The sequence below is a fragment of the Halomonas sp. SpR1 genome, from assembly GCF_031010175.1.
GTDB lineage: Bacteria > Pseudomonadota > Gammaproteobacteria > Pseudomonadales > Halomonadaceae > Vreelandella.
The window spans coordinates 1-57,671 of sequence record NZ_JAUAMB010000014.1 but is presented as its reverse complement, the minus strand read 5'-3'; the positions used below and the strand labels follow the sequence as shown (position 1 = coordinate 57,671).

Genomic DNA, 57,671 nt, shown 5'->3' with positions numbered 1-57,671 from the left:
ACTTTCTAGGTTACTAAACAATGCGTAAATTTTTCGGCACTGACGGTGTGCGCGGTCGCGTGGGGGAGTTTCCCATGACCCCTGATTTTGCAATGAAGCTGGGGTGGGCCGCTGGCCAGGTATTGGGCGCTGAAGGTGTTAAGGAAGTGTTAATTGGTAAGGATACCCGTGCCAGTGGGTATATGTTGGAATCCGCGTTAGAGGCGGGCTTCTCCGCAGCGGGTGTTAATGTTGCCCTGGTGGGTCCATTGCCGACCCCTGGTGTTGCCTATTTAACTTCAACTTTCCGGGCGGATGCGGGCGTGGTGATCAGCGCGTCCCATAACCCGTTTTATGATAATGGTATTAAGATTTTTGGGCAGGGTGGCCAGAAACTTAGCGATGCCCAGGAGCAGGAAATTGAGCGTTGGTTGCAGGTCGCTATTGACGGCGGCATGACCTGCGTTAGCTCCGAGAAACTCGGTAAAGCGCGTCGTATTGATGATGCCGCTGGTCGTTACACGGAATATTGCAAGGCTAACTTGCCGGGGCACATGAGTTTGAATGGCCTGAAAATTGTTGTGGATAGTGCCAATGGGGCGGGCTATCGAGTGGGCCCTGCTGTTTTTCGTGAGTTAGGCGCCGAGTTAATTAGTATTCACGATACGCCCAACGGCCTCAATATCAACGAATACTGTGGCGCCACGGCTATGCAGAGCCTGTGCGATGCGGTGCTGGCCCATCAGGCGGATATGGGGATAGCCTTGGATGGTGATGCTGACCGCCTGATGATGGTGGATCATACCGGTACTGTGGTAGATGGCGATGAGCTTTTATATTTGCTAGCGAAAGACGCTAAGCTTGCGGGATATACTGGCGGTGTAGTGGGCACCCAGATGAGTAACTTGGGGCTTGAGCAGGCGCTAAATGGCTTGGATATTCCTTTTAAACGCGCCAAAGTGGGCGACCGCTATGTGCTAGAGCAGTTAAACGCCACAGGCTGGCGATTGGGTGGGGAGGGCTCTGGCCACTTGTTAAGCCTGGATCATGCCTCCACCGGTGATGCTATCATCGCTTCTCTGCGTGTGCTTACCAGCTTGTTAGCGCAAAAGGCAACGCTGTTTGACGCTAAGCAGGGCATGCATAAACTGCCGCAAACATTAATTAATGTGCGTTATACCGCTAAAGCCGGGCATGATCCTCTTGATAACCCAGCGGTGCGGCAAGCCGTTATGCAAGTAGAGCAGAAGCTTGGCCAAACGGGCCGCGTGCTGCTACGTAAATCCGGCACGGAACCCTTGATTCGCGTGATGGTCGAGGCTGTGGATGCTGGTCAGGCGCAAAGCAGTGCCCAGCAAATCGCTGATGCTTTTTCTTAGGCGAACACGGCCGGTTCTCCTGTTATACGAGGTAATGACTTTTGACATCATCTTCAACGCTTAGCTTGCCCTCTGAGCATAAGACAGAGAAATATTTGTCAGATATCGCGGCCATCGAGCAAAGCCCTTGGTTTGATGCTGACTGGTATATGATGCAATACCCCGATGTAACTGTTTCCGGCATGAAGCCTGCTGAACACTATTTATTGTTAGGAGAGGCTTGGGGGCGCTGGGCTGGCCCACGTTTTGATTCGAAATATTATCTTGAGCGATATCAAGATGTAGCTAAGGCAAGTGCTAGTCCATTACTGCATTTTATCCGTAATGGCGAAAAAGAGGGGCGTTGGCCTATACAGCTGTGTGCTCAGCAGTATGAAGAGTTGCTTTGGCAGCAAACGGCCATTGAATCGCAGTTGGCCAGCTTAAGAGAATTACTTAACCACCAAGACCCCTGGGAGGCAAGCTATTCAGCATGGGCATTGGGCCGATGGTATGCCTGGAAAGGAGAGTGGCAGGCGTGTGCCAAAGTACTGGCATGCCGTCATACGTTAAGCGACGCAAAGCCGACTACCCCTACACCCAGGCTACTTGAGGTAGAGGCCTTAACTAAAAGTGGGCAGCTTGTAGCTGCTTGGCAGTGTATCCAACAGCTTGAAGCTTTGTTTCCAGACTATGCTGATACGCCCTTGGCAAAAGCCAACTTATTGGCGGCGCAGGCAGCCAATTTCGCAGCTATTTCAACGCAGGGTGAGCCTTCGCCTTATGGCCAAGCTGACGCGTTGACAGATCAGTTTCGTTTACAGCAAATCAACACGCTATTTCAAAGCGCTAACCTGTGCCCAGTCGCCCTTAAAGATCCCAGTCAGCCGCTTACATTGGATAACCTGACGGTGAAAAAGGGGGGAGTTGCGCCTTTGTCTGCTACGGCGCTGGCTGGCCTGGTCAGTGTAATTGTGCCTGTATTTAATGCTGAAGCACATTTGGCAACGGCGCTGCGAAGCTTAGCGGAGCAGTCCTATAGCAACATAGAAGTTATTGTTGTGGATGATGCGTCTACCGATAGCTCCTTAGCGGTGGCCCAGGCGTTTAGTCAGCAGGATTCTCGTTTTAAGGTGATTTCGCAAACAACTAATCAGGGCGCATACGCGGCGCGTAACCGGGGGCTGGAGGCGTCTAAAGGGGCGTTCATCACCGTTCACGACAGCGATGATTGGTCGCATCCTCAAAAGCTGGAAAGACAGGTGAATGGCTTAGTAGGTCAATCGAAGTTAATGGCATGCCGCAGCCACTGGGTGAGATGTAATGATCGCCTCTATTTTGGACATTGGCGGTTAGAAGACACGGGGGGCTGGATTTACCCCAATACATCGTCTTTGATGTTCCGACGCAGTGTCGTTGACTCAATAGGGTATTGGGATCGAGTGCGAGTGAATGGTGATACGGAGTACCTTTCCCGCATACGACAGGTATTTGGTGCGCCTTCTGTAGGAAGTGTAATGGAAAGAGTGCCTTTGTCTTTGGGGCGAAGTGTACTTGATTCTTTAAGCCAAGCTGGCGCTACCCATCTTATTACTCAGTTTAACGGCGTCCGGCAAGACTATATGCAAGCGGCATTGGCTTGGCATGCCCAAGCAAAGAATGCTAGCGACTTATACTTGCCTGCGTGCCCGTCGTCGCGCCCATTTGTGTCACCAGCTGCCAACCTTCCCGGTTGAGCTGGTATCCTATTGCCAATTTATTAAGTGTTAGGAATTCATTGTGAGCCAGCAACAGCATCCGGTAGCACCAAACGCCTCAAAAGACCTGGGTATCAAGCCTTCTATTAATACGCTGGCCCAGGGGTCAATGTTTTGGCAGCCTGATTACCGTGAGGCGTCCCCCTGGTTGGAGCACCTGCCATTTCTTTTTTGGCTGGTAGAGGCTCTGCGCCCACAGCAGGCGGTCGGTCTGGGGGTCGATAGCGTAGCGCACTTTGCGGTTTGCCAGGCAGCTTCACGGCTACGTTTGGGTACCCGTTGCTTTATGGTGGGTGGGCATGAAGCTGCAGAAGGCAAGCAAGATGCCGAGGCTATTCGGGCCTATGCTGCTGATCAATTCGCCACCATTAGCCAGTGGTTAGAGGCGACGCCGACCCGGGCAATCGACCAGTTCAATGATGGCTCAGTTGACCTGTTACTGTTGCATGTAGAAGCCGATGACAACAACGTCGACTATCTGCTGGATCGCTGGTTATCCAAGCTTTCGTCCCAGGGCGTCGTGGTGGTGCCGGGGGTTTCTCGCCGTGAGCCTGGCTGCCTTGTATTCCGCGCTTTTGAAACTCTAAAAGGTCGCTACCCGCACTTTGTGTTCCATCATGCTGGTGGACTGGGGATTATTGCGGTAGGCAATGAATTGCCCGCGCTGGTTAACAACCTGCTAGGTGCATTGGAGTCGTCGGCCTCTACTCAGGTGGTGCAGGATGTTTTCGCTCGCTTGGGACGCAGCTGCCAAGACAAACTTACTGCGCGCCACCAACAGCAGTTAGCGCACACATTAGAAGCCCGTGTTAGCGAGCAATCGGGCAAGCTGATTGAAGCAGAGCAGCAGTTAAATCAGCAGGCTGAGCAATTGCAGCAGGTGAGCGAAGAGCGCGAAAAGCTGAAGGCGCGCCTTGAGCAGCAGGAATCGCGGTTTGCCCAGGAGCGTGGCCGTTTGGCCGAGCGGGTGAGTTCCCTTGAAGAGTTTAATGACGAGCTGAAAAAAGAGCTGATGCGTCAGCGTGAGCAAAGTGATAGACAGGCGGCTGAGGCACGTGAGCAAACCGAGCGCTATGCTGCTGAATCACGTGAGTATGCTCAGGCGTTGAAAACCAGCGAACAGTCACTTCACCAAGCTCAGCATGAAGTGGATGAACATAAGCGTACGCTGGAAACGCGCTTTAGCGAATTGGCAAAACTTACCAGCCTGCTTGAAGCCAACGAGAAGAGCTTGCGAAGCGCCCATGAAGAGAACGCTGGGTTAACTAACAAGCTGCAAAAAACCGAGTCGTCGCTTCAGGCGCGCTTTAATGAACTGGGCCAGTTAACCCGCAAGCTTCAGGAGGCGGAGCAGCGTATTGGCGAAGTTGAAAAGAGCCGTTCAGATGTTGAGCAACAGCTGGCACAACAAAAGAAAGAGCAAACCACGCTTTCTGCTCAATTAAAAGCGGCCATTGAGCGCGAAAAAGAAGCGCTAAGCGCCGTGGATGAACGTTTTCGTGAGCTTGCCGTGCTTACCGAACTGCTAGAGAAAAATGAAGCGCAGCGCGACCAGCTTGAGCGTGAGCTTGGCGATGCCGAAGCGGTTAAGCAAAAGCTGGAGAGTGAGCTTAGTGATGTCAAAGCAGCCAAGCAGAAACTTGAGGCGGAGGTCAAATCCAGCCTTGATACGCAAGCACAGCAACGCCGTGAAATCGAACGACAGACCCATGAGCTAGCCCATCTGGTTGAACAGCTTGAAGCACTGCGGGGAAGCCCGAATACGGCTTCTCCAGCGGCTGAAGGCGTTAGCGTCACTAAAGCGCCCCCGCTTACCAAGCGTGCCATTAAGCGTCAGTCTGCTTTGATTGAGGCGAGCCAATGGTTCGATGCGAAATGGTACTTAGCTCAATACCCCGATATAGCGGCAGACGCCAGAATGTCTGCCAATCCTGCCCGCCACTATTTGCTAATGGGCGGCTTTGAAGGGCGCAACCCAGGCCCAGGGTTTGATTCAGCGTACTATTTGGCTAACAATCCGGATGTGGTGGAAAGTGGTATCAATCCGCTGGTTCATTACCTGAAGTTCGGCGAAAAAGAACAACGCAGCGTGAAGGGGTAATAATGAGTAATGCTAAACGCACGCTGCTGTTAGATTCGGGCTTGTTCGATGAGGCGTGGTACTTGAAGCGCTACCCTGATACGCAGCATAGCCATCTTTCTCCATTGGAGCACTTTTTAAGCTATGGCTGGGCGCTTGGACGCTGTCCAGGGCCAAGCTTTGACCCTGTGTTTTATTGCCAACGTTACCCTGATATTGCAGAGGGTAAGATTGATCCCTTAAACCATTTCATAACGCACGGTCGTGCAGAAGGGCGCCTGGGCAAGCCCAGCGTTGCTTCTGCAGCGAGCAAGAGTGAAAGCTCAACAGCGTCACCTCAGTCTAGTAGCGCTCCCACCTTGAATGCTGTGAACGAAACTGCACGGACTACCGGATCGCTACCAGCAGATGATACGGCACTGCTAACACAAAGTAGTTTGTTTGATGCAGGATGGTACCGCTCTGAGTATCAGGATGTGGCGAGTAAAGGGGTTGACCCGGTTAGCCACTATTTGCGGCATGGCGCAAAAGAGCTCCGCGAGCCAGGCCCTGAGTTTGATACGGCATTTTATCTTTCCCGCTACCCTGAGGTTCGCCAGTCTGGCGCTAACCCCTTGGTGCACTATCTGCGGGAGGGGCAGGCAAAAGGGTATTTGCCTCGCCCAGTGCTGGATCAGCCAATGTGGTGGGAAGGCGTTGTGGGTCATGCATCGTTAAAGGTGTCGTCACAGACGCTTGCGCGATTGAAGGCCAATACTCAGGTGCCCGCGATTATCATCCCAGTGTATAACGCTGTGGAGGAAGTGGCGGACTGCTTGGCAGCACTGAAACAAAATACTCAGCAGCCGTGCCGTGTCATTATCATTAATGATGCCAGCCCGGATCCTGCGGTGGCTGAGCTGCTTGCTCAATATGCCTCCCAGTGGCCTTTCGAGTGTTACCACAACCCAGAGAATCTAGGCTTTACGCGCACGGTGAACCGAGGGCTGGCGCTGGCAGGATGTTCTGATGTCGTATTCCTTAATTCAGACACCCGCGTTACCCCTGGGTGGTTGCGGCGCTTACGTTTAACAGCGTATAGCGATGAAAAAATTGGCACCGTTACGCCGTATTCTAACAATGCTGGGGCTTTCTCTGCGCCTGTGGCGGGTACTAATGACCTGCCGGAACACCTTTCATTGGATTCGTGGGCACGGGCGATTGCCCAGGGAAGTGCGCACTTACACCCTGAAGTACCTACGGGCAATGGGTTTTGTCTCTATATTCGTCGTGATTGTTTAGATGCGGTAGGCCTGTTAGATGCTGAGGCTTTTCCACGTGGCTACGGCGAGGAAAATGACTTTTGTATGCGGGCTGGTAAACAGGGCTGGCGCCACCTCATTGATGACGCGACCTATATTTACCATGTTCGTTCGGCAAGCTTTGGCGACTCCAAGAAAGCTTTAATGGAAGCGGGACGAAAAGTTATTGACACCCGTTACCCTGACTATGCATCGCTGGTTAAAACGCATTTTTCCGCTTCCTCTTTGCAGCAGTCGCGTGCCCAGGTAAAAGCCATCGAGCAGGCGGCTACAGAAGAGGGGGTGAAGCCCAGAGCGTTGTACGTATTGAGCACGCGTACAGGCGGTACGCCTCAAACAAATCAGGATTTGATGGGGGCGGTTGAACAAGACCTCGAATGTTTTGTGCTGCGCTGCAATACACGGGTGATGTCTTTATTACACTTTGCCCAAGGGGTTTATCGGGAAGTTGAGCGCTATGAGCTAAGCCAACCCATTGAGGCTCTCCCTCACCGTAGTGAGGAGTATGACCGAGTCATTGCGGGCTGGTTGGTAAGCTATGCGTTTGAAGTCGTTCACGTTAGGCATATTGCGTGGCATAGCTTAGGCCTGTTAGAGGTCGTCAATGCGTTAAGCATTCCCTTGGTGTTCTCCTTTCATGACTTTTACACCCTGTGCCCAAGCGTAAAACTGTTGGACGAGCACCAGCAGTTTTGCGCGGGGAAGTGTACGGCTTCATTGGGGGAGTGCCAGCACGAGCTGTGGCCTAAAGATAGTTTTCTTTCTCTTAAGCATACCGCTATCAAAGCGTGGCAGCGGGAGTTCCAGCAAACGCTTGCTCAATGTGATGCCTTTGTGACGACAACCAGCAGTGCACGCGGTTACTTACAGCAGCGTTATGGGATGTTGAAAGGCGCGAACTTCCCCGTGATTCCCCACGGACGTGATTTTTTATCGATGGCCAATGTGGCAACTGTGCCACAACCCAATGAGCCACTGCGTATCGTTTTTCCGGGTAATATTTCCTGGGCGAAAGGAGGCGACATTATTGTGAAACTGGCCGCTCTCGCTTCGCCTGAAGAGCTGGAAATTCATGTGCTCGGCAAGGTGGCCAGTAGTCTTCCGTTACCCGCTAATGTGGTGCAGCACGGCAGCTACTTGCGGGATGAGTTTGCTGAGCGTTTGGCGGCTATTAAACCCCATGTTGGCGGGGTGCTTTCCATTTGGCCTGAAACCTTCTGCCATACGTTGACTGAGCTTTGGGCTTCTGGCTTGCCTGTGATTGGTTTTGACATAGGTGCCGTGGGTGATCGAATCAGATCGACACAAGCAGGTTGGTTAAGCGAAAACTTTACTGCGCAGGGAGTATTGGATCAGGTAAAACTTGCGCGCGACCCTGAGCAGTGGCGTTCTGCTCATCGTCATGTAAATGAGTGGCAAACCAGCGCGGGGCAGGTTTATGGCTGCGAGCAGATGGGGGCGGCTTATCTTGCTCTGTATAACGATTTGTGGCGGCGCCGTTTTGGCGCTGAAGACCAAGCGAAGCAATTTTCTAATACTATGAGAACTTTAGTACCTACTGTGCCTGTCTAAGTGTGCGTGCTTTTGAGCTTTTTTCCTTATGTAGAGCATTAACATGATCGACAGTCAGAATGCTAAACGCTTTACGGGACAGTTATTCCGTCAGTTTAAAAACGTTGTAAATGGCAAGGAGCATAGAACGGCACAGTTCTCGGGCCTTCGCTGGCATCTCGACTTTCCTGATGCTCAGCGCTCGCCATGGTTACTACCAGGTGGTTGGGTGGTGCAGGGTTGGGTGGTGCTGCCTGAAGCGTTAGCCAAATGGGTAGGCAAGGCCGACATTATTGCCCGATGGAGCAAGGCCTTTGAGCTTTGCCACCCTCTGACGGTGCGTCGCCCTGATGTTATAGAAGCGCTTTTTGGCACTGCTGATGAGTCACACCCTCAAGTGCAGTGCGGCTTTCGTTTCACGGTTCCCCACCGCTTGGAGCAGTTCTCTCTGCTGCTTCGCTTGGGTAATGAGCAGGTTCCTCTTACCCAGGTAGAGATACCTTCCGTTGAGCATTTGGACGAAACCGCCCCGCCCACTATTAAAGTGCTTGAGGGCAAGCAAGGCTGGTTGTTCTTGGATAATGATACCAACGGGAGTGTTGATCAGTACCGGGGGCGGCTTCGTTTAACGGAAGCGGGGGGAGAGCAGTGGCAGCAGTACTTACAAGGTTTCGAGCAGCTAGCGGAAAGTGTCGAGGCTACTCATGCGATGTTGGTGGCACCGTCTAAAGAGAGTGTCATGGGGGCTAGCTATCACCCTTTTGCTGAGGGGTGTAGTGGGCCTATACAGCAGCTAACGGCATTGCCGGAAGCACGGAATATTGTTTACCCCCAGGCGCTTTTGGCCCAGTTGGGTGATGAGGCCTTTATTCGCACTGATAGCCACTGGTCTCATAGAGGTGCAATGGTGGCTTCAAAAGCACTGGCAACGGCGTTGGGCTTTGATTCCCAAGCGGTTAATGCTCTTTTTGCCGAAGATGAGTACCAGCAACGTAAAATTGCCGGCGACCTGGGTAATAAGTTTTCCCCGCAGCGCCATTGCAACGTAGACGTGCTGAGCTCTTTTAGCTATGTGACGTGTCGCTATTATGATAATGGCTTACCCAACTTCGGACGCTTGCTGGTATTAGTTAACGACCAAGCACTGATGCCCGGGGTGTGTTTACTTTTTGGTTCGTCCTCCAGTTATTCGATGTTTAACTACTTATGCCGTCTGTTTCAACAAGTGGTATTTGTGCACAGTGCTGGAAGCCTTGACCCGGCGGTGGTGAAAGCCGTCAGTCCAGCATATTTGGTGGTGCAAACCAATGCACGCTTTATGGTACAGGTACCTGGGGTGAACCAGTCACTGTTGGAACTAATACATGAAAAACGCGCCCGGCTATCTGAAGAGGAGTGGGCCTCAGTCGCCAAGCGACAACTCATCGTCGCCCAAGATGATGTACTGATGAGTAAACTTAATTTAACACCCTGGCTAGTCTAGCAGGGTTTTATAGCAGGCTGGTGTGACGCAGCCTAAGGGCTGGTAACATGCTCGCTCCATATCCGCCGGATAAGACGCTTTTGAATGAATGCTAACCACACGTCACGAGTTAAGCCTTGGTATCCTCACCACCGCAGCCCTCAGCAGTATGTTCCTTTACAGCAATTAAAAGCGGCATCACGCCCTGGTGAATGGCAATCCCTGGGTGCGGAGCCGCTTTTTGCGTTAAAGGGGCAGTTACCGTTGCCCGGCTGGAACATGGTTGAAATTGCCTGCGAGCGGGATGTGACGAGTGTGCTGTCCAGCCTCACGTTTGAGTCTTCGCGGCGCTCGTTAACGGTAGAGCTTCCCCTGCGTGTAGGTAAGATCACAAAGCGGCTTGTATACGTGCCATGGGGTGTGAAACGCGTGACGTTTGCGCCCATGAATGCAACCGGCACATTTTCTTTGGAGCATTTTCGCTTCGTATGGCTAACGCCCATGTTTGCCTATAACCGTTTGCTGCAGCGGTTATCAAATATGCATGAACACTATCGTGATCTGTCTTTGAAAGAAATTGAGCTTAGTTTGAAGCAGCAGGCGCGTAAGCAAAGCCGCAAATGGCAAACCATTGCTCTGGAAGATTACGAAAGTACCTTCATTAGTTTTTCCACTCGTCGTCACTACCAACAGTGGGTTCGTCAGGTTGAGCGTAGGCGGGCACCCAGCGATCATGAGGTGGCCATGCGCCACCATGTGCACTCATTTGATTGCAGTATTCTGTTGGTGTGCCCTATTGGCGAGCCGACGCCGGGGGCGCTGCAGGCTTTAAAAAATAGTTTAAAAAGTAGCTTGGCGAGTGTCGCTGAGCAGTCTTTGTCGCCGCGTCAGGCTGTACTTTTATTGTCATCACCGGCATTTCAGAGCTGGCAGGCATGGTTAGCCGAGTGGCAGCGTGAGATGCCCGTTCTGCGCGTCGTAGAAAGCCACGCTACTAGTGTGGCGGCCCTGCGAGTAGAGGCCCTTTCCTATTGTGAGCACTCCTGGATATGGTTTTTACGCCCTGGCGATCGTTTAGCGGCGAATGCGCTGTTCCATATGGCCAGTATTGCCGCTGATAATCCTCAGGCGCAGATACTGGTAGCCGATGAGGATAGCCTTGACGAAGAGGGGATCAGACACTCTCCTCAGTTTAAGCCTGAGTGGAATGTTGATTTACTGCTTTCGATGCCGTACATGGGCCGAGCCGTGTGTTACCAGCACAGCTTTATTCCGCGCCTTTCGGCTGATATGTGCGGTGACAATGCCAATAATCCGGATTGGCTTGATTACGTACAAATCTTGGATGTGACACGCCGCGAGGATTTTTCTCCGCAATCGCTTGCCCACGTGCCCCACATCGCCTACCACGGTGTTCCTGCGTCTACGATAACGCCTTCCAGCTATGTAGAAGCTGTAGCCCAGCACTTAGGGGCCTGCGGCCAACTTGCAGAGGTAACACCAGGGTTATTGCCTGGCACCCAGCGCATTCATTGGCCGATGCCTTCGCCAGAGCCCTTGGTGAGCTTGCTGGTGCCTACCCGCGATGGTGTCGATATTTTGCGCCCTTGCGTCGATGCTATTTTGGATCGTACTGACTATACCCACTTCGAACTGCTTATTCTGGATAACCAAAGCAGCTGCAAAGAGACCTTGGCGTATTTGGACGAAGTGGCGGGCCGTGATTCCCGAGTAAAAGTTCTCTCCTGGAATGCTCCCTTCAATTACTCATCCATCAATAATTATGGTGCCGACCATGCTCAGGGAAGTGTGATTGGTTTGATCAATAATGATGTAGAGCCAATTGATGGGCAGTGGTTAACGGAGATGGTTGAGCAAGTTTCACGTCCTGATATTGGCTGTGTGGGTGCTAAACTCTATTACCCCAATGACACCATTCAGCACGGTGGCGTCATTTTAGGGCTGGGCGGCTTAGCGGGGCATGCCCATCGCTTTTTTCAGCGTAACGAAGATGGCTATATGGGGCGCTTGAAAGTGGCTCAGAACCTTTCTGCCGTGACGGCAGCGTGCTTACTTCTGCGTAAAGAGGTTTTCGATGCCGTGAATGGCTTGAACGAGGAAGACCTGGCTGTCGCTTATAACGATGTGGATTTATGCATCAAGGTTCGTGAGGCGGGGTACCGTAACTTGTGGACTCCTTTTGCTGAGCTTTACCATCATGAATCCATTTCTCGCGGTGCCGATGACACCCCTGAAAAGCGTGCGCGTTGGCTAAGCGAATACGCCTATATGCGCAAAACCTGGGGCGAATTGCTAGACAGTGATCCAGCCTACAACCCTAATCTGACCTTGGTTCATGAGGACTTTTCGTTGAGATAAATGCTTGAATATCTAGATAAAAACTGAAAGCGCCCAGCCGTGTTGCTAGTCAGATACCTTGCTGCACCAATCAATAATGCTCACTGGATATTCAAGTAACACGTTTATGTTGAAAGTAATAAAAAAACCGACCGTATCAGGTTTTATAGATAGAGTGAGTGAAGACACGATTAGTGGTTGGAGTTTAGCGCCATACGTGACTGTTATGGTGAATGGCAGAACACGATGTCGCTTGTCTTGTAATCGCAGGCGCGAGGATGTGAAAAAGGCGGGGCTTTCCTTGAGCGGCAATGTGGGGTTTCATGGATCGTTGGCGCTGAATCATGGAGATGTTGTCCGGGTAACAACCCCGAAGGGAGTGCCCTTACGGCATAGCCCTTGGCTCTATAAGCATCCAAAGCAGAGCGATTGGTTACCTATTACTATTACCCATCAGCACGCGGAGTATAAAGCAGTGGCTGCGCTACCTGATCAACTGGTGGTAGATAGATTTAAACCCCTGTTTGGGCAGTCTGCAGAACGCCGAATGGCTGGCGCGGTGCTTAACGTGGCTAACCAAGCGCCTGTTATGGCACGTTTTGATGTGGAGCCTAAGGCTCATGCAAACGTGAAGCAGCTTTATGACAACGTGATAATGCCTAATCGTATAGCAGCACCGCCCTTACTGGCAGCGTTCCCTCAAGATAAGTACATGCTACAGATGTTTGCGTTTCAGCCAGGCATCACTTTGGAAGACGTGGGTAATGGGTGGGAGGCCTGGGTGCCTCTGGTAATGGCGCAGCTGCTTGCACTTCAACAAGCTGGCGTAGCTGGGCGTAGCGCGTTAAAACGCCGTACTAGCCGCTTTAAGAGCTTATTGCATAGGTTGCTTCCATCAGTATTCGCTCAGGCCTTGAGGGAAGGTGGCAGCAAGCTTGAATTGATGTTTCTTGGTTTTTTGATGCGGGTCACTGCACGCTTGCCCCGTGTCTTGTCCCATGGTGACCTTCATCGGAATAACGTAATCATTGATACTCAGCAGCATCAGGTCGCACTTATTGACTGGGATCGATGGGGGTATTTGCCGTTAGGGTTCGACGCGGCGCTTTTGTTGCGAGGGCTGCCCTGGGCTGCCGTAGAAAACCTGGTTGATAAAAGAGTGGATCAGCAACTCGGCGCTTTGGTGTTTACCTATCTGTTTCAGTGCCTGGACGTTGCTAACTTTATGCGTACCCAAGAGGCTGCACGGCTGCGGGCACGTATTTACACGTTATATAAACAGTTCAAACTATACCCTGGTACAGGCAAATAACCCTGTCACTGCGTGCAGCGGTGCCGGGGAAGGTGGTGTGCCACGGGGCGTCGTTCCGACGCCATCCGCGGGTGCCTCGAAACGCTCGCTGAACTCGCGTTCTCGTTACCACGCGCTACGGGTGCAATTACTCGATTCCAGTGAAGTGATTATGTGCCACGGCCATGCGCATAACGTGCACATGCCCTTGGAATCCACCCCTTTATGTGCGTGCGAGATTTAGTAGCGCGTGGTAAGCGAAGCGCACCCGCGAAGCGGTGCCGGGTCGGTAGGCGGTGCCACGGTACAGCACGTAGCGGTGTTGATATAGTTTTTGAAGCAAGGAGAAAAATTATCTTAATCAAGGATGTACCGTGAGTAGTCACACCGCCTGGGTTGTTTTAAGCGATGGGGCTCGGCCGACCGAGGATATCTATTTCTTGGCCTCTGCTGCCCCAGGTCTGCGCCGCCGGGGCGTGGCGGTCGAACGTTTCGCCGTTTCTCGATCTTTCGGAGCCAGCTGGTTACATGGCCGTTCTCTTCTGCGTCGCTACGCGGGGGCTAATTTGCTGCTTTGCCGCTCGCTACCGTTAGGCTGGCTGCGCTGGCTAGAACGCCACCGTAATGCCTTTGGCTATATTACTTATTTGATCGATGATGATATTTTTGCGGCGTCCAATGACCCAACCTTACCTGCCGCCTACCGTAAACGAATGGGGAAGATTGCTAAACTCCAGCCGCGTTTGGTGTCGCTGGTTGACGAAGTGGTGGCTTCTAGCGCGCAATTGGCGCGCTGCTTTTTTAGCGAGCATGCTAATGTACAAGTACTTACCCCGCCTCTCATTGCTCCTCTGCCTTCACTGCAGCATTTTACTCTGCCGCCATCTGCCAGCGCTCACTGGAAAATCGGTTTTTATGGCACCCGAGCGCATTTAGCAGATCTCATGCATATTGCCCCGGCCATACAAAAAATGCAGTCTCAGCGTGTGGATACCCAGGTCGAAGTTATGTTGGGTTCGCACACTCCGGAAAGCTTAATCACACTGCCACGCTTAAACGCGCCTTGCCCTTTACCGTGGGAGGCGTTTAAGGTTTATCAACGTGAGCACCACTGCCATATAGGCTTAGCCCCTTTGTTAGATACCCCGTTCAATCATGGCAAGTCGTTTATCAAGTTTTTTGATATTACCGCCATGGGCGGGGTGGGAATATACTCAAATCGCTACCCGTATACTGAAATTGTGCGCCATGGAGAGAACGGTTTGCTCGTCAATGATGCGCCCGTTGAATGGCGAAGTGCGTTAGAGCACTTATTGGAAAATCCCAAAGCGGCTGCCAATATGGCTCAGCAAGCTGCGGTTGATGCAAAGCATCTGGGTAATATAGAAGCCGCTGTGCAGTTCTGGCTGAAACGTAGTGAAGCTGTGCCGCAATAATATGTACAGGGAGAGGAAAACATGGAATCTACTGTTAAGGCTTTTTACGAACAGCGGCCCAGCGCCAGCGTCGTTGGCGAGCGTGTGACGTTTGGCACCTCGGGTCATCGTGGTCGTTCTATAGAGCGCACGTTTAACGCCGCGCATATTTATGCGATTACCCAGGCGGTGGTCGATTACCGGCGTGAGGCGGGCTATCAGGGGCCGCTATTTCTAGGTTTCGATACCCACGCGCTTTCCCGCCCTGCCTGGGAGTGCGCGTTACAGGTGTTGGCCGCCAACAAGGTGCCAGTATTTGTAGAGAAAGCGCACGGCTACACTGCAACGCCGCTGATTAGCCAAGCGATTCTGCATCACAATCATGCCCAGGATCTGGCGATGCTCGATGTGGCACTTGCAGATGGTTTGATCATCACGCCTTCGCACAACCCGCCAGAAGATGGTGGCATCAAGTACAACCCGCATCATGGTGGTCCTGCGGATACTGACACCACTGGCTGGATTGAACTACGTGCCAATGCTTACCTACTGCGCCAGTTAGAAGATGTGCCCACAGTGCCGGTTGATAAGGCGATTGCCCATGCCCAGGAATACGATTTCACGGCGCATTACGTAGCCAAACTGGGCAGCGTAGTGGATATCGCCGCGATTCAGGAAGCTAACCTGGCCTTAGGCGCTGACCCTATGGGTGGTACGGCGCTGCCGGTATGGCAGGCAATAGCAGCACACTACAATTTAAATCTTGATGTCGTTAATACCGCGGTTGATCCTGCGTTTGCATTTATGCCGCCGGATCACGACGGCAAGATACGTATGGATTGCTCAAGTCCGGCAGCAATGGCCAATTTGCTCAAGATTAAAGACCGCTTCGATATCGCCTTTGGTAACGACCCTGATGCTGACCGCCACGGCATAGTGGATGCCAGTGGTTTGATGAACCCGAACCACTTTTTGGCCGTGTGCATCGATTATCTGATTACACATCGCCCTGTGTGGGCTGCGTCGCTGAAAATAGGCAAAACGCTTGTGTCATCCTCAATGATCGACCGGGTCGTGGCTTCCCATCAGCGCGAGCTGTATGAAGTGCCTGTAGGCTTCAAGTGGTTTGTGGACGGGCTGCACGAAGGTTGGCTAGCCTTTGGTGGCGAAGAGAGCGCGGGTGCAAGTTTGCTAACCCTCGACGGCAAGGCTTGGTCTACTGATAAAGATGGCATCGTGCTGTGCTTGTTGGCGGCGGAAATTATGGCGGTTACCGGCAAAACGCCCAGCGAGTATTACCGCACGCTGACTGAACGCTTTGGTGAGCCTTTCTACAAGCGCGTTGATACTGCTTGTTCATCCGAAGAGAAGGCGGCTTTTAAAAAGCTGAGTGCTGAGAGTGTGACGGAGAAAACCCTGGCAGGCGACGCTATCACCGATGTATTGGTCGCCGCACCGGGCAATGGCGCGGCTATTGGCGGTATCAAAGTCACCACCGAGAATGGCTGGTTTGCCGCTCGGCCAAGTGGCACTGAATCGCTTTACAAGGTGTATGCCGAAAGCTTCAAGGGCGAGCAGCACTTGGATAAATTGATTGAAAACGCCAAGGCCTTGTTGGCTGAGGCGTTGAAATAGATTATTTGAGGCAGTTTCATCCTTGGGCGGGCACCTTTAATGGTGCCCGTTATGCTTTTGATGTGTATTTCAATTTATTGTTTTTATTAAGTTTTAGGGATTTATCAGGATGAAAATTGCCGTTGCAGGAACCGGCTATGTGGGGCTTTCCAATGCGCTTTTGTTAGCTCAGCATCACGAAGTGGTCGCGGTGGATATTGTCCCCGAAAAAGTGGAGTTGCTGAACAAGGGCCACTCGCCGATTGAAGATACTGAAATAGCGGCCTTTTTAAATCGTACTGACCTGAATTTTACAGCGACGTTGGATGCCGGCCAGGCCTATGCTGGTGCTCAGTTCGTGATTATCGCCACACCCACTGATTACGACCCTCAAACCAACTATTTCAATACCCAAAGTGTTGAGGCGGTTATTGAGCAGGTCATGCGCATTAACCCTGAGGCGGTGATGGTGATTAAATCCACAGTGCCAGTGGGGTATACAAAAGGGGCCGCTGAGCGCTTTAACACGCAAAACCTTATTTTTTCGCCTGAGTTTTTGCGTGAGGGAAAAGCGCTCTACGATAATCTTTACCCTTCGCGGATTATTGTTGGGGAGCGTTCCGAGCGCGGAGAGATATTCGCTGAGCTCCTCAGACAGGGGGCCATTGCCGAAGAAATAGAGGTATTGTTGACGAACAGCACCGAGGCCGAGGCAATCAAGCTATTTGCGAATACTTACTTGGCAATGCGGGTCGCTTACTTCAATGAATTAGACACCTATGCGGAAACCCACGGCCTTGATGCCAGGCAGATTATTCAAGGTGTCGGCCTCGACCCGCGTATTGGTAAGCATTATAACAATCCCAGCTTTGGGTATGGCGGCTATTGCCTGCCGAAGGATACCAAGCAGCTGCTTGCCAACTATGCCGATGTACCGAGTAATATGGTTCAGGCGATTGTGGATGCCAACCGCACGCGCAAAGACTTTATCGCTAACGCTGTGTTACGTCGCAACCCAACCGTGGTTGGGGTGTATCGTCTTATCATGAAAACGGGTTCGGACAACTTCCGCGCCAGCGCCATGCAGGGGGTTATGAAGCGCATCAAGGCGAAAGGTGTGGAAGTGGTCGTGTACGAGCCTGTCCTGGAAGAAGATAAGTTCTTCGGCTCAACCGTTATGCGCGATTTAGCCGCATTTAAAGAGAAGTGCGATGTGATTCTGGCTAACCGTATGGTCGCTGAGCTTAGCGATGTGGAATCCAAGGTATATACCCGCGATTTATTCGGTAGTGATTAAAAAGTAAGAAATATTTATTCAGGTGCCTGATAAATTCATCGGTGCTTGAGGTTTGGTTATAACCTGTACACGCCATCGGAAACCCCACATTCAAGTGCATGCGTGATTTAGTAGCGCATGGCAAGCCTCAGGCGCACCCGCGGGAGCATCGCGAAGCGGTGCCGGGGCTTGATTCGGTGGGCATTGTTGGTTGGTTGCCATTGGGCGTCGTACCGCCGCCTCCCGCGGGTGCCTCATACGCTCGTACCTCGCGAGATTCGTTACCGCGCGCTAGGGGTATGTGTACGTACTCGATTTAGGCGGTTTCGTAGCGCGTGGTAAGCCTACGGCGCACCCGCGGGAGCAGCGCGCAGCGGTGCCGGGGTTTAGTTCGTGTGGGCATTGTTGGTTGGTTGCCATTGGGCGTCGTTCCGACGCCTCCCGCGGGTGCCTCATACGCTCGTACCTCGCGAGATTCGTTACCGCGCGCTACGGTACGTGCAAGAGATTGATTTTGGTGGTTTTGTAGCGCGTGGTAAGCCTACGGCGCACCCGCGGGAGCAGCGCGAAGCGGTGCCGGGGTTTGGTTCGTGTGGGCATTGTTGGTTGGTTGCCACGGGCGCTGTTCCGCCGCCTCCCGCGGGTGCCTCATTCGCTCGTGCCTCGCGAGATTCGCTACCACGCGCTACGGTACGTGCAAGAGATTGATTTTGGTGGTTTTGTAGCGCGTGGTAAGCCTCAGGCGCACCCGCGGAAGCAGCGCGGAGCGGTGCCGGGGTTGGCGCGTGCAGGTGGAGTTGGTTGGGCGCCTGCGGGCGCGTTATGTTCGTTCCTCTTACATACTCGTTACCATGCGCTATCGGTGTGGTAATACTCGAATTTATTGTAAAAAGGGTGTCCAATGATTAATCAAGAGGCGAGGGTGAAAGGAGGACACGATGTACGCGATTGAGTTTGAAACCGATATTCAGGATGGTGTGGTCAATATTCCTGATGAGTACAAGGCGTTTGCTAATAGACATGCGCGTGTTGTGATCTTGCTGGAAGATGATCCCGAAAGCTCGGATCTGCGAGCATTTTCTGAACATTCAGCGGGGTTGGTAGATGAATGGAACAGTGCCTCTGAGGACGCAATATGGAAGTGAGGCGAGGTGAACTCGTATTGTGCGAGTTCTACTTTTCCGATGCTAAACAGCGAAAGCTCAGGCCAGTGATCGTTTTTAGGGATAACCTGCCTTTTGATGATTTTGTTGGAATCCCTGTTAGTAGCCAATTACATAAACTGCACGATGATGAATCCCTGCTTGAAGAGGCTGATTTAGAAGAAGGTGGTCTGCCAAAGCGTTCTAAAGTTATTGTAAGAAAAACATTTGTCATTTCAAAACAAGTAGTTGTAAAGAAATATGGCTCTTTAACGGCCGCACGCTTTCAACAATTACATCAGGATTTTTGCCGGTATTTTGATTGCTGTTGACCTATCTTGTGGCCGGCATTTTAAATTCGCCATCTTTTTAAGAGCTAGATAACCCCCTTGGAAGCAGTGAAGCGGTTGGTTAGTCGCCACGGGGCGTCGTTCCGACGCCATCCGCGGGTGCCTACGAACGCTCGCTGAACTCGCGTTCTTCGTTACCACGCGCTACGGGTATGTGTACGCACTCGATTTAGGCGGTTTCGTAGCGCGTGGTAAGCCTACGGCGCACCCGCGGGAGCAGCGCGAAGCGGTGCCGGGGTTAGGCTCGTGTGGGCATTGTTGGTTGGGAGCCCTTGGGCGTCGTTCCGCCGCCTCCCGCGGGTGCCTCATTCGCTCGTGCCTCGCGAGATTCGTTACCGCGCGCTACGGGTAGGTGCAAGAGATTGATTTTGGTGGTTTTGTAGCGCATGGTAAGCGACAGCGCACCCGCGAAAGCAGCGCGAAGCGGTGCCGGGGTTAGGCTCGTGTGGGCAGTGTTGGTTGCCCTTGGGCGTCGTTCCGCCGCCTCCCGCGGGTGCCTCATTCGCTCGTGCCTCGCGAGATTCGTTACCCCGCGCTACGGGTGCACTCACTCGATTTCGGTGGTGTTTGTCGCGCGCTTTATTCCCAATTCATGTCGGCGACGTCGGGGGCTTGTTGGGTGCCCCACTCGGGGGCGTACCAGCCTTTTTGTACACATTGCTGAAAGCTTGACCATTCCCAGTCACCGGGTGCTTTCGTCCATCCATGTTTGACGGGGTTGTAGTGGATGTAATCCATATGGCGTTGCCAGTCGTCTTCATCACGAATGACGTGCTCCCAGAAGCCGCGCTGCCAGGCGTTCTGAGTGCCGGGCGGGAATAAAAATTCCTGCGAGGCGTACTTTTTGATGTCCCGCCAGCGTGAGGAGTAGTCGGCGTCGCCTTCAGGCAATCTCCATAGGCAGTGGAGGTGGTCGGGGAGGAGTACGAACGCATCCATTACGAAGGGGCGCTCTTCTCGAACTTTGCGAAACGCACGCCCAAGGGCTTCAATATTGAGGCGATCCGCCAGCAGTGGTTGTCGTGCGTAGGTGACGACGGTAAAAAAGTAGCAGCCGCCAGGAACATGCGCGCGTCGATAGGTTGCCACCCCTGCCTCCAGGCAAAATAATTGGGTTATGAAGGCCTAGTGTAGCGCATCGTTATGCGCTGTGTGGGCTACGACTTGCTTAAGGTGGCGAGCGGTATTTCCAGATGCTGGGGCCGGTTGAGTACATTGAGCAGGACGATGGCGCGCTCTTCGCCTTTCAGACGGGTGAAGATGGCTTCCAGATCTTTGAAGGGGCCGTCGGTGATGGTGACTTTCTCGCCGGCGTTGAAGTAGGTGTGAATGCCTTCCTTGCTGTGCGGCTGGGCGCGCAGGGTTTCGACGAGCTGCGAGGGCACGGCGACGGGCCTGTCACCGAAGGTGAGCAGACGCAGCACCCCGCGAGTAGAGCGAATCGGACGCCAGTTGCTGACCAGCTGATCCAAACAGATAAACAGGTAGTAGGGGAAGAGCGGTTCGGTCACCGTAGTGAGCTTGCCTTGACGCTTGCGCTGGCTATTCAGGACAGGATGAAACACCTCATAACCTTGGTTGGCGAGGTGCTCGGCAGCGCGAAATGATTCGCCCCCTTTACACTGAATAACGTACCAGGCGGGCGTTGCTGCGCCCTCCTGGTCATTGTCAACATCCATGCCATCATCCTTGCGTCTGGAAAAGCGTTACAAAATTATGGCAGTAGCGCGGTGAGCGCATCAAGGGTTTGGTCAATGTGCGCCTGGGTGTGGTCACAGGAGAGAAAGAAGCGTAAACGTGCGCTTTTTTCGGGTACCGCCGGGTGCAGAATCGGCTGTACGTTGATGTGCTGTTCCAGCAGGGCATTGGAGAGCCTGGCAGCCGACGCAGAGCTGCCAATAATCACCGGTACGACCGCAGCGCCGATGCTTTTGCCCGTATCTAACCCGCGGGCAGTGGCCTGTTCAAGAAAGTAGCGGGAGATGGCGTGCAGGCGCTGTACTCGTTCGGGCTCTTGCTGCATCAGGTGCAGCGCGGCGAGTGAAGGGGCGGCGACCTGGGCAGGCATGCCCACGCTGTATAGGAAGCCGGGAGCCAGGTAGCGTAGCGTTTCCACCAGCGGTTTGCTGCCCGCGATATAGCCACCGCAGCCAGCCATGGCTTTGCTCATGGTGCCCATCCAGATATCCACATCACGCGGGTCGATATCGAAATACTCGCGCAGCCCCAGGCCGGTGTCGCCCATGACACCAAAGGAGTGGGCTTCATCGACCATCAGCCAGGACTGGTAGCGCTGCTTGAGCTCGATAAAACGGGGCAGCTCTGGGATGTCGCCATCCATGCTGTAGAGCCCTTCAATCACCACCAGTACGCGTTCAAACTGATGCCGGTGACGGGCCAGCAGGGCTTCCAGCGCAGCGGGGTCGTTATGGCTAAACGACATGCGCTTGGCGCCGGAAAGCTGCGCGCCAACTAACGAGCTGTTATGGATATACTCGTCGTGGAGCACTAAATCCTTGGGGCCCAGCAGGTGGCCCAGGGTGGAGACATTGGTTGCGTGGCCACTCACAAACACCACGGCGTCCTCAACGTCGTAGGCGGTGGCCAGGGCCTGTTCCAACTCTTGGTGAATAGGCCGTTCCCCGGAGACCACGCGACTGGCGGAGACCGAGGTGCCGTAACGCGCCACTGCATCGCAGGCGGCTTGATTGATGCGCGGGTCGCCTGAGAAGCCGAGGTAGTTGTAGCTGGCAAAGTTGATACAGGTCTGGCCATTGATCACGCTGGTCGCCCCGGCGGTGCCTTCATGCACCTTGAAAAACGGGTCGACCAAGCCTAACTGTTCGGCGGCCTGGCGCATCATGGCGATTTGCTGATAGCCCGGTTGGGCGTCAAAGCGTGTAAAGCGCTCCGGCACCATGCGCTGTTCACTGCTATGCCCATTGAGAGACGGGGCGGCGGCGCTGGCAGCACGTGGCACGGTGCGCTTGCGTGCTTTTTCCAGCAGTTGCTGTTTCAGTTCAGAGCGCTTAGCGGTCATGGAGTCTCAGTCGCGGGTGATGAGGAGGCAGACGCAGGCTTAGAGGTGTCCCCTTCGGTGCCTAAATCTTCAGTGCCATGTTGAGCGGCCAGTGAGGCTATCGCATCCTGCGGAGCGTCTTCAACATCGTCGTGCTGGTGCATTTTCTGAATCAGCACGCCCGCCAGTTTGTCGAGGGTCGATGCTTCACTGAGCACCATTACTGACACCTGAACGCCCAGGCGGTTCTCGATAGCGGTCATTAGTTCAACCCCCATCAGGGAGTCAAAGCCCATATCGTAGACCGAGCGGTGAATATCGAGCTTCTCTTCATCCACCAGCAGAATGCTGGCCAGCTCAGCACGCAGCAGGTCGGTGACCGCGCTGTGCAGCTCCTCAGGGGAGAGATCGGCCAGCAGGGCACTGATGTCGTCGTCGGCATCGGCGCTGCCGTCGTCGTCGCTGGCGCGGGCAATTTCGTTAAAGCGCGGTGCTTCGGCCGTCGGTAAGAAGCGCGCAAGCGCACCCCACTCCAGTTCCAGCACGCCTAGGCTTGGCCCTGGGGCCAGCAGCATCTGTTCGAGTACTTTCAGCGCGTCATCCGAGCGTAGAGCGGAGCCGCCGAGGCGCTCTTGCAGCGCATCCCGGGTACGGGTGTTGCGGGCCAGGAAGCCGACATCTTCAATCGCGCCCCAGCGTACACAGGTGGCCGGTAAGCCCGCGGCACGGCGATTGGCGGCAAACGCTTCCAACCAGTGGTTGGCGGCGACATAGTTAGCCTGACCGGGGTTGCCGAACAGCGTGGTCGCCGACGAGTAGAGTACGAAGAAGTCCAGCTCGGCCTCGCGGGTGAGCGCATCGAGATGGCGTGCACCGTCGATTTTGGGGGCCAACACTTTCTGAATGCGTTCGGCATCCAGGTTGCGGATCAAGCCGTCGTCGATCACTGTGGCAGCATGCACAATGCCGCGTAGCGGTGCGAGTTCACCCTTGGCGCGCTCCAGTACATCGGCCAGCGCGGCGCGGTCGGTGATGTCGCAGGCGGTGGCGAGCACCGTAACGCCTTGCTGTTCAAAGGCCGTAATCGCTGCTTGGGCCTCTTCACTGGCTGGGCCACTGCGGCTGAGCAGAATCAGCTGCCGTGCGCCTTTATCGACCAGCCATTGAGCCGTTCTTAACCCAAAACCACCCAGACCGCCGGTTACCAGGTAGCTGGCATCCGCTGTCAGCTGCATCGTTGCGGTGCCTAGCACGTCGTTTTTCGGCGGTGCGATAGGCTGTTCGTAGGTCACTACGACTTTGCCGATCTGGCGAGCCTGCTGCATATAGCGGAAGGCGTCAATTACCTGGGTGTGGCTGAACGAGGTAAACGGCAGCGGGCTTAGGGTGCCGTCGTTAAACAGCGCCATCATCTCGCCAAACAGGCGTTGGGTAAGTGCGGGCTGCACCTTCATTAGCTGGTCGGAATCGATACCGAAGTAGCTTAGGTTGTTGCGGAACGGGCGCAGGCCAATATGAGTGTTTTCGTAGAAGTCGCGTTTACCCAGCTCCAGGAAGCGGCCGAACGGGCGCAGGGCGCGCAGGTTCTGGTTGATCGCTTCTCCGGCCAATGAGTTAAGTACCACATCGACGCCTTCGCCCTGGGTGTCTTCGAGGATCTCTTCGGCGAAGGTGAGCGAGCGCGAGTCATAGAGCCGCTCGATGCCCATCAGCCGCAGGAAGTCGCGTTTCTCTTCGGAGCCCACCGTGGCGTAAATTTCCGCCCCCAGCCACTGGGCAATTTGCAGCGCGGCGATACCCACACCGCCTGCTGCACCGTGAATCAGCACTTTCTCGCCAGGCTCTACCCGCGCCAGGTGTTTAAGCGCGTAGTAGACCGTAAAGAAGGTCGTCGGGATCGTCGCAGCGGCGGCAAAGCTGATGCCCTCTGGCAGCGGTGCCACGGCGTGCTGGCTGGCGATCACCTTATCGCTGAAGCTGGCGGGGCCGAAACCGACCACGGCTTGCCCTGGCGTTAGGTGGGTGACGTTGCTACCCACGCTTTCGACCACGCCCGAAAACTCAAGCCCCAGGGTTGGCCCGGCAAAGCCGTTCTCAATCGCTTCATCGGAGAGCAGACCGAGTGTGTACATCACATCGCGGAAGTTAAGCCCGGTAGCTTTGACACGAACGGCCACCTCATCGGCACCGGCTTCTGGAAGCGGACGCGGGCGCCAGGTCAACTGACGCAACTGCCCAGGCATGGAGAAGCCCAGCGTCATTGCTTGGTGCGATGGCCCGCTTTGATCCGCTGCTGCTGGACGGGGCGCCGGTAGCGTGCGTAGTCGGGTAGCGAAGCGACGACCATGGTTATCGATCAGCGCTTCATTTTCGCTATCCGGTTGGGCCAGCAGTTGCGCCCAGGTTTGTAGCGCGGGGGCGCTCATCGCCGCGGGTACATCCAGCAGGTAGACGTTATGGCCTACTGCTTCGTTGGCCAGCGAGCGGCCAAAGCCCCACAGTGCGGCATCTCCAGGGGCTTCTCTATCGCTAAGGGCTTCGCTATCGCTAAGGCCAGAGTCAGTCGTTGTCTGCCAGAGCGCGCTAAGGCCGTTGGTCACTAGCCACAGGGAGGCGGCGAGGGAGTGCTGCTCCAGGGCTAGCGTCCACTGTAGTGCGTGCTCACAGCGTGCGGTTTGCGCCTCAGTGCTGCTGGCGCCGAGGTCGCGCAGGTCAATCACATTGAGTGGTAGCTCAGCATGCTCGCCCAGTGCGGGTTGGGCTAGCGCTGGCTGAGTTAAAGCGTGCTCCAATAACTCGGCGGGTGCACTTTGGTTAAGGCTGAGCAGGGCCGGGGCGCCTAGCGATTGCAGCGCTTCGACCAAGCTGGCGGCGAGCCCTTCGCTGTGGTGATCCGCGACGACCAAATGACGCCGCTGAGCGGTGCTTGGTGTACTTGCGGCGGTGTCAAACGGGTAGTGTGCATGGAGCAGGTAGGCACCGTTGTCACTCTCTTCCAGCGCCATCGACGCGGAAACCACAAAGCCTTGGTCGTTTAGCCAGCCGATCAGCGCTTCTTGCTCCAGGGCGGTTTGATCAATGCCAGGTGTGGCCAGTAGATCATCTAACCAGCGACTGGGGGCGATACCGATCAGCATGACCTGGGCGCCGGGGGCCAGTTGCGCTGGTAGCGCCTCAATCAACTGACGCGTGGCGGCAGGTTGGGTGATGTCCACGCTGACAAACGCCAGTTGGGCTTTTTCAACGCCAGCAGGGGCAGTAAGCGCGGTGGCGTCATCTTGCCCCAGGTGTTGAATATCCATCAGCGGGAAGCGTTCTTGCAGCTGCTCCGCCTGATGGCGGGTGCTATCGAGGGTGGTAATAACACGATAGTGGGTAAGGTCGTGATAAAGCGCCTGGGCGCTGCGTTCCAGCAACCGTTCGCCCAACGCAGGCGCGCTGGGGCCTGCTTCCAGCAGTTGCAAGCGCTGCCCCACGGGGAGCTCTGCTATCAGGGCATCGATCAGCTCGGCTAACTCGCCTGCCAATGCCTGCCAGCCGCTCTCACCCACCAGCACACGGTTCAAGCGTGCCAGCTGGTCGTGGCTAATGCCCAGCGCTTCAAGATCGCTGGTGCCGCTGCGTAGCGCCTGCTGGTGAAATCCTAAACGGCCCACCAGGTGAATGGGCGCAAAGTAGTCGGGGTAGTCCTGTACTAGCAACTGCCAGATAACGTCTGGCGAGTGCTGGGCTTCATCGGCTTCGGCATTATCAGCAACAGCATTATCAGCAACAGCGTTTTGCTGGGCGAAGGCTTCACTGAGGCTGTCGAGCAGCGGGGCGACTTCGTTGCCGTAACGCTGGCCAGTGCTTTCGCCGTAAGCGCTGGCGATATCGGCCAGGCGGGCGAGCGCATCGGCAGGCAGTGCTAGCGGTTCTGCCTGCATTGGCGCTGGGGTGAGTTCCACATCCAAATAGCTGAAGTGCTGGTGATGGGCACGGTTGAGACGAATCGCTTTGAAGCGGGTTTTGCTCAATACGGCGACCGCATTACCGGCGGCGTCATACAGCTCGAAATCAGCAGTGAAGGAGTGCGGCGCACGTTTGCCCATCACGGCACGGGCGATGACCGGCACGCCCGCCTGGGTATTGACTTGAATGCGCCCCACGCGCACCGGCACAAAGGCGAGCTGGGAAGCAAACTCGCTATGCTGGGCGAGCAGCGGGATAAACATCTGGAAGGCGCTATCCAGAATGCCGGGGTGCAGGTGAAGGTTGCTGAGCTGCGCCTGGACGTCATCCGAGAGGGCGATTTCGCCAATCACCGCATCACCTTCAATCCAGCCCTGGGATATCGCCTGGAAGGCGGGGCCGTAGTGCAGGCCAATACGTTCGGCCATCTCCAGGTGGTCTGCCAGTGTGTAATCCGGGGCACGTGTAGGCAGCACCGGCGCTTTTCGGTTGAGCAGGAAACCACGACTTTCGCGCATGGTGCGGGCCACGGCATTCAATTGCCACTCAACCCCGGTGGCTGGCTCGCGGGAGTGGATCTCCAAGCGGCCATCTTCCGGCAGGTAGGTCAGCCGCATGGTGCGGCCATGGGGGCCATCCAGTAGCAGCGGGGCGCGGATTTCCAGCTCTTCGATATCCAGTAGTGGGGAGTCTTTTAGCTGCAGCGCCGCCGCTAACGTTAGCTCCACAAAACCGGCGCCAGGGAACACCGCGCCTTCACCCACTACGTGGTCAGCCAGCCACGGCTGGCGCTGGGTGTCGAGCTGGCTTTCCCAGGTGTGTTCGTGCTGGGCTAAAGGATAGCCCAGCAGCGGGTGCTGGTAGTAGCGAGAAAGCAGGCCTTGGCTGTCGTTGGTGCCGTGTACCCAGTGGTGGCTACGCTGCCAGGCATAGCGGGGTAATGGCACGCGTTGCCCTTCCACTGGGAAGTAGCGGCTACCCATGGCAAGACCGCTTAACAGCACTTGACTCAAGCAGCGCTGCAAACCCTCAAGGCCCGGCTTATGGCGCTCGATGGTGCCAAAGACCAACCCGGGGCGCTCTGACTGGCGGAGCGACTCATTGAGGTAACGGCGCAGAATGGGGTGGGCACCAATCTCTACAAAGACGTTGTAGCCCTGTTCCATCAGCGCACTAGCGGCGGCGTCAAACAGCACCGGCTCCCGAATATTTTTCCACCAGTAGGTGGCGCCCAGCTCAAGACCGTCACTTAGCGTGCCGGTCACGGTGGAGTAGTAGGGGATCTGCGTGGGGCGCGGGGTAATATCCGCCAGCGCGTCAATCACCCCTGCTTCAATGCTGTCCATCGCCGGGCTGTGGAAGGCGTAGTCCAGCGGCAGGCGCTTGGCAAAGATATCCTGCTCGCTCAGGGCGGCTTCCAGGGTGCCTAGCTGCTGGCTATCGCCTGCCAGGGTAATACCTTTCGGGCTGTTAATACCGGCCAGGCAAACCTGATTGAACTCGGGCTTTTCAAGCCACGTTTCAATATCGTCGGCGCTCATGGCCACGGCGGTCATTTCGCCTTGACCACGGGTTTTTCCCTGGTAGTCGCTGCGGTAGTAAATCACTTTCACCGCATCTTCCAGGCTTAATGCACCACTGGCCCAGGCGGCGGCTACTTCACCCACGCTATGGCCGAAGACTGCCTTGGGCGTAATGCCTTGATCACGCAGCCACTCGGTCAGCGCCACTTGCAGGGCAAACAGCGCCGGCTGGGCGATTTCGGTCAGCGCGAAGCGGTTGCCAGCACTTTCCTGTTCATTATTACGACCTTCAAGCTCGGCGCGTAGCGAGAAATTGCCGTGCTGTTGAAAGAGGGCGTCAACGCGGTCAATGGCCTCAGCGAAAACCGCCGATTCGGCGAGTAGGTCGTGCCCCATGGTTTCCCACTGGCAGCCGTTACCGTCGTAAACGAACACCGGGCCTACTGCGTTGGGTAGGCGTTCCAGGGTGGTGACGCTGTTTGCTTCACCGGCGGCAAACTCGCTGAGTCGCGTGGCGGCTTCTTCCGCCGTTTGGGCGAACAGCAGCGCGCCGTGGCTATGCTGGTCACGGCGGTTGAACAGCGTGTAGGCGATATCGTAGAAGCCGGTGCCGTCGTTTTCGCGCAAGTCGTTTTCACGCAAATAGCTAGCAAGGGATTCAGCGCTTTGGCTGAGCGCGGCTTCGCTGCGGGCACTAAGGCGAATGGGTAGCGGTGCGTCCGGCGCCTGTGGTTCGGGTTTGGCTCGCTCGGGTGGGCTTTCCAAAATAACGTGGGCGTTGGCGCCGCCAAAACCGAAGGAGTTAATGCCAATGACCAAGCGGCCCTGCTGCTTCAGCGGCTGTGCCTTGGTGACGACCGAGATATTCCACTCATCAAACTTGATGCGTGGATTGAGTTTGCGAATGCCAATGGTGGCGGGGACTTCGCGGTGCTGAATACTGTAGAGCGCCTTGGCCAGCCCGGCGACGCCGGAGGCGGTCTCCAGGTGACCCAGGTTGCTTTTTACCGAGCCAATCAGCAGCGGGGTTTTACGCTGCTGGCCGAGCGCTTCACCAATCGCGCGGGTCTCGATCGGGTCGCCGACGGCGGTGCCGGTACCGTGAGCTTCCAGGTAGTCGATCTCATCCGGCGAGATGCCCGCCTGCTGATAGGCGCGCTTCATCAAGTCAATTTGGGCGCTGGGGTTAGGTACCGTCAGGCCGGATTTGTGACCGTCGGTGTTGACCGCCGAGCCTGCCACTACGGCAATAATGTTGTCGCCGTCGGCGACCGCCTGGTCGTAATCCTTGAGCAGGAAAATGCCTGCCCCTTCCGAGCGCACATAGCCATTGCCCGCTTCATCGAAAACCTGACAGCGGCCAGTAGGCGAGAGCATGCTGGCTTTGGAGAAAATGATAAAGCCATAGGGGTGCAGGTGAAGGCTAATACCGCCTGCCAGCGCCATATTGGTCTCGCCACTGCGAATCGATTGGCAGGCTTGGTGAAAGGCCACCATTGAGGACGAACAGGCGGTATCCAGCGACATGCTGGGGCCGTGTAAGTCGAAGACATATGACAGTCGATTCGAGGCAATGCTGGAGGTGTTGCCGGTGGCGGTGGAGGCATCGATCGACGCCATATCGTCTGCGATGCGATAAGAGTAGTCGAGACTGGCAACGCCTAAAAATACCCCGCACTGGCTGCCACGCAGGGAGCTGGGCAGAATGCTGGCGTTTTCCATGGCTTCCCAGGCGAGCTCCAAGAGCATGCGCTGCTGGGGATCCATATTGGCCGCTTCGCGGGGCGAAATACCAAAAAACTCAGCGTCAAATCCGCTGATATCGCCCAGGCTGCCGGCGGCAAAGGTCACGCTGGTGCCGGGGTGGCGCTTATCCGGGTGCAAAAAGGCGTCGTGGCTCCAGCGATCGGCGGCCACTTCGGTAACTAAATCTTTTTCGGCTTGCAGGTCCTGCCAGAACGTTTCAGGGGTGGTGCCGGGGAAACGATGGGCGGCGCCGATAATGGCAACGCGTTTAGTCATTCTTGCTCCTGAGGTTCTGGTTCTGCCTTGATCACATCGTTACTTATATCGTGTCCAAACACCTGTTGAAATAACTGGACACCAAGTTCGTTTGCGGCTAGTTCAAGTGGCTCATTAGTCGTTGCTCCATGCGCCGTTGCCAACCGCTCATCTGCTGTTTTCCAATCCGCTGATGACCATACCGTGTAGGGTGTGCGGCTATCTGGGGGCGTAAAGTGCGCATAAGCCTCAGGCAGAATCGGTACATGATCCCCATACCAGCCTAGCAGCCCTGGACGCTTTGCAGTATTTAGCGAATTTTTAACACTGGCTAGCATCTTGTCGGATTCGCTCAAATGCTGCAAATAGACCGCGAAATCACGCAGGTGGTTGGGCAACGGCCAGGGGGCACCGGGTAGCGTATTGGCTAGTGTCGCCTGGTTTGGTGCTTCTAAATGGAGCGGGCCGTGATTTTCCATGGTGATAACAAACAAAAATAGCGGCCTATTATCGTCATCTTCAAGCAGCCGTCCAATCTTTCGTGCAACCGCCTGGTCACTAACGTACTGACCATTTTTGTCACTGTTCTGGAAAGCATTGATATCTATAAAGTGGTCAAAGCCTAATTGGGGCATTACCTTGTGGCGAAAATAGAAGCTTGCCAGGTAAGGGTGCACACAAACCGTGCGATAACCTGCCGCTTTTAGTGCACTCGCTAAACTGGGCATTGGGTGACGAGCAAGCGTGCGGTAAGGATTGAATTGACGCGTACCCCACTGGCTGGGGGCAACGCCGGTTAGTACAGCGCACTCGGTACGCACCGTGTTGGCGCCCCAGGCGGGCACGTTTAACGCGCCATGCAGGCTGGCACTTGCGCGGGTGGCATCGAAATGGGGGAGTAGGTCGCTGTTTACCTCTTTACACCAGGGGCGCGGGTCGAAAAACGACTCGCTCTGCACCAGCACCACGTTGGGCAGAGGCTGCCCGCCTTGATGCGCACTCGCCACCGCTGTTAAAGCGTGAAAGGGAGATTGCTCAGACGCAGGCACGGGGGAGCGCATCAGCGCCACGCCGTAGGCCCACAGGCTGGCGAATAGCCCCAGGTAGTGCATGTCACCTATGGGCCGCAAAGTAATGGCAGGCAGCCTGGGTACGCTGAATGCCAGTAGCAGGGCGCCTGCTGCGATTAACACCACTGCATTGGTTAAAAAGCGGCTAGCGCCCTCGCTGGATACCAGCGAGCCCTCCCAGTAAAAGAACGCACCAATCGCTACGGCAGCGGCGCTGCTGGCGGCAATCGCCAAGCCAACGCCGAAGAAAGGCACGTAGAGGCGCGGGTGCAGAATGGCGTCCCAAAAGTACTCAAAGTCGTGGCAGATAAACGGCTCGTTGAGCGTATGCGATTTGGCGTTGCTTGACTGCACGACGACCAGTTGCAGCGAGAGAAATACCATCACCGCAAACCAGGGGCGCTGGAGTAGCAACACCAGCAGCCCGAAAAGCAGTAGCCATGTGCCAAGGTGCACACTATTGGCGGCTACTCCGCGCTGCCAAAAAGGGCGCGGTCGCGGCTTAAGCAGGGCTTCAAACGCGCCGCTTATCAACAGCCCCAATAGCAGCGGCCCTATCAGCGCGCTAATCATGGGGCGTATCTCCCGGGTGATTAAAGCCCAGGCGTTTGATCAACCACTGAGAAATTCCCGCGGGCAGTACTGCCAGCCACCAGGTGCCGAAATTGAGCGGGAAGGGGAAGCTGATGCGCGCGCGGTTTGCAGTGATGCCGCGCTTAATCACCTTGGCGGCGCGTTCGGGCGGCCACTCCCAGGGTTTGGGGCCGGGCATGGCTTCACACATCGGTGAGGTGACATAGCCGGGCATCACCACCGTTACGCCAATGTTGTGAGGCGCGAGCAGTCCACGTAATCCTTCGCCATAAGCTTTGATACCCGCTTTGCTGGCGCTATAGCTGGGCGTGGTGGGTAAACCGTGCCATGCCGCCAGGGAGCTAATCAGCACCAGTTGGCCGCTGCCCCGGGCCTGCATGGCAGGTACCAGGTGCTGCACCATGGCAATAGGGGTTTTCAGGTTAATATCCAGCAGCGCCTGTACGTCCTCCCAGGGCTCTAAGAGAGCTGGCCCTTGGGGGTGGGTATTCTTGCCCGCGTTGGCAATCACGATATCTGGCACCTGATCGGCGCAGAGTTCGGCTAGCCAGCCTTGCAGGGCGTGGTCGTCGGTCAGGTCGATAGTGGATAGGGTGACCTGAGCGCCTTGCTGACGACAAGTGTTAGCTATTGCCTCTAGCTTCTCCTGCTGCCGCCCATGCAGCACCAGATGGGTGCCGGTGGCGGCATAGGCGTTGGCCAGGGCGCCCCCAATAGCACCAGTGGCTCCGGTGATCAGCACGCAGCGGTTCTGAGTAGGCTGATTCGCAGCCGACTTCTCAGTAACGGTCACAGGTTCTGTCACAGCTTCAGTCACAGCAACTTCTCCAGCGGCGACGGGCAGGCTTCGAGTATACGGGCGGCGTTGTCCACGGCTAAATCGATACCTGGCTGACAGTAGTAGCCACCGTTAACCTGAACGGCGTGCATTACGGTCTTTTGAAAATAGCCAAAGAGCTCGCCATTGGGCGGCTGAGGCTGCTGCCAAAAATCCGCTAGGCCACCTTGGTAGGTCAGTCCATCTAAATTGTAGATCGGATCGCTAAGCGCATAGGTGGGGCAGTTCTTCTCCAGCGACACGATGCCCACGGTGCTGTTGACAGTCACATTGCCCCTGGCGTGTTTGAGCAGGGCGTTGAGATCCCCCGACTCCAGGTAAACGATGCGCCCTTGCAGGCCATGACGCTCTTCAAGCTGTTTGATGATCTTGGGGTAATTGACCAAGCCCATATCCAAAGGGTGGTTCTTGATGCACAGCTGCGTCTCGCCGGGTGCGTGTTTGGCGAACGATGCCATCACATCATCCATTACTTCCTGCATATTGGCGTAGGGGGAGTGATCGCGAATTTGTGCGTCGCTGTTTAATTGCAGCGGCAGCATAAAATAGGGACGACCGCTTTCGATCAGTGCTTTGATGCGCGCTGCATCGCGTTTTTTCCACACGGCTTTTAACTGGGCAAACCGCTTGAGATAGCCCGCGTACTCAACGGGAGCTGTGATCGGCGCGTGATTGCGGTAGCGCGGCGCGACCAGTGGGTTGGCTAGACCGGCCAAGTGGTAGCCGACATCGTGCATTGCACGAATTTTAAATGATGAGCGAAAGCGCACCGGTGCGGGTGGCTCAGGCAGTGCTTTGCCAGTCTCATAAAACCAGTTTGGATCGCGGGGCAGCAGCGAGTGGCCATTAACGCCTTCGCGTTCCAGGGTGATCCAGAAAGGGCGAAAGTAGCCCTCTTCAAACACGTGGGTACGTACGCCAGCGGCGGCGGCATTATCGACCGCGGGGCGATGAATAGGGCGACGATCACCGAACACTACCTGGTCGGTGATAGCGTATTGCTCCCAGAGTGTTTTGATATAGCCGGGTAATTCAGCGATTGGGCCGCGAAACAGGTGGCTTTCGCCGTGGGTGCGCTGCCAATAGGCGATATCGCCCGCATTAAAGTTGACCTTAACCACGCGATGCCCATCATTGACCAAACGCCTGGCCAAGCGCTGGTAAAATGGTGAGCAAACGCCCTGCAAAAATAAGAATGCACGCTTTTGATCCTTCAACTCAATGCCTTCCGATCAACAAGTTACGATAACAGCGGTAGAGGTGCTGTTTCCATGTAAGGGTGTTTTTTTGGGTTCTTGCCTGTTCCAACAGGCTGACGACGGTTTCAGCATTACATAGCTGGCGGGTCGTTGGGTCTACATAGCCGGGGTAGAGAATCAGTGTCCCGGCCACCAGCGCATCCAGCGAGAGTGAGCGCGCACGGCGTGGGCAGCTAAGCGCATCCTGCGTTAGGCCCCAGCCAGCATAAAACGGTAGCCCGTAGGTGCTGACCTTGCGCTGGCGCAAAAGTGCTTCAAATCCGGTCAAGGAGCTCATCGTATGCACTGCATCGACGCGCTCTAACAGGGTGGCGATGTCGATGTCACTGGCATCTAGATCATACAGGCGTTTGGCATCGGTATCGAGTGCCCCGACACGCGCACCGCTCAATACGTCAGGATGAGCTTTATAAACGATGTAGGCATCCGGATGGGCGCTACGCACAGCGTTCAACAGTCCGCTATTAGTATTGATGTGCGGCGAGCCGGTGGCAATTGATGCATCGCTCTCTACTTGGCCGGGCACTAATATGATGTAACGGTTCTGGGGCAGTTCGACCTCTGCCTGGCCCCGCACGTTGTATTTGGAGAGCTTGAGCGCTACCAGCCTTTCACGTAAATGCTTGGCTCGTAACAGCAGGTCGTCACTAAAGTGGGTGCCATTGAGCAGCTCTTCCAGGTCGCTAGGCTGGCTGGGGTCGTAATAGATGCCTTGGGAGTCAACGACCAGCGATAATGGCTGGGTGAGATCGACACCCAGACCCACCGAGCGAATAAATCCATCTTCCATGCGCCATAGGTTGGCCATGTGCTGCGCGTACTGGCGTTTAAACTCAGCATCAATGCGACTTGACCACACCAACTGCCGTTCGTCGGGCTGCGCGCTGACTGCCAATTCGGCTCGATAATTCACCTGAGCGGCGGGGCCTAAAAAGTCGCTAATAAAGCGCCGTTTCCATGAAGAGAAACCACATGCACGCCAGTTGCCCCGGTGGCGCTCCTGCTGGCGCTTCTGGTCGGCGATTAAGGCAATCGTCTCTTCCAGCGTGGCGGACTGCCGGGTGTAAGGGTTGGCGTAGCGGCAGTAGCGTAAATAGGCGGCAGCAAACACTTCAACTAGCGTGCGTTTAACGCGACGGCGCTGGCAGGTCAGTTGGTCATGGGTAAGCCCCCAGCCGGCGTAAAACGGAATGCCGAAGCAGTGTACCTGCTTACCGGCAACCAGGGCTTCAAAACCAAGCTGGCTGGTGACCACATAGACATGGTCGACCTGATCAAATAGCGCCCAGGGATTAAGGTCTTCACCTATTACCTGACAGCGCGGGTGAGCCGCGGCGTTAAGCAGGTGGCCCTGTTTTTTCCCTGCGATGACATCCGGATGGATCTTGACCAGAATATCGCTGTCCGGGTGCTCTGCTAACGCGGCCTCAAGCATTTGATCGAAGCTACTACCGCTGGCGCCGCCGTAGTGAATAGAGGCATCCCCGGCGGTTTGATCAACCACCAGCACGCGCCCTCGGCTGTTACTGTTAATAGGTTGGTCGGGGGCGTGGTTATATTTGGAGAGCCGGTAGTGCGCGATCAGCGCCATACAGCGCTCCGCCTGGGCTAGCTCTTCAACGTCGAAAGTGCCCGTGTTTAGCCAGTTTTCTAAATCAGAAGGACGCGATGCATCGTAATAAATACCGGTTTCATCGACCACCAGGCTGTGCGGTTGAAAGCCGTTTACGCCTAACCCTAAGGAGCGTATAAAACCATCTTCCAAGGCGATGTAAGGTAGTTGTCGACGCTGGGCATACCGCCTGGCGCGGGCGCTGGTGGGCTTCAGCCCCCAACCAATCACCGCATCGGGCTGGGGCTTGAGCGCACTTATTTTGATGAATTGGTCAAATTCGGACAGCAGCGCAGGCAGGGCAGCCAGCTTGCCAATACCTGAAGATGTGTAACCTGCTGTTCGTTTCGCCATAAATAAGGCCGCGGTGAGGAAACAGGATAAGGTGTAGGCGGGCGAACATACGTGATTTGTAGGGGGTTATCAATTCAGGTTTTGTGAGTGCTCACTATTTTTCTACCCGCAGCAACCATTTGCATGATAAAAAAAAATTGCCTTAAGTTTGATTTATTCAACGCGCATAATTGCTACTTTTTTGGTAAGTTGGTCTGCGCTCTGTGTGATTGATACTGCTCTGCCGAACCTGGGGCTAAGTAAAGGATGCATAAAAAGGATAATCGGTGCGCTTTACCCATCTGCTAAAAAATCTATTTTCTTTTAGTTCGTTAAAGGGGCGGCTTTTGCTGGGGCTCTCCTTTACCTTGCTATTGCTGATCGCGTTGGTGCTAGGCATGGCATGGAAAGTCGGTAAGACCATGGTGCAGGAAACGAATATGTCGCACCTGCGTTATGAAGCCACCATGCTCGCCGATGAGGTCACCCAGCAAATCGATATGCGCTTTCAGGCGTTAGAGCGTTTAAGCGAAATGATAGGCCCCACTGATGATGCGAGCTGGATCAGCCACCAACTGCGGCAGAACGATAGCCTAATGGCATGGTTCGAAGGAATTGTGGTGGGTAACCGCGATGGAAAGATTATTGCTGACTGGCCCGCTATCGTTGGCAGGGTAGGGCTTGAAACCGCTGAGCTTGAATACTTTCGTATGTTGCGCGGTATCCGTCGTCCCTATGTTAGCGAGCCGTTTGTAGGGCGTGCGAGTGGTATGCCGATGGTGCTAGTGGGGGTGCCGCGTTTCACCGAACAGGGCGATTTCGATGGCTTTATTGGGGGCATTCTTAGCTTGGACTCCGGAGGGATATTTAGCCGTTTAGCCAAAGTCCGTCTGGGCCAAAAAGGCTATGCAGGTGTTGCAACTGCCTCTGGTAAAGTCTTATACCACCCAGATACCTCACTGATTAATGGGGACGTCCCCCGTGAGACATTTAACCCTTTGTTAAATTTGGCTCTGGATGGTTGGGAGGGGGATGGCGTTGGGCAGCTCTTAACTGGCCAATTAGCGCTCCAATCTTATGCCCAGGTATGGCCTGCTGGTTGGGTCGTGGGGCTCTATTTACCTGTTGACCAAGCGCAGCTTCCATTAGCTGATTTTATCAGACAGCTATGGTGGACATGGGTTGTGCTGGTTTTACTCATTTTCCCGCTGCTGTGGTGGATGCTGGGACGAGTGCTTTCACCCTTAAGGCATTTGGAAAAACAGATTGGTGAGGTTGGGTTAGGGCACCGTGAGAGCGTCAGCCTGGCGACGAAGATGCAAGAGTTGCAGCAGGTGGCGAGCACCTTTAATCGTGTAGAGGATGAGCGGCAACTGCTGCTAGACCACCTTCAAGAGCGCGAGGCGTTTCTTGACTCGGTGCTCAATGCGGCGCCACAGGGTATGTTTGTCGCCAACATTAAGGGCGACATTACTTATATGAACCCCGCGCTACTGGAGATGCTGGGGGTTTCCATCGATATGCCCATGAAAACATGGCTTAAGCAGATTCATACTGACGATATCGATGGTGCGAAGGATATGTGGCTGCACAGCCTGCAAACCGGTAGTGATTTTGTTCGTCAGTTGCGCTTTTTACGCAGCGATAATGAGCTGCTGTGGCTGGATATTCATGCCCGTGTGGTTACGCTCTCCCAGGACGGGCATACCCTCGGTTTAGTGGGGGTTGTCAAAGATATTACCGAGCGCCGGGAGCAGGAAGCCATTCAACGCTGGGAGGCGGAGCACGATCCATTGACCGGGCTGTTGAATCGCCGAGGCTTTGAGCGCCGCCTGGAAGAGGCGTTTGCCGACTTCCAAAAAACCAGCACGCCTTCAGCCCTTTTGCTGTTTGATTTGGATCACTTCAAACCCATCAATGACGAAGGTGGCCACGCCCTGGGCGACGAGATGTTGCGCCGCATTGCCCAGGTGGTCGCCTGGGAAGTACGCCGTAGTGACCATGTGGCGCGTCAGGGAGGCGACGAGTTTGGTGTGCTGCTTCCCAGTTGTACGTTGGCTCAGGCAAGGAAAATCGCAGAGTCACTGCGTCAATCGGTCAGTGAAATTTCCGTCACCCATGCAGGCAAAGAATATATGGTCACCTTGAGTATCGGTGTGACTACCTTTGATGATATTGATACCAGCGTGGAGGATGTTTTAGCGCGTGCCGATGCCGGTAGTTACAAAGCCAAGGAGCACGGCCGTGATGGGGTGGTGGTTAATATGCCCAACGATGATGTCATGGAGCTCTTTGATCAGCCCAAATAACCTCTGGTAAGCGCGTTGTTCTGTTCTGCACATCACTGTTCTCCACAGCACATGTTCTACACAGCAGGGGCGCTTGCCAGTCGACAAACGTCTTCAGCCAGTACAGTATAAGTAGGTGCTAAATTTGTTGCTGGAAGCCAGTTGTTTAAATCAAGGCTGACCGAGATACTGTTGTGAACCTACTTGAACTGTTTGCCCGCACGCTTGATGTCACGCTGCCTGTCTTCGCGATGGTGTTTGTTGGCCTGGGGCTTAAGCGTTTGAAATGGATCGATAGCGCCTTTGTCTCGACCGCCTCAGCGCTGGTATTTAGAGCAACGCTCCCCACCTTGATTTTCCTCAGTTTGGTAAAAGCCGATTTAAGCGTTGCTCTAGATGTTTCACTGATGGTGTTTTTTGCGGCTGCAACGCTCGGCCAGTTTTTGCTCAGTTGGGCATGGGCGCACTACCGTGTGGCCCGCCAGGATCGCGGTATTTATGTCCAAGGCGCGTTTCGCGGCAATTGTGGGGTCGTAGGCTTAGCACTGGCGGCGGGGATGTACGGTAACTATGGTCTTTCAGCGGGTAGCCTTCTGCTGGGTGTGGTGATTGTGACCTACAACGCGCTTTCGGTTGTCGTGCTGGCATTTTACCAGCCGGGTCAATCTACTGATTGGCGCAGTCTGCTCAAACATGTGGCCACCAACCCGCTGATTATCTCGGTGTTTGCGGCATTACCCTTTACCGCGCTTTCGATTCCTCTGCCCACCTGGGTGATTACCTCAGGGGACTATTTTGCCTCGTTAACACTGCCGCTGGCGCTGATTTGTATTGGTGCGACGCTCTCCGTGTCGAGTATGCGCGACAGTAGCCAAGTGGCACTCGGCGCTAGCTTGATGAAGATGGTCACGCTCCCCATACTCTCCACCTTGGCGGCCTGGATGATAGGGTTTTCAGGTGAACAGTTGGGCTTATTGTTCCTGTTTTTCGCCAGCCCCACCGCCGCCGCCAGCTTTGTGATGGTGAAGGCGATAGGTGGCAATGTGCCATTAGCGGCCAATATCATCGCCATCACCACGCTAATGGCAAGCGTTACCGTTACGCTAGGTGTTTTCGCACTGCGTTTGCTCGGCTGGATATAGCCATTCGATCTAATAGCCTTATTGGATAGCGCAACGCGGTTGGCCCTGCCGAAGCCGACGCGTTATACTATGCGCCCGCTAGTTAGACCACGTTAGTCCCTGTAGCTCAGTAGGATAGAGCAGCCGCCTCCTAAGCGGCAGGTCGCAGGTTCGACTCCTGCCAGGGACGCCAACGGCCATTCTTGAGATGTCCTGAGATGTCCTGAGATGTCCTGAGATGTCCTGAGAAGGCCTGAAAAAGAGTACAATGCTCTGAAATACATGGTTTTTTAGTTCCTCAACGTTCCTCGCTGTTCCTGCTAAATCCCGCTGCTTAATCCACCGACTCAGCTTAGTGCACGTACCCGTAGCGCGCGGTAACGAAGAACGCGAGTTCAACGAGCGTTCGTAGGCACCCGCGGATGGCGGCGGAACGACGCCCAATGGCACCGAACCAACACTGCCTGCAAGAGCCAACCCCCGGCACCGCTACGCGCTGCTTTCGCGGGTGCGCCGTAGGCTTACCACGCGCTACGAAATTCACCGATTCAGCTTAGTGCACGTACCCGTAGCGCGTGGTAACGAATCTCGCGAGGTACGAGCGAATGAGGCACCCGCGGATGGCGGCGGAACGACGCCCAGGGGCACCGAACCAACACTCCCTGCAAGAGCCAAGCCCCGGCACCGCTTCGCGCTGCTTCCGCGGGTGCGCCGTAGGCTTACCACGCGCTACGAAACCCACCGGTTCAGCTTAGTGCACATACCCGTAGCGCGTGGTAACGAATCTCGCGAGGTACGAGCGAATGAGGCACCCGCGGATGGCTTCGGGACGACGCCCAAGGGCATCGAACCAACACTGCCTGCAAGAGCCAAACCCCGGCACCGCTGCGCGCTGCTTCCGCGGGTGCGCCTGAGGCTTACCACGCGCTACGAAACCCACCGGTTCAGCTTAGTGCACATACCCGTAGCGCGTGGTAACGAAGAACGCGAGTTCAGCGAGCGTTCGTAGGCACCCGCGGATGGCGGCGGAACGACGCCCAGTGGTACCGAACCAACACTGCCTGCAAGAGCCAACCACGGCACCGCTCCGCGCTGCTTTCGCGGGTGTGCCGTAGGCTTGCCACGCGCTACAAAAAACCACTGATTCAGCTTAGTGCACGTACCCGTAGCGCGCGGTAACGAAGAACGCGAGTTCAACGAGCGTTCGTAGGCACCCGCGGATGGCGTCGGAACGACGCCCAGGGGCACCGAACCAACACTGCCTGCAAGAGCCAAACCCCGGCACCGCTTCGCGCTGCTTTCGCGGGTGCGCCGTAGGCTTGCCACGCGCTACGAAACCCACCGGTTCAGCTTAGTGCACATACCCGTAGCGCGTGGTAACGAATCTCGCGAGGTACGAGCGAATGAGGCTCCCGCGGAAGGAGGGCGTATGTGTAATGAGATTGCCGACAACCTAAAAAAGCCTTACGTAAGTGGTTTCTCGACCACGGACAACCAACCCTGGCGATATGGAAAAGCTCCAGCATTTGAACTCGAGCCCTCGGGTGGCGGGGATTTCAAGCTGTGGTATGCCTAATATTGTCACTGTGGCATAAAAAAACCGCTAAATCAGACCAGTGGTGTTTTCATTGGCGCACGCTGGCATGAGCGGTGCGGGTCGCAAAAATAGGTCTTTCCTGTGCTCGGCAAATTCCGACCCATTATCCAGAGTGCTGCGGTTATTCTATGAATCCAGAAACCAAGGCTAGTAAGATGTATGATATCTGTATAGACAAACGGTCTTAATCGAAAAGGAGCTTCATGACGCGTCCTCCTCTCTACCAGCAGATCCGTCAACATCTGCTGGATAAGATTCAGTGCGGTGATTGGCAACTGAATCATCAGATACCTACGGAAGAGCGGCTGGCGAAAGACTTTGGCGTGAGCCGGATGACGGCCAATAAAGCCATTAGAGATTTGGTGCAGCAAGGGTACCTCGTGCGTCAATCCGGAGTCGGCACCTTCGTTACCGACCGTAAGGTTGAGTCCTCTCTGGTGGAGGTATACAACATTGCCGAAGAAGTGCTTTCGCGTGGGCATCGTTACAGCAATAAGGTGATCACCCAAGAGGCGATTGAGGCCGATGATGAAGTTGCGCTGCGGTTAGGCGTGCGGCTTGGGAGTCGGGTGTTTCATACCCTCTTGGTGCACCATGAGAATGACATTCCGATTCAGCTTGAGAACCGCTACGTTAACCCGCGCTGGGTGCCTGATTATCTGGACACCGATTTTTCACGCCATACGCCGAATGAGGTGCTGGTCGCCGCCTGCCCCATGACGGATATGGAGCACATCGTTGAAGCGGTGCTCGTGGATGAGCAAACGGCAAAATGGCTAAGTATTGATACCCAGACGCCCTGTTTGAGCATGGTGCGGCGTACCTGGTCTGATGAGCATTTGATTAGCTATGCGCGCCTGATTCACCCTGGCGATCGCTATAAGTTACGTTCCTCCCTGCAACGAAAAACCGCTTAAATCGATGTTAAGAACCCAGCGAAAAACCCAGCGAGGTCGGTTCCTTCGACCTCGTGATTGGTCGTTAATGCGGGTATTCAACCAATCAGTGACTGAACCAGGTAGCCCGCGGGCACCGCAAGTAGCAAGCTTAAGGCAACGCGGATGAACCACACGATTAGCATGCGGCCTACCGAAAGCGGAATAGTGGTAGAGAGAATGCAGGGGATCGACGCAGAGAAGAACAGTACGGCGGAGACTGACACCACGCCTGCAGCGAAACGGGCGACGAATTCGGCCTCGGCCATCAGTAGAGCCGGTAAGAACATTTCCGCAAGCCCAGAAGCAGATGCCTGGGCCAGCGCCGCGGCGTCGTCTAGCCCCCAAATGGCGACAAAGGGATAAAACAGCCACCCCAACCACTCAAATAACGGCGTGTACTTGGCAATGAGTAGCCCGATTAAACCTACCGACATGATCGACGGCAGGATGCTGATGGCCATTATCAACCCTTCTTTAAAGTTGAGCGCTACGCTGCGATGAAGGCTGGGCGCGTTGGCGGCAACCTCCGTTCCTGCTTGCCAGGCGGTGCTCAAGCGTTTCCCCGCGATTGCCTCCGGTTCTCCGTCACGCTTCTGGTCATCCATGCTTGCCAGAGGCGGCAGCCGAACCGTGATGGCCGTGACGATGAACGTAATCACCAGGGTGAGCCAGAAGTACCAATTCCAGATGCTCATCAGATCCAGCGTACGCGCCACGATGATCATGAACGTTGCCGACACCGTGGAAAAACCGGTGGCAATGATGGCGGCTTCCCGCGCTGAATACTGTCCCGCTTGATAAACTCGATTGGTAATCAATAGCCCGATCGAGTAACTACCCACAAAAGAAGCAACGGCATCGATTGCCGAGCGCCCAGGGGTACGCCAGATAGGCCGCATTACCGGCTGAACCAGTACGCCAATCAACTCCAGCAACCCATAGCTGATCAACAGTGCCAGGAAAATGGCACCAATCGGTACGATTAAACCTACCGGTATCACCAGTTTCTCGAACAGGAAGGGCAGCATGTCCGGTTCGTGCAGAAACGCTGGGCCCCAACCCGTTAACGCCATTACGGCGACAACGACCCCCATGATTTTCAGCACCGTGAAAATGCTTTCGGTCACTGTTCGCCGCCAATAGCCTTTAAGCAGGGGGTAGGCGGCGCCCGCCACGATCATAACTAACGCATAGATGCCGCTGTATTCGCCCATCAATGAGCGCAGTCCTGTAACCATATGGTCAAGCAGGATAGTGCTTCGCCCGCCTAGCTCAATGGGAACAAAAAAGATCAGGATGCCCAGAGCGCTAGGCACAAACAGTTTAAAGATAGTGGCAGCGCTAGCTCGCTGCTTGGTGGGCGGGTCTATGGGGTGCATGGCGAGGCCTCTAATTGTGTGGTTATCGTTCTGATGACTTGGGTTTGTTTTATGTATATACAATAAGCTAACCCCATACAGCTTTTGCGCATAGCACCTAGCAGTAGACATTAGTCTAGTAGGGTGGGTGTTATATGATCTTTTGTTTGATGAGTTATTAACATAATTAATTGTTATTTATGGTTTTTAACCACTTTTCGGTGTTTTTTTAGACATTTCTTAGTGCCTGTTTGCTTAGTTCACGGCTTGACGAAGGAAACCGGTATGGGCTTAATTGTATATACATTATGTTTGCTCCAAGGAGACCTCCATGGCTAATAACAAACGGCGCTATATCTGGCGCGATATCAGTGTCTTCGATGGGCTGAAAACGTTGCCGGAGCCCATGGCCGTCATTACTCAAGATGAGCGTGTTGTCACCATGACGCCCATGGATGGCTTCGATGAGTCACAGGCTGAGGGTTGCCAAGATATGGGGCGGGGCGTCGTCATGACGCCCGGTCTGGTGGATTGCCATACGCATCTGGTTTTTGGCGGCGCACGCGCTGATGAGTTCGAGGCGCGTTTGGAAGGCGCCAGTTATGAAGAGATTGCGCGGCGTGGCGGAGGCATTCTGAGTACCGTTTTTGCGACCCGGGAAGCGAGTGAACAGGCGCTCTTCAATGCCGCCTTGCCACGTCTTGAAGCGCTGATTAAGGATGGCGTTACCACGGTCGAGATCAAGTCGGGCTATGGCTTGGACGTGGCTAATGAACTGAAGATGCTGCGGGTCGCTCGGCGCTTAGGTGAAGCGTTTCCAGTGCGGATTTTGACGACCCTGTTAGGCGCCCATGCCTTACCGCCGGAGTATGAGAACGATAGCGACGGCTATATCGATTTGGTCTGCAATGAAATGATTCCTGCCGCAGCGGCGGAAGGGTTGGCCGATGCCGTCGATGTCTTTTGTGAAAAGATCGCCTTTTCGGTAGCGCAATGTGAGCGAGTTTTTAAAGCAGCGCAGGCTCATGGCTTACCCATCAAAGCGCATGCCGAGCAACTCTCGAACCTGGGGGGCGCTGCGATGGCTGCCCGCCACGGTGCACTGTCTGCTGACCATATTGAGTATCTTGATGACGCCGGTATTGCTGCCATGCGCGAAGCAGGCAGCGTGGCCGTCATTCTCCCCGGTGCTTTCCACACCCTGCGTGAAACCCAGCAGCCGCCTATTGCAGGGCTGCGCGACGCGGGCGTGCCCATGGCGGTAGCGACCGATGCCAACCCTGGCAGCTCACCAATATTTATGCCCACGTTAATGCTCAACCTGGCCTGCACGCTGTTTCGCATGACGCCCCAGGAAGCGTTGGCAGGCATGACCGCCAATGGGGCTGCCGCGCTAGGGTTGAAAGGAGAGGGACAGCTTCACGAAGGCGCGGTGGCTGACCTGTGCATCTGGGATATTGAGACACCCGCTGAACTGGCCTACGCGGTGCAGCCAGGCCGACTAAGGCAGCGCGTCTATCAGGGGGAGTTAACCCATGGCCGCTAATACGTCTATTGATATGTCGCTCTGGCAGGGGCGCACTGATCCTGAGCCCGATAGTGACCGCTGGCACCAGCGTATTGAGCCGTTAACCAACAACGCCGCGCCGGGGTGTGCACTGCTGGGCTTCGAAAGTGATGCGGGTGTTGCGCGTAATCAGGGCCGCACCGGCGCTGCTGAAGGCCCGAATGCGTTACGCCGTGCGCTGGCGCCGTTGGCTTGGCATCGCACTGCGCCTGCTTACGATGCTGGCAATGTGCGCTGTGTTGGTGATGGGTTAGAGGCAGCGCAACAGGCGCTGGCTGATCGCCTGACGGCATTATTAACCGCTGGCCATCTGCCCATTGTGTTGGGTGGCGGGCATGAAGTGGCCTACGCCAGTTGGCTTGGTCTGGCGCAGTTTTCTATGCCAGAAGCGTCAGCTTCAAAAGAGTCTGCTCCGCGGATTGGCATCATCAACCTGGACGCTCACTTTGATTTGCGTGATCCAGCGCATATTCGCTCCTCAGGCACGCCTTTTTCTCAGATAGCCGATCAGTGCCAAAAACACGGCTGGTCGTTTCGTTACGCCTGCCTGGGGGTAAGCCGCGCTGCTAATACGCGCGCCTTGTTTAAGCGCGCCAACGCGCTCGGAACATTGATTCGTGAAGATCGCGAGATCGAAGCGCTACGCCTGGATTCTATCGTCAGAGACGTGCAGCGCTTCATCGCCAAATGCGACCACCTTTACCTGACCATCGACTTGGATGTGCTGCCTGCTGCCGAAGCCCCCGGCGTGAGTGCGCCCGCCGCCCGGGGTGTTTCGCTTGCCTTGATAGAGCCGCTTGTTGAAGCGGTGCGTGACAGTGGCAAGCTGCGCCTCGCGGACTTGGCAGAGCTTAACCCCAGCCTGGATATCGACGGCCGTACCGCCAGAGCGGCGGCGCGGCTCGTGCATTTGCTGACCTTAGATAACTGAATTTCGAAAGCTAGCCCTGGATGACTGACAGGGCACACCTCTAGACCAACGAATAACGAACAGAAACACAAGGAATGACGCCATGCCAACCAACGATAAACGTCACGATGCTTCACGTAAGATCATTGCGCCGACCGGTACTGAACTCAACTGTAAAAGCTGGCTGACCGAAGCGCCGCTTCGCATGCTGATGAACAACCTTCATCCGGATGTGGCTGAAAGCCCCGAGGATTTAGTGGTTTATGGTGGCATCGGTCGCGCTGCCCGTGACTGGGCGTGCTACGACAAAATCGTCGAAACGCTGCAGCGCTTGGAAGATACCCAGACGCTGCTAGTGCAGTCGGGTAAACCCGTTGGTGTCTTCGAAACCCATAAAGATGCGCCCAGGGTGTTGATCGCCAACTCCAACCTGGTACCCGCCTGGGCTAACTGGGAGCACTTCAACGAACTAGATCGCAAAGGCCTGATGATGTACGGCCAGATGACGGCGGGTTCTTGGATCTACATCGGCTCCCAGGGCATTGTGCAAGGCACCTATGAAACCTTTGTTGAGGCGGGTCGTCAGCATTACGACGGTGAACTCAAGGGGCGTTGGATTCTGACCGCCGGGCTTGGTGGTATGGGCGGCGCCCAGCCGCTGGCGGCGACGCTGGCCGGTGCCTGCTCGCTGAATATTGAGTGTCGGCAGGCGAGCCTCGACTTCCGCCTGCGTACCCGCTACCTGGATGAGCAGGCTGACAACCTGGATGACGCCCTGGCGCGTATTGCACGCTATACCGCCGAAGGCAAGGCTATTTCTATCGGCCTGTGCGGTAACGCCGCCGATGTGCTGCCGGAGCTGATCAAGCGCGGCGTCAAGCCGGATATGGTCACGGATCAGACCAGCGCCCACGACCCGTTACACGGCTACCTGCCTTCTGGCTGGACATGGGAGGAGTACGTGGCCCGCGGCAAGTCCGAGCCTGAAACCACCGTGAAGGCGGCCAAACAATCGATGGCGGTGCATGTGCAAGCGATGCTCGACTTCCAGAAGATGGGTGTCCCCACCTTTGATTACGGCAATAACATTCGCCAGATGGCAATGGAGGAGGGGGTTGCCAACGCCTTTGATTTTCCAGGCTTTGTGCCAGCTTATATCCGTCCACTCTTTTGCCAGGGCATTGGCCCCTTCCGCTGGGTGGCGCTCTCGGGGGATCCCGAGGATATTTATAAGACCGACCAGAAGGTCAAAGAGCTCATTCCCGACGACCCGCACTTGCATAACTGGCTCGACATGGCGCGCGAGCGCATCAGCTTCCAGGGGCTGCCAGCACGCATTTGCTGGGTGGGACTTAAAGATCGTGCCCGCCTCGGGCAAGCCTTCAACGAAATGGTCAAGAGTGGCGAATTAAAAGCACCGATCGTGATTGGCCGCGACCACCTTGATTCGGGATCCGTTGCCAGCCCCAACCGTGAAACAGAGGCGATGATGGATGGTTCTGACGCTGTCTCCGACTGGCCACTGCTCAACGCGCTGCTCAACACCGCAGGCGGTGCCACTTGGGTGTCGTTACACCATGGCGGTGGGGTAGGTATGGGTTATTCCCAGCACTCTGGCGTGGTGATTGTGTGTGACGGCAGCGATGATGCCCACACCCGCCTAGGCCGTGTACTGCGCAACGACCCGGGCACCGGCGTGATGCGCCATGCGGATGCAGGCTATGACATCGCCAAGCAGTGCGCCCAGGAAAACGGTCTTGATTTGCCGATGGTTAATCCGTAAAGCCCGCACACTTACAACATCTAAAATAGTAACAGCTAAAACAGTAACAACTAAAATAGACGGCAACGAAGAAGGTGGGGTGACCACCTTCCTGTTTCTAAAGGCGATCAAATGAAACATCTAGAAATTCAGCCTGGCAAAATGACCCTTGCCCAGGCCCGCCAGATCCATCAAGCGCATGTGCCTGTTACGTTACCGGAAAGCGCTAATGCGGATATCCAGCGAAGCGTCGATTGCGTTAACCGGGTCGTCAGCGAGAACCGCACGGTTTACGGCATTAATACGGGGTTCGGCTTATTGGCCCAGACCCGTATCGCCAATGAAGACCTTGAATCGCTACAGAGCTCCCTGGTGCTTTCTCACGCCACTGGCGTAGGAAGAGCGATAGACGACGCCCTGGTGCGTTTGATTATGGTGCTTAAGGTCAACAGCTTGGCGAGGGGCTTCTCCGGCATCCGCCGTGAGGTATTGGATGCCCTGGTGGCACTGATCAATGCCGAGGTGTATCCGCATATTCCTCTGAAAGGATCAGTAGGGGCATCCGGTGACTTGGCGCCCCTGGCGCATATGAGTGTTGTGCTGCTGGGCGAGGGCAAAGCACGCTATAAGGGGGAGTGGATTTCCGCCGAAAAGGCGTTGGAAATAGCTGGGCTGGCGCCCATCACGCTGGCACCCAAAGAGGGCCTGGCGCTGCTTAATGGCACCCAGGTATCCACCGCCTATGCCTTGCGGGGGCTCTTCGATGCTGAAGACTTGTTTGCGGCGGCGACGGTATGCGGTTCGCTAACCGTAGAAGCCACCCTGGGGTCACGTTCACCCTTCGACGCCCGCATTCATGAGGTGCGTGGCCAGCGTGGCCAAATTGACGCGGCCGCCGCTTATCGCCATCTGCTCGGTGAAAGCAGTGCCGTCGGCGACTCCCATGCCAACTGCGATAAAGTCCAGGATCCCTACTCACTGCGCTGCCAGCCGCAGGTGATGGGCGCTGTGTTAACGCAGATCCGTCAGGCAGCCGAGGTGCTGGCGGTGGAAATCAACGCGGTCTCTGATAACCCGCTGGTATTTGCCGAACAGGATGACATTATTTCCGGCGGTAATTTTCATGCTGAACCGGTGGCCATGGCCGCTGACAACCTGGCGTTAGCCATCGCCGAGATCGGTTCTCTTGCCGAGCGTCGTGTCTCCTTGATGATGGATAAACACATGTCCCAGCTACCGCCATTTCTGGTCGAGAACGGCGGGGTCAATTCCGGGTTTATGATTGCCCAGGTCACCGCCGCCGCCCTGGCAAGTGAAAATAAAGCCTTGGCGCACCCCCATAGTGTCGACAGCCTGCCTACCTCGGCTAACCAGGAAGACCATGTCTCCATGGCGCCGGCTGCCGGTAAGCGGTTGTGGGAAATGGCCGAGAACGTGTGCGGCATCTTGGCCATCGAATGGTTAGGGGCGTGCCAGGGGTTGGACATGCGCGAGGGTTTGACCACCACCCAGCCGCTAGAGCAAGCCAGGCAACTGCTACGTGCCCGAGTCACCCATTACACACAGGATCGCTTCTTCGCGCCGGATATCGAAGCCGCTAGCGACCTGATACGCGAGCGTACGCTAACCCCGCTGGCTCACCCGCATACGCTGCCAAGCCAGCATTAAGGCGTTTCATGCTTCCCTATGGCGCTAGGCTGGGACGACCCAAGGCCATAGGGAACGCACTATTTACCATCTAACAACAAAGTAGGCTTTTCATGAATGCTATCGTTCTGGCTATCCTGGTGATGGTCGGCTTGAGTCTTGCGCGCGTTTCAGTCGTGTTTGCGCTTATCGTCGCCACACTGGTAGGTGGGTTGTATGCGGGCATGCCTATTGGCGAGATCCTTGACGCCTTTAATGAGGGGCTGGGCAATGGCGCCACCATCGCGCTCTCTTATGCGGTGTTAGGCGCCTTTGCCGTCGCTTTATCCCGTTCTGGTATCACCGAGCTGCTGGCCAGCCGGGCCATTAGACGCTTCCAGCTAGACGAGTCCGGGGGTAGCCGCCGCACGGTCACCTATACACTGCTGGCGGCGCTGTTAGCCGCGGCGGTCAGCTCGCAGAACCTGATTCCTGTCCATATTGCTTTTATTCCAGTGCTGGTACCGCCGCTGTTAAAGCTGATGAATCATCTAAAGCTTGACCGGCGACTGGTGGCTTGCGTGATTACCTTCGGTATCACGGCGCCTTACATGTTACTGCCCGTTGGGTTTGGGGCGATATTCCTGAATGACATACTGCTCGCCAACCTCAACGAAAGCGGCGCGGCGCTGGGATTGGAAGTGACCCGTCAAATGGTGCCACTGGCGATGGCGATTCCCATTGGTGGAATGGCACTAGGGTTAGCGGTGGCCGTGTTTTGGAGTTACCGCAAGGGACGTGACTACCAAGATCGTGAGCTGGCCCATGGGGATAGATCACCCCAGGAAGCTGCGCTTTCGCTTGCCGGATGGCAAAAGGCCATGTTGGTTATTTCCCTAATAGGTACGGTCACCGTGCAACTAATGACGGGCTCTATGGTGCTGGGCGGTATCTTCGGGTTTGCCTTGCTCTCCATGAGTGGCGTTTTCCGCTGGCATGAGCAGGACGGTATCTTTACCGAGGGGATGCGTATGATGGCCCTGGTCGGTTTTATCATGATTTCTGCGGCAGGTTTTGCCAGTGTGATGCAAGCCAGTGGCGAGGTGGAAGGGCTGGTGGCGAGTTCAGCCGAGCTTATCGGTGACAATAAAGGGTTGGCCGCGTTGATTATGCTGCTGGTAGGGCTGTTTATCACCATGGGCATTGGCTCTTCGTTTTCGACCATTCCCATTATTGCTTCGCTCTATGTGCCTTTGGCTTTGAGCTTTGGCTTTTCACCCATGGCGACAGTAGCACTGGTGGGCACGGCCGCCGCCCTGGGCGACGCTGGCTCACCCGCTTCAGACTCCACCCTGGGCCCCACCGCAGGCCTCAATGCCGATGGGCAGCATGACCATATCTGGGATAGCGTGGTGCCTACCTTCCTGCACTACAACATCCCGCTGATTGTGTTCGGCTGGGTTGCTGCCATGGTGCTTTAAATTAGTTGAAGGGCTCTGCCCGTATTACGATTACGACGACAGCGTTATCTAACCCTTTGCCCGTGTATGACCAACGCCCCGCCTTTGTGTGGGGCGTTGGCGTGTTAGGCAGGTAGGCGGGTTGCAAATGATGAAGCTGAGATATGAGTTGGGATATTTCGTTTTCTTAAATTAAATTATTTAAAATCATGTTGTTATGTGATTTTTTAGACTCCTGCGAGGTACGCCAACGGGCTATCTGCGAATTATTCCCCCTGCCTTTTCTCTTTAACATCTAGTGATGATGTGTGTTGGGCAAGTATTTGCCTGCGTTGATGCGTAATAGCTATGTAGATATTGCTCTCACCCCCATACTGCAGCGACGAATAATAATTAAAGGGAAAGCCCATGCTTATCAAAGCAATGATGTTGATGCTGGCGCTATGTTTCGCCAGTGTGGCAAGCGCTGAACAAACGCCCGACATGTCTGGTGAATGGGTAACCCAAGCCGAACTTATCGTGAGCGGTGAAGAAACCGAGTGTGACCTAGTGTTTGATACGATACCCGAAGAGCTTTTATTTGCTCAGGGCGGATGCTGTCGCACCTGCTCCAAAGGAAAAGCATGCGGTAACTCATGCATTAGCCGTAACTATACCTGCCATCAACCGAGAGGCTGTGCTTGCGATGGTTAGGACAAGGCATTAGCGCGTGGCAACGAATCTCGCGAGGTAAGCGCATGAGGCACCCACGGGTGGCGGCGGAACGACGCCCAAGGGCTCTTCAGCCAAACCCCGGCACCGCTGCGCGCTGCTCCCGCGGGTGCGCCGTAGGCTTACCACGCGCTACGAAATCCACCCAAATCAAGTCAGTGCACACACCGTAGCGCGTGGTAACGAATCACGCGAGGGACGAGCGTATGAGGCACCCGCGGGAGGCGTCGGAACGACGCCCAAGTGCTCTTCAGCCAAACCCCGGCACCGCTGCGCGCTGCTCCCGTGGGTGCGCCGTAGGCTTACCACGCGCTGCGAAACCCACCGACTTAGCTTCGTGCACATACCCGTAGCGCGCGGTAACGAAGAACGCGAGTTCAACGAGCGTTCATAGGCACCCGCGGATGGCGTCGGAACGACGCCCAGTGGTACCGAACCAACACTGCCTGCAAGAGCCAAACCTAGCACCGCTGCAAATGGAGTATGTACCGAGCTTGGACGATTTTGATAACGCGCAAGCCTAACCCCAACTATTTGCTAGCCAGTGACCAACGCCCCGCCTTTGTGCGGGGCGTTGGTGTGTTAGGGCAGGGGTAAGGAGGGGAAGGGCGGCCAGCCTTAAACAAGCGCCTGCAGGGCTTCATGCGGCGATGTCGCCAACCATCCACCCCCACACCGGCCGCGTCCCACGCCGCGCACTCGACACCCCGCCCCGCCCGCGCGCTAAATGTAGTGGTTTTTATGCACCCCTGCGCCCGCCGCCAAGCCGCGCCACTGCTGGGCTGGCTGGTGAAAAATGGGTGCATGAAAATTATGCGAATTCATGCGGGGTCATGCACTTTCAACAAGCTAGGGGGATATTGAAATCCTAAACCTAAACTATCAGCTGGCCGATAGTTGAAAAAGGCATTCCTGATAATTCCTAGTTATGCCGGGGTTTTCCAGAACGAGACGAGGTAGGATGGTCTAAAGTCGCATGTGATGGGGTTGTGCAGATGTGAGGGAATGAGCAATACTGCTAAAAATAATTAAAGTGGGGTCGTAGGGTTATGGGTATCAATTCACTTGCAACCATGATCTGCAAATCACCAACAACCCGCTGGTGATGCTGGGGGATTATCATGGATTGATTCCCGAACCATTCAGTTCTTATGAATCTGGAACCGTCAAAACAGCGATCGGCCCAAAGCGGGCTTCCCGGCAAAGAGAGCAGACGCGTTCATTCAATATCGAAGCTTTCCATCCAATATCTGTTATGACTGAAATGGCACTCGTGTTCTAGAGGACAATTTTTGAGATTACATCTAAGCAACTTGGACGAATTGATTCAGAATGTTCGTAACGTTCATGCGAAAAACTACCTAAATGAAGCCATTGCTGCATACCGGACAGGCGCATACAGAGCATCCCTGATCGCAACATGGATTGCCGTGTGTGTAGATATAATCGAAAAGATCCGAGAGCTGAGCCTTAGTGAAGACTCAGCAGCGAAAAAATGGGAGCAGCAGCTTGATAAAATTCGACCTGATGATCCAAGAGCAATGCTGGATTTTGAAAGAAACTTACTCAATATTGCTTGTGATGAACTGCAGCTTATTTCAATGATCGAAAAGTCACATTTAGAACGCTTAAGAGATGATCGAAATATATGCGCACATCCGACATTTTCAGATGATGGTAGTCAATTCTCACCTCCTGCTGAATTAGCTCTAGCGTACATCGTTCAGTCGGCAAATTACCTTCTAGTTCATCCGCCGGTGAAGGGAAAGGTAATTGTTCAAAGAATGTACGAACTAATTAACGAGCCCTCTTTTCCAGAAAGTGAGGAAAAAGCTTTTACCTTGCTTTCGTCAGAGAATAATTTAGGAAGAGTAAAGGATAGTGGTGTGAGGAACCTAGCTATCATCATTCTAAAGAGAATATTTCGTGACGAGACGGGCATTTCGCAGGAGCTATTAAACCGTTTGTCGGCTTCTTTGAGTGTTATACAAAGAATGTACCCTGCAGTTTATGAAGAAGTTGTATCTAATATACTTGTGGACATGCTATCTGAAGCGAACGATACGCGGCTAAAAAGAATATTCCCATTCCTGAATTTGAGGAGTGAGCTCTGGGATAAACTTGAACATGCAGAAAGGATACGTATCGAAGGTCTCATTAATGCTATGGACTCTGATGATATTTCAAGATATCAAGTTGCCAGGCTTGTTGATTTAAACGTAGAAATAAGAAGCCAAATTTTTGAAAAAATAGATAGCTTAAGCAATGTTGAGATGGCCGAAGTTATAGCAGCTTACCCATCGGTATTTTTTAAAGATAAGTCTATCTATCTGTTTGCTGAGTCGCTCAGTTTTAATTCGGCAGAGTTTAGAGGAAACCAGCTGTTACTACCCATTAGCTCAACTTTCAATGACAGAGACTTAAAAGATGTTTTTAAAGGTGCACTAGAAAATACTGGTTCGCACGGTATTAATCAAGTGCTGAACGCTGGCGCGATTGGTACATTCTTTTCTAGCCTTTACACTGAGACTAAAGCGGCGCCGGTAAATCATCGAGTGCTTTGGATAGATTTCTGGGAAAGAATTTCAGGAAGAGGGTTCTCTTATAACACGCTGCGGGAAAAGCTAATAGCTGACCAATACATTGCTCCAAAAGAAGAGGACGAAGAGAGCGAAGATGAAATGCCGTTCTAAGAAGAATAACCATTGCTTCAACGGAGCCGTTTTTCCGCTAGAGCTACGAATCAGCCCGAAACGCCATCGACCCAAAACGACCACTTGGAAATGCAGCAGGTGCTGGAATTCTCAATGACAGAGCCTAGTTAAAACTAATACACAGTATGTTATAGGGTTAGCGTGGATTTTTCAGGCTGCATTTGTCGAATAAACGTGCCGACATGTTTGTTCAATCATAAGATTGGAAATCTAACAGGCTGTTATGTGTCCTGACTCTCAAACTCCGAGGAAATATATGAGGCGAATTGGAATTTTGAAAGCAGAGCGACTAGTGGATTTGCTCAACTGGATAGGATTTCCAGCTGTCGGACTCTACTTTATATGTATGCTCATATTTCCTTGGATAGACGGTGGTGGAGAATGGGATTATGTTCAGGACGTTTGGGATCGCTGGCAAGGTCTCAATGTAGGGATGCTTGCTTTTATTTCTAGTGTTACTGCGTTCAATATTTCAAGGTTCAATGCAGATAAACAAAGAGAGAGAGAGTTTCTTGCTTCAAAAGCATTTCTTCCTGAAGCATTAAGTGAACTAGTTTCCTATTTTAAGGAATCCGCTTCGGTGTTTATCACTGGATGGGAATTACCGGTTGACCAAAATCAAGACATCGTTTTGCCGGTACTGCCACGCGAATATAAAGTCGTATTCGGAAATTGCATTAAGCATTCTGAACCTGATGTGGGCGAGTACTTGTCAGATATACTAGTAAAGTTGCAAGTGCATGATGCCAGGATACGAGACTTCATTATCAGGGCGCGTGATGAGACTAATGTAAGCCCAGAGAAGCATAATTTGATTTCGTATTTGTATCGGCTCGGAGAACTTTACGCATTGGTAGGGAAATTATTTGATTATGCAAGGAGCTTGCAGGAGTTTGATGCTTCGCCTCTGGAATGGGAAGATTTTCGAAATGCTTATTTTAACTTGGAAATTTGGTCAGACGAGATAAGAATTGACGACCAGATGAACCTTGAAGCGTTTACTAAGCGGACAATTGATCGTGAAAATAGAGACACATAACAAAGCGTAAACAAATCACTCCTAGGGCTACGGGCACTCGCTTCGCTCGCGCCGTTGTGCGCGGAGTTAAGGGACAGACGAGCCATTATTAGACTCAAATTTATATATAGGGATATCTATGAGTATCTTATTACCAGAAATGATTGAAGGGATTGACCCATCAAAAACAGTCTTGTTCTTTGGCTCGGGTTCATCAATCCCTTCAGGTGCACCTAGCGTTTTGAAAGTTATAGATTCGGTATCAAAGGACTTCAATATAGATGCAGAGGGGTATTCGCTTACCGAGATTACTAGTCTGGCCGAAGAAAAGAGATCTAGGGCCGATTTGATTCGTTGCCTACGCAAAATGTTCACCAAAATACATGTTACAGGAGCACTGTTAAATCTTCCCTTGTACAGCTGGAAAAATATATATACAACAAATTATGATAGGTTGATCGAGCAATCATATGAAAAGAAAGACAAGCCTCTTTCTGTAATTTCTTCCAATTATGATTTCAGAGAACAGCGATACCCAGAAGCAACGAAACTATACAAGTTACATGGGTGTATTAATAAAGACATATCAGATGGAAATTCAAGCAGATTGATAATTTCTGAAGCTGACTATGATAATACATCCCAATATCGTGAAACATTATGGGACGCTTTTAAACACGATCTAAATGGAGGATGTGTGGTTATTATAGGTTATTCCCTCGCTGACCAGCACATCAAGGATTTAGTGAGCAGAGCCATTTCAATCAATAACAACTCCTATTCCCCTGCTTCCATAAACTTAGTTCTATATACAAAAGACGAGGGTCGAGCAGCTCTATTTGAACGTAGAGGCGTGAAAGTATCATTTGGAAGTGTTGACGACTTCTTTATTGAGCTTCAAAAACGAAATGAACCGAGTCCCTTGGTGTATACCTCTACGGGCGACCCTCTTGATAACAAAAGTATTTTGCAGCCTGTCACCCTTAGAGTCGATGATGAATTACAAAACATCGATAAAAATGCAAGTGCAATGTTTCAAGGCTGGCCCGCCACATATTCGGACATTAAAGCGAAGCTTACATTTGATAGGAGTATAACAAAAGAATTGGAGTCGACTATTAATTCAGAAAACATTTTGTGTATTTGTTTGCTTGGAGCCAGTGGAATGGGGAAAAGTACAACTGCACGAAAAACTATATTAAGGCTAAAGGATAGTGGAAGGCACTGTTGGGAGCATAAAGGCAGCCATAGAGTGCTTTATGAAGAGTGGCGGGATGTCGCCAAAGATTTAGCTAAAAGAAAAGAGAATGGAATTCTCTTTATTGATGATGCTCATAATCATTTATTTGAAATAAACAATCTCGTTGACCTACTGTCCGCTGACGAAAACAGCCACCTAAAAATTATTCTTACATCAACGAGAAATCATTGGCACCCTAGAGTAAAAACTCCGAATTTTTTCTTGAAGGGAAAAGAGTTTGTATTAAAAAAGCTGGATGATTCAGAGGTGGAAGGTTTATTAGCTTTAGTGGAATCCCATTCAGACTTGCAACCTCTTATTGAAAACAGTTTCTCTGGATTTTCTAGAACGGAAAGAAAAAGAAGGCTTATAGCCAAATGTGAATCAGATACATTTGTATGCCTAAAGAACATTTTTGCCTCCGAACAATTCGACGATATTGTGTTACGTGAATATGCAGAATTAGACGATAATTTGCGGGAGATCTATAGACTTGTGTCAGCTATGGAGAGCGCGGGGGTAAATGTTCATCGGCAGCTGGTTATAAGATTGCTAGGTATATCCTCAGAATCTGTTGCTGCCTCCTTAGTGAATTTGGTCGATATTATTCATGAATACACAATAAGTGAACGTGAAGGGATTTATGGGTGGAAAGGACGTCATCCAGTAATTACAGATATTGTTACAAAATATAAAATGCCTGATGAGAAGGAATATTACAAATTATTCGAGATGGTTATAGATAACATAATTCCTACGTACGATGTTGAAATCAGGACAATCAAACAGCTTTGTTCATTCGACTCCGGTATAAGTCGATTCCCTGATAAACATGTTCGTAACAAATTGTTGAGAAAAATGATATCTATAGTGCCTGGAGAGAGAGTTCCAAGACATAGGTTAATCCGGTATCTAATCGATGTGAATCAATTAGAGAAAGCTGAAACTGAAATTAGACTTTTTGAAAATGATTTTGGTACTGAAGGCCCTTTAGAGCGATTCAAGATTATTCTCTTATTGGCACGAGCAGAAAAAACTTCTGGCATACTCGATGAAGATCGCAGGGCTATTCTAGAAATGGCGAGGGAGAAAGCTGTTAAAGCTATAGATCGCTATAAGCATAACAAGAATATTTTAAAAACATATTGTGATGTAGGTATTGAAATATATAGAAGATCTCATGATTCAGGAGTCTTTGAAGATTCAATGAGAAACCTTAAAGTGGCAGAAACCCGGCTAGGTGACCCAGAAATTACGACATCAATAATTTTATTCGAGAGGCTATTTTCAAAGTATCAGTCGGAGTTAGCAGAAGAGCTTGAAAAGCCTTAACAGCGCAAATTGTCTGACTGGTTTTCCGCTGCATTCCAAGCCTGCTGTAAATGCGTTATATCAGTACTCACTGAAAGTCCGCTCATGGCCGAGGCTGTGTGAAAACTCTTCAGCCGTCCAGAATTTAGCGTTCATACGCGAAATCCGGAAAAGTTTTCCAATGAAGATGACTCAAAATTAGCGAGGTTGCTCATTTTTTGATCATTTTTAGCCCGGCCTAGGTTCTCCAAGCGTTTTCACACAGCCTCGGCCGTAAGCAGCCCATATGTGTCACAAGTAGAACTCTCAGCGATAGATTTTACTCAACGTTGAGTGGTTAGTGGGTCGCGGATGGGGCTGTGGTATACCTAATGGCATATCGTTTTTTTATTTTCAGATATAATTGGTTAAATTTCATATAGTTATATTTGTGTTTAGACTCCTGCCAGGGACGCCAATCACTCCCTTTGGTTGCCCACTAGTCTTAAACCATGGTGTTATGAATGCGGGGCTGAATAATTAAGCGGCCTGACTCATCAAGCTCTCATAAGGGATTCGAAGCCCCTCATGCAGGTTCTTGATCATGCGAAGGCTGAGTTTTCGCTTACGGTTCAGCACCTCTGAAACTCGTCCGCTAGAGCCGATGTATGCTTCAAGATCGCGCGGCGTTAGCCCCTGCTGCTCCATGCGGAATTTGATCGCCTCAATAGGATCAGACGGCCCGATGGGAAAGTGTTTGTCCTCGTATTTCTCTATGAGGATTGAGAGCACTTCGATCTCGTCCGCTTCGTAAGCGCGCCATAAAACCCATCTACCCACCTTAACGTTGGCTGATCACACTGATGGTCTCTTTAATTTTGGAGATCATCATGAGCCGCGAACTCAATCCCACTCAAGCGTTTTGGTTAGGCCACCT

34 protein-coding genes and 1 tRNA gene are annotated in these 57,671 nt (G+C 53.9%); 25 read left to right on the top strand and 10 right to left on the bottom strand.

All coding sequences use genetic code 11. The annotated features are described in order from the left end of the window. Positions 1-20 precede the first annotated feature (20 nt). The 12 genes from glmM to QT231_RS11760 all read left to right on the top strand — a co-directional run bounded on the left by glmM (position 21) and on the right by QT231_RS11760 (position 18,916). Positions 21-1,358: a phosphoglucosamine mutase gene (glmM, locus tag QT231_RS11815; protein ID WP_308337060.1), complete on the top strand. Its 1,338-nt coding sequence runs from the start codon at positions 21-23 to the stop codon at positions 1,356-1,358. A gap of 95 nt (positions 1,359-1,453) precedes the next feature. Further along, the gene (locus tag QT231_RS11810; RefSeq protein ID WP_308337059.1) at positions 1,454-3,073 is read left to right on the top strand and encodes a glycosyltransferase family A protein; all 1,620 of its coding nucleotides are present in this window, start codon (positions 1,454-1,456) and stop codon (positions 3,071-3,073) included. Positions 3,074-3,116: 43 nt separating this feature from the next. Then, on the top strand, positions 3,117-5,195 hold the full coding sequence (locus tag QT231_RS11805) for a hypothetical protein (protein ID WP_308337058.1): 2,079 nt from the start codon (positions 3,117-3,119) through the stop codon (positions 5,193-5,195). Between the two features lie 2 nt (positions 5,196-5,197). Next, complete coding sequence (locus tag QT231_RS11800; RefSeq protein ID WP_308337057.1) at positions 5,198-8,047, top strand: glycosyltransferase; 2,850 nt, start codon at positions 5,198-5,200, stop codon at positions 8,045-8,047. A gap of 43 nt (positions 8,048-8,090) precedes the next feature. Then, complete coding sequence (locus tag QT231_RS11795; RefSeq protein WP_308337056.1) at positions 8,091-9,509, top strand: hypothetical protein; 1,419 nt, start codon at positions 8,091-8,093, stop codon at positions 9,507-9,509. 84 nt (positions 9,510-9,593) lie between these two features. Then, the gene (locus tag QT231_RS11790) at positions 9,594-11,867 is read left to right on the top strand and encodes a glycosyltransferase family 2 protein (RefSeq protein WP_308337054.1); all 2,274 of its coding nucleotides are present in this window, start codon (positions 9,594-9,596) and stop codon (positions 11,865-11,867) included. Between the two features lie 106 nt (positions 11,868-11,973). Beyond that, entirely contained in the window at positions 11,974-13,158 is a 1,185-nt protein-coding gene (locus QT231_RS11785; protein WP_308337053.1) for an aminoglycoside phosphotransferase family protein, read from the top strand. Between the two features lie 353 nt (positions 13,159-13,511). Continuing rightward, a complete protein-coding gene (locus tag QT231_RS11780; protein ID WP_308337052.1) occupies positions 13,512-14,573 on the top strand; it encodes a glycosyltransferase in 1,062 nt (353 codons plus the stop codon). Between the two features lie 21 nt (positions 14,574-14,594). Continuing rightward, positions 14,595-16,187, top strand: coding sequence for a phosphoglucomutase (alpha-D-glucose-1,6-bisphosphate-dependent) (gene pgm / locus QT231_RS11775; RefSeq protein ID WP_308337051.1), 1,593 nt, complete (start codon positions 14,595-14,597; stop codon positions 16,185-16,187). 109 nt (positions 16,188-16,296) lie between these two features. Continuing rightward, a complete protein-coding gene (locus QT231_RS11770) occupies positions 16,297-17,463 on the top strand; it encodes a nucleotide sugar dehydrogenase (protein ID WP_308337050.1) in 1,167 nt (388 codons plus the stop codon). 917 nt (positions 17,464-18,380) lie between these two features. Continuing rightward, positions 18,381-18,587 carry a hypothetical protein gene (locus QT231_RS11765; RefSeq protein ID WP_308337049.1) on the top strand — a complete coding sequence of 69 codons (207 nt, stop codon included), beginning with the start codon at positions 18,381-18,383 and terminating at the stop codon, positions 18,585-18,587. Further along, positions 18,578-18,916: a type II toxin-antitoxin system PemK/MazF family toxin gene (locus QT231_RS11760; protein WP_308337048.1), complete on the top strand. Its 339-nt coding sequence runs from the start codon at positions 18,578-18,580 to the stop codon at positions 18,914-18,916. Before QT231_RS11765 ends, QT231_RS11760 begins: the two co-directional genes overlap by 10 nt. A 597-nt stretch (positions 18,917-19,513) precedes the next feature. Here the strand turns inward: QT231_RS11760 and QT231_RS11755 are convergent. From QT231_RS11755 to QT231_RS11720, 8 genes are all read right to left on the bottom strand, one after another. Next, a complete protein-coding gene (locus tag QT231_RS11755) occupies positions 19,514-20,023 on the bottom strand; it encodes a transposase (RefSeq protein WP_308337047.1) in 510 nt (169 codons plus the stop codon). Between the two features lie 68 nt (positions 20,024-20,091). Then, positions 20,092-20,613, bottom strand: coding sequence for a transcription/translation regulatory transformer protein RfaH (gene rfaH / locus QT231_RS11750; RefSeq protein ID WP_308337046.1), 522 nt, complete (start codon positions 20,611-20,613; stop codon positions 20,092-20,094). Between the two features lie 35 nt (positions 20,614-20,648). Beyond that, positions 20,649-21,974, bottom strand: coding sequence for an aminotransferase class I/II-fold pyridoxal phosphate-dependent enzyme (locus QT231_RS11745; protein WP_308337045.1), 1,326 nt, complete (start codon positions 21,972-21,974; stop codon positions 20,649-20,651). After that, positions 21,971-29,449: a type I polyketide synthase gene (locus QT231_RS11740; RefSeq protein WP_308337044.1), complete on the bottom strand. Its 7,479-nt coding sequence runs from the start codon at positions 29,447-29,449 to the stop codon at positions 21,971-21,973. Before QT231_RS11740 ends, QT231_RS11745 begins: the two co-directional genes overlap by 4 nt. Beyond that, entirely contained in the window at positions 29,446-31,071 is a 1,626-nt protein-coding gene (locus tag QT231_RS11735) for an LTA synthase family protein (protein WP_308337043.1), read from the bottom strand. Before QT231_RS11735 ends, QT231_RS11740 begins: the two co-directional genes overlap by 4 nt. After that, positions 31,064-31,909, bottom strand: coding sequence for an SDR family NAD(P)-dependent oxidoreductase (locus QT231_RS11730; RefSeq protein ID WP_308337042.1), 846 nt, complete (start codon positions 31,907-31,909; stop codon positions 31,064-31,066). The genes QT231_RS11735 and QT231_RS11730 overlap by 8 nt, the downstream gene beginning before the upstream one ends. Further along, complete coding sequence (locus tag QT231_RS11725) at positions 31,906-33,147, bottom strand: capsular biosynthesis protein (protein WP_308337041.1); 1,242 nt, start codon at positions 33,145-33,147, stop codon at positions 31,906-31,908. The genes QT231_RS11730 and QT231_RS11725 overlap by 4 nt, the downstream gene beginning before the upstream one ends. 1 nt (position 33,148) lies before the next feature. Further along, positions 33,149-35,155 (bottom strand): capsular polysaccharide biosynthesis protein, encoded by a 2,007-nt coding sequence (locus tag QT231_RS11720; protein WP_308337040.1) that lies wholly within the window; start codon positions 35,153-35,155, stop codon positions 33,149-33,151. A 266-nt stretch (positions 35,156-35,421) separates the two neighbouring features. On the opposite strand from QT231_RS11720, the gene QT231_RS11715 reads away from it, so the two are divergent. From QT231_RS11715 to hutC, 4 genes are all read left to right on the top strand, one after another. Next, positions 35,422-37,443, top strand: coding sequence for a diguanylate cyclase (locus QT231_RS11715; protein WP_308337039.1), 2,022 nt, complete (start codon positions 35,422-35,424; stop codon positions 37,441-37,443). A gap of 173 nt (positions 37,444-37,616) precedes the next feature. After that, positions 37,617-38,564 carry an AEC family transporter gene (locus QT231_RS11710; RefSeq protein WP_308337038.1) on the top strand — a complete coding sequence of 316 codons (948 nt, stop codon included), beginning with the start codon at positions 37,617-37,619 and terminating at the stop codon, positions 38,562-38,564. A 95-nt stretch (positions 38,565-38,659) separates the two neighbouring features. After that, a tRNA-Arg gene (locus QT231_RS11705) sits at positions 38,660-38,736 on the top strand. Positions 38,737-40,343: 1,607 nt separating this feature from the next. Then, positions 40,344-41,057 carry a histidine utilization repressor gene (gene hutC / locus QT231_RS11700; protein ID WP_308337037.1) on the top strand — a complete coding sequence of 238 codons (714 nt, stop codon included), beginning with the start codon at positions 40,344-40,346 and terminating at the stop codon, positions 41,055-41,057. 77 nt (positions 41,058-41,134) lie between these two features. Here hutC and QT231_RS11695 read toward each other — a convergent pair whose 3' ends face one another. Next, positions 41,135-42,457 carry a YjiH family protein gene (locus tag QT231_RS11695; RefSeq protein ID WP_308337036.1) on the bottom strand — a complete coding sequence of 441 codons (1,323 nt, stop codon included), beginning with the start codon at positions 42,455-42,457 and terminating at the stop codon, positions 41,135-41,137. Between the two features lie 310 nt (positions 42,458-42,767). Here QT231_RS11695 and hutI point away from each other — a divergent pair, with 310 nt between their 5' ends. From hutI to QT231_RS11650, 9 genes are all read left to right on the top strand, one after another. Next, positions 42,768-43,982: an imidazolonepropionase gene (hutI, locus tag QT231_RS11690; RefSeq protein ID WP_308337035.1), complete on the top strand. Its 1,215-nt coding sequence runs from the start codon at positions 42,768-42,770 to the stop codon at positions 43,980-43,982. Next, complete coding sequence (gene hutG / locus QT231_RS11685) at positions 43,972-44,934, top strand: formimidoylglutamase (RefSeq protein ID WP_308337034.1); 963 nt, start codon at positions 43,972-43,974, stop codon at positions 44,932-44,934. Before hutI ends, hutG begins: the two co-directional genes overlap by 11 nt. Positions 44,935-45,016: 82 nt before the next feature. Then, positions 45,017-46,696 carry a urocanate hydratase gene (gene hutU / locus QT231_RS11680; RefSeq protein WP_308337033.1) on the top strand — a complete coding sequence of 560 codons (1,680 nt, stop codon included), beginning with the start codon at positions 45,017-45,019 and terminating at the stop codon, positions 46,694-46,696. Positions 46,697-46,807: 111 nt separating this feature from the next. Then, entirely contained in the window at positions 46,808-48,343 is a 1,536-nt protein-coding gene (gene hutH / locus QT231_RS11675) for a histidine ammonia-lyase (protein WP_308337032.1), read from the top strand. A 92-nt stretch (positions 48,344-48,435) separates the two neighbouring features. Further along, the gene (locus tag QT231_RS11670; protein WP_308337031.1) at positions 48,436-49,782 is read left to right on the top strand and encodes a Na+/H+ antiporter family protein; all 1,347 of its coding nucleotides are present in this window, start codon (positions 48,436-48,438) and stop codon (positions 49,780-49,782) included. 387 nt (positions 49,783-50,169) lie between these two features. Beyond that, positions 50,170-50,454, top strand: coding sequence for a hypothetical protein (locus QT231_RS11665; RefSeq protein ID WP_308337030.1), 285 nt, complete (start codon positions 50,170-50,172; stop codon positions 50,452-50,454). Positions 50,455-51,764: 1,310 nt separating this feature from the next. Then, positions 51,765-53,165: a hypothetical protein gene (locus tag QT231_RS11660; protein WP_308337029.1), complete on the top strand. Its 1,401-nt coding sequence runs from the start codon at positions 51,765-51,767 to the stop codon at positions 53,163-53,165. 277 nt (positions 53,166-53,442) lie between these two features. Beyond that, positions 53,443-54,225 carry a hypothetical protein gene (locus QT231_RS11655; protein ID WP_308337028.1) on the top strand — a complete coding sequence of 261 codons (783 nt, stop codon included), beginning with the start codon at positions 53,443-53,445 and terminating at the stop codon, positions 54,223-54,225. Positions 54,226-54,343: 118 nt separating this feature from the next. Beyond that, complete coding sequence (locus QT231_RS11650) at positions 54,344-56,776, top strand: SIR2 family protein (RefSeq protein WP_308337027.1); 2,433 nt, start codon at positions 54,344-54,346, stop codon at positions 56,774-56,776. Positions 56,777-57,274: 498 nt separating this feature from the next. On the opposite strand, the gene QT231_RS11645 is transcribed toward QT231_RS11650, so the two are convergent. Beyond that, on the bottom strand, positions 57,275-57,526 hold the full coding sequence (locus QT231_RS11645) for a hypothetical protein (protein WP_308337026.1): 252 nt from the start codon (positions 57,524-57,526) through the stop codon (positions 57,275-57,277). Positions 57,527-57,671 lie beyond the last annotated feature (145 nt).

What these genes read in the sequence shown, in the direction of transcription:
- glmM (WP_308337060.1), top strand. Translation starts at nt 21, where the DNA reads ATGCGTAAATTTTTCGGCACTGACGGTGTGCGCGGTCGCGTGGGGGAG.
- QT231_RS11800 (WP_308337057.1), top strand. Translation starts at nt 5,198, where the DNA reads ATGAGTAATGCTAAACGCACGCTGCTGTTAGATTCGGGCTTGTTCGAT.
- QT231_RS11795 (WP_308337056.1), top strand. Translation starts at nt 8,091, where the DNA reads ATGATCGACAGTCAGAATGCTAAACGCTTTACGGGACAGTTATTCCGT.
- QT231_RS11790 (WP_308337054.1), top strand. Translation starts at nt 9,594, where the DNA reads ATGAATGCTAACCACACGTCACGAGTTAAGCCTTGGTATCCTCACCAC.
- QT231_RS11785 (WP_308337053.1), top strand. Translation starts at nt 11,974, where the DNA reads ATGTTGAAAGTAATAAAAAAACCGACCGTATCAGGTTTTATAGATAGA.
- pgm (WP_308337051.1), top strand. Translation starts at nt 14,595, where the DNA reads ATGGAATCTACTGTTAAGGCTTTTTACGAACAGCGGCCCAGCGCCAGC.
- QT231_RS11770 (WP_308337050.1), top strand. Translation starts at nt 16,297, where the DNA reads ATGAAAATTGCCGTTGCAGGAACCGGCTATGTGGGGCTTTCCAATGCG.
- QT231_RS11765 (WP_308337049.1), top strand. Translation starts at nt 18,381, where the DNA reads ATGTACGCGATTGAGTTTGAAACCGATATTCAGGATGGTGTGGTCAAT.
- QT231_RS11760 (WP_308337048.1), top strand. Translation starts at nt 18,578, where the DNA reads ATGGAAGTGAGGCGAGGTGAACTCGTATTGTGCGAGTTCTACTTTTCC.
- rfaH (WP_308337046.1), bottom strand. Translation starts at nt 20,613, where the DNA reads ATGGATGTTGACAATGACCAGGAGGGCGCAGCAACGCCCGCCTGGTAC.
- QT231_RS11745 (WP_308337045.1), bottom strand. Translation starts at nt 21,974, where the DNA reads ATGACCGCTAAGCGCTCTGAACTGAAACAGCAACTGCTGGAAAAAGCA.
- QT231_RS11740 (WP_308337044.1), bottom strand. Translation starts at nt 29,449, where the DNA reads ATGACTAAACGCGTTGCCATTATCGGCGCCGCCCATCGTTTCCCCGGC.
- QT231_RS11735 (WP_308337043.1), bottom strand. Translation starts at nt 31,071, where the DNA reads ATGATTAGCGCGCTGATAGGGCCGCTGCTATTGGGGCTGTTGATAAGC.
- QT231_RS11720 (WP_308337040.1), bottom strand. Translation starts at nt 35,155, where the DNA reads ATGGCGAAACGAACAGCAGGTTACACATCTTCAGGTATTGGCAAGCTG.
- hutC (WP_308337037.1), top strand. Translation starts at nt 40,344, where the DNA reads ATGACGCGTCCTCCTCTCTACCAGCAGATCCGTCAACATCTGCTGGAT.
- QT231_RS11695 (WP_308337036.1), bottom strand. Translation starts at nt 42,457, where the DNA reads ATGCACCCCATAGACCCGCCCACCAAGCAGCGAGCTAGCGCTGCCACT.
- hutI (WP_308337035.1), top strand. Translation starts at nt 42,768, where the DNA reads ATGGCTAATAACAAACGGCGCTATATCTGGCGCGATATCAGTGTCTTC.
- hutG (WP_308337034.1), top strand. Translation starts at nt 43,972, where the DNA reads ATGGCCGCTAATACGTCTATTGATATGTCGCTCTGGCAGGGGCGCACT.
- hutU (WP_308337033.1), top strand. Translation starts at nt 45,017, where the DNA reads ATGCCAACCAACGATAAACGTCACGATGCTTCACGTAAGATCATTGCG.
- hutH (WP_308337032.1), top strand. Translation starts at nt 46,808, where the DNA reads ATGAAACATCTAGAAATTCAGCCTGGCAAAATGACCCTTGCCCAGGCC.
- QT231_RS11670 (WP_308337031.1), top strand. Translation starts at nt 48,436, where the DNA reads ATGAATGCTATCGTTCTGGCTATCCTGGTGATGGTCGGCTTGAGTCTT.
- QT231_RS11665 (WP_308337030.1), top strand. Translation starts at nt 50,170, where the DNA reads ATGCTTATCAAAGCAATGATGTTGATGCTGGCGCTATGTTTCGCCAGT.
- QT231_RS11655 (WP_308337028.1), top strand. Translation starts at nt 53,443, where the DNA reads ATGAGGCGAATTGGAATTTTGAAAGCAGAGCGACTAGTGGATTTGCTC.
- QT231_RS11650 (WP_308337027.1), top strand. Translation starts at nt 54,344, where the DNA reads ATGAGTATCTTATTACCAGAAATGATTGAAGGGATTGACCCATCAAAA.